Annotated in this window: 59 protein-coding genes and 1 tRNA gene (1 of these 60 cut by a window edge); 22 read left to right on the top strand and 38 right to left on the bottom strand. The window is 61.8% G+C overall.

The genetic code is table 11. The features are described 5' to 3' along the window. The first annotated feature begins 373 nt into the window (after positions 1-373). The 5 genes from F2P46_RS11195 (at position 374) to F2P46_RS11220 (ending at position 8,116) form a co-directional block, all read left to right on the top strand. Positions 374-955, top strand: a complete 582-nt coding sequence (locus F2P46_RS11195) for a hypoxanthine-guanine phosphoribosyltransferase (protein ID WP_166888952.1) — start codon at positions 374-376, stop codon at positions 953-955. Positions 956-1,327: 372 nt separating this feature from the next. Next, positions 1,328-2,995 (top strand): glycosyl hydrolase family 18 protein, encoded by a 1,668-nt coding sequence (locus tag F2P46_RS11200; RefSeq protein WP_166888955.1) that lies wholly within the window; start codon positions 1,328-1,330, stop codon positions 2,993-2,995. 119 nt (positions 2,996-3,114) lie between these two features. Next, the gene (locus tag F2P46_RS11205) at positions 3,115-4,110 is read left to right on the top strand and encodes a cupin-like domain-containing protein (RefSeq protein WP_187362538.1); all 996 of its coding nucleotides are present in this window, start codon (positions 3,115-3,117) and stop codon (positions 4,108-4,110) included. 34 nt (positions 4,111-4,144) lie between these two features. Further along, entirely contained in the window at positions 4,145-6,538 is a 2,394-nt protein-coding gene (locus F2P46_RS11215) for a glycosyl hydrolase family 18 protein (RefSeq protein ID WP_208296585.1), read from the top strand. Between the two features lie 93 nt (positions 6,539-6,631). Then, a complete protein-coding gene (locus F2P46_RS11220) occupies positions 6,632-8,116 on the top strand; it encodes a glycoside hydrolase family 19 protein (protein WP_229509229.1) in 1,485 nt (494 codons plus the stop codon). 157 nt (positions 8,117-8,273) lie between these two features. Here the strand turns inward: F2P46_RS11220 and F2P46_RS11225 are convergent, their stop codons facing one another. The 6 genes from F2P46_RS11225 to F2P46_RS11250 all read right to left on the bottom strand — a co-directional run bounded on the left by F2P46_RS11225 (position 8,274) and on the right by F2P46_RS11250 (position 11,753). After that, on the bottom strand, positions 8,274-9,227 hold the full coding sequence (locus F2P46_RS11225; protein ID WP_166888961.1) for a nitronate monooxygenase family protein: 954 nt from the start codon (positions 9,225-9,227) through the stop codon (positions 8,274-8,276). Positions 9,228-9,325: 98 nt separating this feature from the next. Then, on the bottom strand, positions 9,326-10,270 hold the full coding sequence (locus tag F2P46_RS11230; RefSeq protein WP_229509230.1) for an MBL fold metallo-hydrolase: 945 nt from the start codon (positions 10,268-10,270) through the stop codon (positions 9,326-9,328). A 7-nt stretch (positions 10,271-10,277) separates the two neighbouring features. Then, on the bottom strand, positions 10,278-10,721 hold the full coding sequence (locus F2P46_RS11235) for a hypothetical protein (RefSeq protein ID WP_166888963.1): 444 nt from the start codon (positions 10,719-10,721) through the stop codon (positions 10,278-10,280). Then, positions 10,722-10,928: a DUF1289 domain-containing protein gene (locus F2P46_RS11240; RefSeq protein WP_166888966.1), complete on the bottom strand. Its 207-nt coding sequence runs from the start codon at positions 10,926-10,928 to the stop codon at positions 10,722-10,724. Next, the gene (locus F2P46_RS11245; RefSeq protein ID WP_166888969.1) at positions 10,925-11,368 is read right to left on the bottom strand and encodes a thioesterase family protein; all 444 of its coding nucleotides are present in this window, start codon (positions 11,366-11,368) and stop codon (positions 10,925-10,927) included. The genes F2P46_RS11240 and F2P46_RS11245 overlap by 4 nt, the downstream gene beginning before the upstream one ends. A 19-nt stretch (positions 11,369-11,387) precedes the next feature. After that, complete coding sequence (locus tag F2P46_RS11250; protein ID WP_166888971.1) at positions 11,388-11,753, bottom strand: VOC family protein; 366 nt, start codon at positions 11,751-11,753, stop codon at positions 11,388-11,390. Between the two features lie 143 nt (positions 11,754-11,896). On the opposite strand from F2P46_RS11250, the gene F2P46_RS11255 reads away from it, so the two are divergent. Together F2P46_RS11255 and F2P46_RS11260 are read left to right on the top strand one after the other, a co-directional pair. Beyond that, positions 11,897-12,310: a CopG family transcriptional regulator gene (locus tag F2P46_RS11255; protein ID WP_166875850.1), complete on the top strand. Its 414-nt coding sequence runs from the start codon at positions 11,897-11,899 to the stop codon at positions 12,308-12,310. A 24-nt stretch (positions 12,311-12,334) separates the two neighbouring features. After that, a complete protein-coding gene (locus tag F2P46_RS11260; protein WP_229509231.1) occupies positions 12,335-13,663 on the top strand; it encodes a PHB depolymerase family esterase in 1,329 nt (442 codons plus the stop codon). 102 nt (positions 13,664-13,765) lie between these two features. Here the strand turns inward: F2P46_RS11260 and F2P46_RS11265 are convergent, their stop codons facing one another. Both F2P46_RS11265 and F2P46_RS11270 read right to left on the bottom strand, forming a co-directional pair. Further along, complete coding sequence (locus F2P46_RS11265) at positions 13,766-14,197, bottom strand: DUF29 domain-containing protein (RefSeq protein ID WP_166888974.1); 432 nt, start codon at positions 14,195-14,197, stop codon at positions 13,766-13,768. Positions 14,198-14,493: 296 nt separating this feature from the next. Beyond that, positions 14,494-14,928, bottom strand: coding sequence for a DUF29 domain-containing protein (locus F2P46_RS11270; RefSeq protein WP_306667685.1), 435 nt, complete (start codon positions 14,926-14,928; stop codon positions 14,494-14,496). A 215-nt stretch (positions 14,929-15,143) separates the two neighbouring features. Between F2P46_RS11270 and F2P46_RS11275 the strand changes: the two genes are divergently transcribed. Together F2P46_RS11275 and F2P46_RS11280 are read left to right on the top strand one after the other, a co-directional pair. Further along, the gene (locus F2P46_RS11275; RefSeq protein WP_166888976.1) at positions 15,144-15,332 is read left to right on the top strand and encodes a YdiU family protein; all 189 of its coding nucleotides are present in this window, start codon (positions 15,144-15,146) and stop codon (positions 15,330-15,332) included. 3 nt (positions 15,333-15,335) lie between these two features. Next, the gene (locus F2P46_RS11280) at positions 15,336-15,683 is read left to right on the top strand and encodes a hypothetical protein (protein WP_166888979.1); all 348 of its coding nucleotides are present in this window, start codon (positions 15,336-15,338) and stop codon (positions 15,681-15,683) included. A gap of 7 nt (positions 15,684-15,690) precedes the next feature. Here F2P46_RS11280 and F2P46_RS11285 read toward each other — a convergent pair whose 3' ends face one another. Further along, positions 15,691-16,179 (bottom strand): hypothetical protein, encoded by a 489-nt coding sequence (locus tag F2P46_RS11285; RefSeq protein WP_166888981.1) that lies wholly within the window; start codon positions 16,177-16,179, stop codon positions 15,691-15,693. Between the two features lie 66 nt (positions 16,180-16,245). Beyond that, positions 16,246-16,446, bottom strand: coding sequence for a cysteine-rich CWC family protein (locus F2P46_RS11290; RefSeq protein ID WP_166888984.1), 201 nt, complete (start codon positions 16,444-16,446; stop codon positions 16,246-16,248). A gap of 237 nt (positions 16,447-16,683) precedes the next feature. On the opposite strand from F2P46_RS11290, the gene argB reads away from it, so the two are divergent. Together argB and F2P46_RS11300 are read left to right on the top strand one after the other, a co-directional pair. Then, positions 16,684-17,610: an acetylglutamate kinase gene (argB, locus tag F2P46_RS11295; protein ID WP_166888986.1), complete on the top strand. Its 927-nt coding sequence runs from the start codon at positions 16,684-16,686 to the stop codon at positions 17,608-17,610. Between the two features lie 76 nt (positions 17,611-17,686). Beyond that, positions 17,687-17,761: transfer RNA gene (locus tag F2P46_RS11300), tRNA-Thr, on the top strand. A 24-nt stretch (positions 17,762-17,785) separates the two neighbouring features. Here F2P46_RS11300 and F2P46_RS11305 read toward each other — a convergent pair. Beyond that, positions 17,786-18,676 carry a TraB/GumN family protein gene (locus F2P46_RS11305; protein WP_166888995.1) on the bottom strand — a complete coding sequence of 297 codons (891 nt, stop codon included), beginning with the start codon at positions 18,674-18,676 and terminating at the stop codon, positions 17,786-17,788. A gap of 42 nt (positions 18,677-18,718) precedes the next feature. On the opposite strand from F2P46_RS11305, the gene F2P46_RS11310 reads away from it, so the two are divergent. From F2P46_RS11310 to pabB, 3 genes are read left to right on the top strand one after another with little or no spacing between them, the layout of a single operon-like run. After that, positions 18,719-19,447, top strand: coding sequence for an HAD-IA family hydrolase (locus tag F2P46_RS11310; protein WP_368737908.1), 729 nt, complete (start codon positions 18,719-18,721; stop codon positions 19,445-19,447). A 28-nt stretch (positions 19,448-19,475) separates the two neighbouring features. After that, positions 19,476-20,054, top strand: a complete 579-nt coding sequence (slmA, locus tag F2P46_RS11315; RefSeq protein WP_166888998.1) for a nucleoid occlusion factor SlmA — start codon at positions 19,476-19,478, stop codon at positions 20,052-20,054. Positions 20,055-20,068: 14 nt separating this feature from the next. Beyond that, positions 20,069-21,892 (top strand): aminodeoxychorismate synthase component I, encoded by a 1,824-nt coding sequence (gene pabB, locus F2P46_RS11320; protein WP_166889001.1) that lies wholly within the window; start codon positions 20,069-20,071, stop codon positions 21,890-21,892. On the opposite strand, the gene F2P46_RS11325 is transcribed toward pabB, so the two are convergent. Then, a complete protein-coding gene (locus F2P46_RS11325) occupies positions 21,889-22,566 on the bottom strand; it encodes a helix-turn-helix domain-containing protein (RefSeq protein ID WP_166889004.1) in 678 nt (225 codons plus the stop codon). The two genes, pabB and F2P46_RS11325, sit on opposite strands and share 4 nt — an antisense overlap. A 75-nt stretch (positions 22,567-22,641) precedes the next feature. Here F2P46_RS11325 and F2P46_RS11330 point away from each other — a divergent pair, with 75 nt between their 5' ends. Together F2P46_RS11330 and F2P46_RS11335 are read left to right on the top strand one after the other, a co-directional pair. Further along, positions 22,642-23,280 carry a DUF6058 family natural product biosynthesis protein gene (locus tag F2P46_RS11330; protein ID WP_166889006.1) on the top strand — a complete coding sequence of 213 codons (639 nt, stop codon included), beginning with the start codon at positions 22,642-22,644 and terminating at the stop codon, positions 23,278-23,280. A gap of 274 nt (positions 23,281-23,554) precedes the next feature. Further along, a complete protein-coding gene (locus F2P46_RS11335) occupies positions 23,555-25,012 on the top strand; it encodes an ATP-binding protein (protein WP_166889009.1) in 1,458 nt (485 codons plus the stop codon). A gap of 232 nt (positions 25,013-25,244) precedes the next feature. On the opposite strand, the gene F2P46_RS11340 is transcribed toward F2P46_RS11335, so the two are convergent. The 12 genes from F2P46_RS11340 to F2P46_RS11395 all read right to left on the bottom strand — a co-directional run bounded on the left by F2P46_RS11340 (position 25,245) and on the right by F2P46_RS11395 (position 36,029). Beyond that, positions 25,245-25,529, bottom strand: a complete 285-nt coding sequence (locus F2P46_RS11340) for a hypothetical protein (RefSeq protein ID WP_166889012.1) — start codon at positions 25,527-25,529, stop codon at positions 25,245-25,247. A gap of 131 nt (positions 25,530-25,660) precedes the next feature. Then, on the bottom strand, positions 25,661-27,208 hold the full coding sequence (locus tag F2P46_RS11345; RefSeq protein ID WP_166889015.1) for a GMC oxidoreductase: 1,548 nt from the start codon (positions 27,206-27,208) through the stop codon (positions 25,661-25,663). 12 nt (positions 27,209-27,220) lie between these two features. Then, the gene (locus tag F2P46_RS11350; protein ID WP_166889017.1) at positions 27,221-27,646 is read right to left on the bottom strand and encodes an organic hydroperoxide resistance protein; all 426 of its coding nucleotides are present in this window, start codon (positions 27,644-27,646) and stop codon (positions 27,221-27,223) included. A 73-nt stretch (positions 27,647-27,719) separates the two neighbouring features. After that, on the bottom strand, positions 27,720-28,484 hold the full coding sequence (locus F2P46_RS11355) for an alpha/beta hydrolase (RefSeq protein WP_166889020.1): 765 nt from the start codon (positions 28,482-28,484) through the stop codon (positions 27,720-27,722). Then, positions 28,484-28,972 (bottom strand): nuclear transport factor 2 family protein, encoded by a 489-nt coding sequence (locus tag F2P46_RS11360; RefSeq protein ID WP_166889022.1) that lies wholly within the window; start codon positions 28,970-28,972, stop codon positions 28,484-28,486. Before F2P46_RS11360 ends, F2P46_RS11355 begins: the two co-directional genes overlap by 1 nt. A gap of 47 nt (positions 28,973-29,019) precedes the next feature. Beyond that, the gene (locus F2P46_RS11365) at positions 29,020-29,577 is read right to left on the bottom strand and encodes a hypothetical protein (RefSeq protein ID WP_166889025.1); all 558 of its coding nucleotides are present in this window, start codon (positions 29,575-29,577) and stop codon (positions 29,020-29,022) included. Continuing rightward, on the bottom strand, positions 29,574-30,518 hold the full coding sequence (locus tag F2P46_RS11370; RefSeq protein ID WP_166889028.1) for a catalase: 945 nt from the start codon (positions 30,516-30,518) through the stop codon (positions 29,574-29,576). The genes F2P46_RS11365 and F2P46_RS11370 overlap by 4 nt, the downstream gene beginning before the upstream one ends. Beyond that, positions 30,515-31,966, bottom strand: a complete 1,452-nt coding sequence (locus tag F2P46_RS11375) for an aldehyde dehydrogenase family protein (RefSeq protein WP_166889031.1) — start codon at positions 31,964-31,966, stop codon at positions 30,515-30,517. The genes F2P46_RS11370 and F2P46_RS11375 overlap by 4 nt, the downstream gene beginning before the upstream one ends. 27 nt (positions 31,967-31,993) lie before the next feature. Next, entirely contained in the window at positions 31,994-33,574 is a 1,581-nt protein-coding gene (locus F2P46_RS11380; RefSeq protein ID WP_166889034.1) for a GMC oxidoreductase, read from the bottom strand. 81 nt (positions 33,575-33,655) lie between these two features. Continuing rightward, positions 33,656-34,612: a LysR family transcriptional regulator gene (locus F2P46_RS11385; protein WP_166889037.1), complete on the bottom strand. Its 957-nt coding sequence runs from the start codon at positions 34,610-34,612 to the stop codon at positions 33,656-33,658. Between the two features lie 49 nt (positions 34,613-34,661). Then, positions 34,662-35,171: a GNAT family N-acetyltransferase gene (locus F2P46_RS11390; protein ID WP_166889040.1), complete on the bottom strand. Its 510-nt coding sequence runs from the start codon at positions 35,169-35,171 to the stop codon at positions 34,662-34,664. A gap of 267 nt (positions 35,172-35,438) precedes the next feature. Then, positions 35,439-36,029, bottom strand: coding sequence for a glutathione peroxidase (locus F2P46_RS11395; RefSeq protein ID WP_166889043.1), 591 nt, complete (start codon positions 36,027-36,029; stop codon positions 35,439-35,441). Positions 36,030-36,205: 176 nt separating this feature from the next. On the opposite strand from F2P46_RS11395, the gene F2P46_RS11400 reads away from it, so the two are divergent. Next, complete coding sequence (locus tag F2P46_RS11400) at positions 36,206-37,561, top strand: HD domain-containing phosphohydrolase (RefSeq protein ID WP_166889046.1); 1,356 nt, start codon at positions 36,206-36,208, stop codon at positions 37,559-37,561. A 4-nt stretch (positions 37,562-37,565) separates the two neighbouring features. On the opposite strand, the gene F2P46_RS11405 is transcribed toward F2P46_RS11400, so the two are convergent. The 4 genes from F2P46_RS11405 to F2P46_RS11420 form a co-directional block, all read right to left on the bottom strand. Then, positions 37,566-38,402, bottom strand: a complete 837-nt coding sequence (locus tag F2P46_RS11405; RefSeq protein ID WP_166889049.1) for a PPK2 family polyphosphate kinase — start codon at positions 38,400-38,402, stop codon at positions 37,566-37,568. Further along, positions 38,399-38,839, bottom strand: a complete 441-nt coding sequence (locus F2P46_RS11410) for a CoA-binding protein (RefSeq protein WP_166889052.1) — start codon at positions 38,837-38,839, stop codon at positions 38,399-38,401. The genes F2P46_RS11405 and F2P46_RS11410 overlap by 4 nt, the downstream gene beginning before the upstream one ends. Positions 38,840-38,912: 73 nt before the next feature. Beyond that, complete coding sequence (locus F2P46_RS11415) at positions 38,913-40,322, bottom strand: serine hydrolase (RefSeq protein WP_166889055.1); 1,410 nt, start codon at positions 40,320-40,322, stop codon at positions 38,913-38,915. Between the two features lie 167 nt (positions 40,323-40,489). Next, on the bottom strand, positions 40,490-41,158 hold the full coding sequence (locus F2P46_RS11420; protein ID WP_229509232.1) for a hypothetical protein: 669 nt from the start codon (positions 41,156-41,158) through the stop codon (positions 40,490-40,492). A 409-nt stretch (positions 41,159-41,567) separates the two neighbouring features. Here F2P46_RS11420 and F2P46_RS11425 point away from each other — a divergent pair, with 409 nt between their 5' ends. From F2P46_RS11425 to F2P46_RS11445, 5 genes are all read left to right on the top strand, one after another. Then, entirely contained in the window at positions 41,568-43,475 is a 1,908-nt protein-coding gene (locus F2P46_RS11425; RefSeq protein ID WP_208296586.1) for a M6 family metalloprotease domain-containing protein, read from the top strand. Positions 43,476-43,775: 300 nt separating this feature from the next. After that, on the top strand, positions 43,776-46,019 hold the full coding sequence (locus F2P46_RS11430) for a M9 family metallopeptidase (protein WP_166889061.1): 2,244 nt from the start codon (positions 43,776-43,778) through the stop codon (positions 46,017-46,019). 287 nt (positions 46,020-46,306) lie between these two features. Continuing rightward, on the top strand, positions 46,307-46,720 hold the full coding sequence (locus F2P46_RS11435; RefSeq protein ID WP_166889064.1) for a glucosaminidase domain-containing protein: 414 nt from the start codon (positions 46,307-46,309) through the stop codon (positions 46,718-46,720). Further along, entirely contained in the window at positions 46,714-47,178 is a 465-nt protein-coding gene (locus F2P46_RS11440; RefSeq protein WP_208296587.1) for a hypothetical protein, read from the top strand. The genes F2P46_RS11435 and F2P46_RS11440 overlap by 7 nt, the downstream gene beginning before the upstream one ends. Before the next feature lie 228 nt (positions 47,179-47,406). After that, a complete protein-coding gene (locus F2P46_RS11445; RefSeq protein WP_166889066.1) occupies positions 47,407-47,601 on the top strand; it encodes a hypothetical protein in 195 nt (64 codons plus the stop codon). Between the two features lie 87 nt (positions 47,602-47,688). On the opposite strand, the gene F2P46_RS11450 is transcribed toward F2P46_RS11445, so the two are convergent. The 10 genes from F2P46_RS11450 to F2P46_RS11495 form a co-directional block, all read right to left on the bottom strand. Next, entirely contained in the window at positions 47,689-48,111 is a 423-nt protein-coding gene (locus F2P46_RS11450; protein WP_099873373.1) for a F0F1 ATP synthase subunit epsilon, read from the bottom strand. 56 nt (positions 48,112-48,167) lie between these two features. Next, a complete protein-coding gene (atpD, locus tag F2P46_RS11455; protein ID WP_054265482.1) occupies positions 48,168-49,568 on the bottom strand; it encodes a F0F1 ATP synthase subunit beta in 1,401 nt (466 codons plus the stop codon). Between the two features lie 32 nt (positions 49,569-49,600). Then, on the bottom strand, positions 49,601-50,476 hold the full coding sequence (gene atpG / locus F2P46_RS11460; RefSeq protein ID WP_166889069.1) for a F0F1 ATP synthase subunit gamma: 876 nt from the start codon (positions 50,474-50,476) through the stop codon (positions 49,601-49,603). Positions 50,477-50,607: 131 nt separating this feature from the next. Further along, on the bottom strand, positions 50,608-52,149 hold the full coding sequence (gene atpA, locus F2P46_RS11465; protein ID WP_166889072.1) for a F0F1 ATP synthase subunit alpha: 1,542 nt from the start codon (positions 52,147-52,149) through the stop codon (positions 50,608-50,610). A 66-nt stretch (positions 52,150-52,215) separates the two neighbouring features. Continuing rightward, on the bottom strand, positions 52,216-52,749 hold the full coding sequence (locus tag F2P46_RS11470; protein WP_166889074.1) for a F0F1 ATP synthase subunit delta: 534 nt from the start codon (positions 52,747-52,749) through the stop codon (positions 52,216-52,218). A gap of 2 nt (positions 52,750-52,751) precedes the next feature. Then, positions 52,752-53,222 (bottom strand): F0F1 ATP synthase subunit B, encoded by a 471-nt coding sequence (locus tag F2P46_RS11475; RefSeq protein ID WP_166882471.1) that lies wholly within the window; start codon positions 53,220-53,222, stop codon positions 52,752-52,754. Positions 53,223-53,301: 79 nt separating this feature from the next. Next, a complete protein-coding gene (gene atpE, locus F2P46_RS11480) occupies positions 53,302-53,547 on the bottom strand; it encodes a F0F1 ATP synthase subunit C (RefSeq protein WP_038494309.1) in 246 nt (81 codons plus the stop codon). 94 nt (positions 53,548-53,641) lie between these two features. Continuing rightward, the gene (gene atpB, locus F2P46_RS11485) at positions 53,642-54,481 is read right to left on the bottom strand and encodes a F0F1 ATP synthase subunit A (RefSeq protein ID WP_166889078.1); all 840 of its coding nucleotides are present in this window, start codon (positions 54,479-54,481) and stop codon (positions 53,642-53,644) included. 1 nt (position 54,482) lies between these two features. Beyond that, on the bottom strand, positions 54,483-54,821 hold the full coding sequence (locus F2P46_RS11490) for an ATP synthase subunit I (protein WP_099873359.1): 339 nt from the start codon (positions 54,819-54,821) through the stop codon (positions 54,483-54,485). A 393-nt stretch (positions 54,822-55,214) separates the two neighbouring features. Further along, a protein-coding gene (locus F2P46_RS11495) for a ParB/RepB/Spo0J family partition protein (RefSeq protein WP_166889080.1) crosses the window boundary here: on the bottom strand, positions 55,215-55,840 show its 3' portion. Its footprint extends 253 nt past the window's final position; 626 of the gene's 879 nt are visible here — the last part of the coding sequence; its start codon lies beyond the right edge, outside the window; its stop codon occupies positions 55,215-55,217.

A 55,840-nucleotide genomic window follows, 5' to 3' on the forward strand; every position in this document is an offset into this window, starting at 1 on the left:
CGCAACGTCATGTCCCTGACTCCATTACAACGCTACGCGCGCTCATCGCCAGTGCAATCGCAACTCAACTACAGCGTTGCCCTTGCTGCTTTCAGATTAAACTTACTTTGTGACACAGTAAGACTAGGCGGTAGACTCTTATCCGTCATTCCCGCCAAGGGGGGCCGCCGAGGCCGGGAATGACGGTGCTGGAGGTGGTAGTCGTTGAACGCGTCCCTTTTGAGACAGCCTCCTTCGCGGGGACGACGGCTAATGGCGTTGGCAGCGGGAATTGCGCTGCCTCCAGCAAGCCTTGTCGCACAATTCCAACGCTTCCCATTGTGCACTGCACTTTGCAGCATAATTGCCTGGTGTCCTTTATGAGCTAACCACCATGCAAGAATTCCACGCTGAACGCGCACGCACCCTTCTGAACAATGCGGAAGAAATCTTCGATGCCGCAGCCGTCCAGGCCGCCGTGCGCCAGGTCGCCGACAAGCTTAACGAGCGCTTCGACCGCCCCGACAACGACGCCTTCCCCCTCGTCCTCGGCGTCATGGGCGGCGCCGTGGTGTTCACCGGCAACCTGCTCCCGCAACTGCGCTTTCCCCTCGAATTCGACTACATCCACGTCAGCCGCTACGGCGACGACGATCAGGGCGGCAATGTGGTGTGGAAAGTCATCCCGCGCCCCAGCGTGGCCGGGCGCATCATCATCGTGCTCGACGATATCCTGGACGAGGGCGAAACGCTGGCCCAGGTCAAGCAGCGCCTGCTCGACATGGGCGCGGCCGAAGTCGTCATCACCGTGTTCGCGGACAAAGCCATCAAGCGCAGCAAACCGGTCAAGGCGGACATCGTCGGCCTGTCGATTCCCGACAAGTTCGTGGTCGGTTTCGGCATGGATGTGTATGGCTACTGGCGCAACTTGCCTGGCCTGTGGGCAATCCGCACGGAAGACCTCAAACCACGGTGATTTTCCACAAAATCGTGACAAGCAGGAAAAACACGCCGCAAGCTCTCGCGGCGTCGTTAATACCAATCTAAACGGGTACTAAAGCGGTACTACTGACGTTGTGTACAATTTGATATCTCTCTGATATCCCGCCTTTCTCAGCTTCCACATTTAACAATTCGTTTCCCGAATATGCATGGGCGATAAATGCATACCTTGCCCGGACGCGACATTCTTTCACAAATCTAACTGGTATTTCATTTTACTCAACTCGTTAAAACCACTTGACTACCAATTCTTCGAGGCTCACTCTGGCTCACCGTTTTCCGGATTGATCGGCGCAGTTCCGATTGCAGAAGATCGTAAAACGGACCCATCGACCAAGGAGAGAACATGGAATACAACACAAAGAGCAGCCTGCTGATCGCGCTCATCGGCGGCATGCTCGCCGCTTGCGGCGGCAGCGGTGGCGAGAAATCCGACATGCAGGGCAGCATGACCAAAACGGCTGCTGCCGTGGTCGCCTGCGCGGACTGGAATGCGACTGCGATCTACACTGTCGGTAATTGCGCGGTCTACCAGGGCAAAGTCTACAAAGCCAAATGGTGGACGCAGAACAATGTCCCCGGCACAGAACAATGGGGACCGTGGGAACTGACCACCGATACCCCGACACCGACGCCAACCCCGCCGACACCAACGCCGACTCCGCCAACACCGACGCCGCCGACCCCAACGCCACCGACACCCACCCCCACCCCGGTCGGCGGACGTGAAATCGGTTCCTATTTTGCGCAGTGGGGCGTGTACGGCCGTAGTTACGAAGTGGCCGACATCCATACCACCAAAACACCAGTGAACGGCGTGCCGACCAGCGTGGCCGATCAGCTCACCTTCATCAACTACGCCTTCGGCAACGTCTACGCCAAAAACGGCGGCTACGAGTGCGACATGGTGACCAAGGCCGAAACCGGCAACACCACGCCGCCGCCAGCCGACGCCGGCACCGGTGGCGATGCCTACGCCGATTACCAGCGCTCGCCTGCGCGCACCGTCGATGGCAAGGTCATCCCATGGGATGCCAAGCTGACCGGCAACTTCGCCCAGCTGAAACTGCTGAAAGCGGCCCACCCGAACCTGAAAGTGTTCATTTCGCTGGGCGGCTGGAGCTGGTCGCGCTACTTCTCGGCGGCCGCCAAGACCGACGCCCTGCGCAAGCAACTGGCCAGGTCGTGCATCAAGCAATTCATCGCCGGTGACTTGCCGGTGCAGGACGGACGCGGCGGTCCGGGCGCGGCCAAGGGCGTGTTCGACGGCATCGATATCGACTGGGAATACCCGGGCGGTGGCGGCCAGTCGTACAACACGGTCGACACGGTCAACGACAAGCGCAACTTCACCTTGTTGATGGCTGAGTTCCGCGCCCAGCTCGACGCACAGGGCAAGCTCGACGGCAAACGCTATCCGCTGACGGCCGCCATCGGCGCCGGCGGCGAGAAGATTGCCCAGACCGAACCTGCGCTGTATAGTCAATACATGGACTGGGTCAACGTGATGACGTACGACTTCCACGGCGGATGGGAAAACACGACGAATTTCCACGCGCCGCTGTACCGTGATCCCGCCGACCCGGCGACCGGTAACCTGGTCAAGTACAACACCGACGACGCGATCAAAACGCTGGTCGCAGCCGGCATGCCGAAAAACAAAATCCTGCTGGGCGTGCCGTTCTACGGCCGTGGCTGGAAAGGCGTGAGCCCCGGCCCGCGCGGCGATGGTTTGTACCAGGCAGCAACCGGTCCGGCAGCCGGCCAGTACGAAGCCGGCATCGACGACTACAAGGTTCTCATCAATAAGGCCGGCACCCGCTGGACTCATCCGGTGACCAAGCAGTTGTACCTGCTGACGACCAACAGCGAATGGTGGAGCTATGACGATCCGGCCACCATCGGTGTGAAAATGCAATATATGCGTGATCAAGGCCTGCGTGGCGCGTTCTCCTGGGAACTCGACGGCGACGCCAACGGTGCCCTGACCAGCGCAGTATGGAAGGGCCGCTAAGCGGCTAAGCGGAGGTGCCGGCTGCTTCTTACAAGGCGGCCGGCATCTCCATGCCCGCAACCTCCTGGAGAAACCTCTTGAAAATTCAATCGAACGTAAAGCCGCAGGTGTCGCCAACAATGCAGGTCAACGACGACTGGCGCCGCTGGATCGGCGAAAACCTGATGCTCGGCACCTCGCCCGAGGCGATTGCCGCCATCCTGGTCAAGTCGAACGTGTCCCAGGCCAATGCCCGGACCGAAATCGACGCGGCGCTGCGCAGCCCGTACTTGCAGGCTGCGCGCAGGCTGGCCAATCGGGTCAACAAGCGCGACTGGGTATTGAACATCCAGGCGCAATTGAACCGGCTGTACGACGAGGGGATTGAACGACGGGAGAAGCTCTCCGGCGAGGACTTCCTGCAACAGTATTACCGCACCAACCGGCCGGTGATCATCACCGGCATGCTGGAGCATTTCCCGGCACGCCAGAAATGGAACCTGGACTATTTTGCGCAGCGCTTCGGCGAACGCGTGGTCGAGGTGCAGTTCGGACGCGAAGCCGATCCCCAATACGAGCTCAACAGTATCGCCCACAAGCGCAAGATGCCTTTCGGCGAGTACGTAGAGATGGTCCGCACCAGCGGACGCACCAATGACTTCTACATGACCGCCAACAACGACTCGCTCAACAGTGTAGCGTTGAAGGAATTGTTCGAGGACGTAGGCACCCTGCCCGAGTACCTCGATGACGATCCGGGGCGGCGCGGCTTTTTCTGGTTCGGCCCGGCCGGCACGGTGACCCCGTTCCACCACGACCTGACCAATAACTTCATGGCCCAGATCATCGGGCGCAAGAAGATCAAGCTGATGGCGCCGTCGGACACGCCAAGGGTCTACAACCACCGGCACTGCTTTACCGAGGTGGACGCCCGCAACATCGACCTGGCGCGCTTTCCCGCCATGGCCGAGGTGCAGGTGCTCGAATGCGTGCTGGAACCGGGCGAGATCCTGTTCCTGCCGGTCGGCTGGTGGCATTACGTGGAAGGGCTCGATATTTCGGTGACGCTGTCGACGACCAATTTCCGATGGCCGAATGACTTCTACACTAACTATCCCCCCAATCATGATTTCTGAGGGGGGAACACAATGAATCACGGAGATAACAATAATGACGATCAATCGTTTGATGGGCGCCCTTCTCGGCAGCGCCCTGGTAGCGTGCGGAGGCGCTAGCGGTCCTGACGCCGTTCAAGGCCAGGGGGGCGAGTCGAAGCGCCAACTGGCCCAAGTGGTGGTGTGCAGCGCATGGTCCGCCACCCAGGTTTACACGGTTGGCGCCTGCGTCAGCCACCTGGGCAAAACCTACACGGCGAAGTGGTGGACACAGAACAACGTGCCCGGCGCCGAGGAATGGGGACCGTGGGCGCTGTCGACGACACCGACGCCAACGCCGACTCCGACTCCGACTCCGACGCCAACGCCGACTCCGACACCGACGCCGACTCCAACTCCGACACCGACGCCGACGCCTACTCCAACACCCACGCCGACGCCAACGCCGACACCAACGCCAACACCAACGCCCACGGTCGCCTGCCGCCCCGACGGCCTCACTTCCAAAGTCCCCAACGTGCCGTACTGCGGCGTGTACGACGCCAACGGCCGCGAAGTGCTCGCGCACGGGCTCAATCGCCGCATCGTCGGCTATTTCACCAGCTGGCGCACGGGCAAGGATGGCACGCCTTCCTACCTCGTCAACAACATCCCGTGGGACAAGATCACCCACGTCAACTACGCCTTCGCCGCGGTCGACCCCGCCACGTCCAAGCTCTTGCTGGGCAGCGGCGCGAGCAACCCGGACACCGGCCTCACCTGGCCCGAGAACCCGGCCGCCACGATGGACCCGAGCCTGCCCTACAAAGGCCACTTCAACCTGCTGGCGCAATACAAGCGTAAGCATCCGGACGTGAAAATCATGCTGTCGGTGGGCGGCTGGGCGGGCAGCGGCGGCTTCTACACGGCCACCACCAACGCCGACGGCTCGCTCAACAGCGCCGGGATCGACACCCTGGCCGACTCGATGGTGGCGTTCCTGCGCCAGTACCGCTTCTTCGACGGCATCGACATCGACTACGAGCACCCGACCACCAACAACGAGGCCGGCAATCCGCTCGACTTCGGCCTGTCGAAACCACGCCTGGCCGGTCTGATGAAGAGCTACAACGTACTGCTCGAAAGGGTGCGCACCAAGCTCGACACGGCAGCGGTGGCCGACAAGAAATACTACATGCTGACCATCGCCGGTTCGGCCTCGGCCTGGATCTTGCGCGGCGAAGAAAACCTGTCGGGCCTGAAGTACCTCGACTACGCCAGCCTGATGAGCTACGACCTGCACGGCGGCTGGAACCAGTACGTCGGTCCCAACGCAGCCCTGTTCGATGACGGCAACGACGCCGAACTGCGCGCCGGCAACGCCTACCAGTTCGCCAACATCGGCTACCTGAACGTAGACTGGTCGTACCGCTACTACCGTGGCGCGCTGCAAGCCGGGCGCATCAACCTGGGCGTGCCGTACTACACGCGCGGCTGGAGGAACGTGAACGGCGGCACCAACGGCCTGTGGGGCACCACCGCGCAGGTCACTTCGACCGTGACCTGCGCCGGCGTCAAAACCTGCGGCGAAGGCGCGGTCGGCATCGACAATCTGTGGCACGACCTCGACGTCAACGGCCAGGCCATTCCCGGCGGCGGCAATCCGCTGTGGCATGCGCTGAACCTGGAAAAAGCCATCCTGCCGGACTACCTGGACGCCTACAAGGTGACCGACAAGACCCTGCGCGGCACTTACCAGCCGAACTACAGCGCCACCATGGCCGCGCCGTGGCTGTGGAACCCGACCACCAAAGTGTTCCTCTCGACCGAGACGGCGCAATCGATGGATGCCAAGGCGCGCTACATCGTCGACAACAACGTCGGCGGCATCATGATCTGGGAGATGGCGGGCGACTACGCGTGGGATGCCAGCAAGAACGGCGGCAAGGGCCAGTATGTGATGGGCAACACCCTGACCACCAACACCTTCAACACCTTCAAGGCGGCCGGGCCGTACGGCAACAAGCGCGCTGAAACGGCAATGCCGGCCAGCAGCGCCAAAGTAAGCATCGAGCTGGGTGGCTGGAAAATGGGCGACAGCAACTTCCCGATCAATCCGGTGATGACGGTGACCAACAAGTCGGCCACCACGATTCCGGGCGGCAGCGTGGTGGAGTTTTCGTATCCGGTGGCGGCGCCGGCCAACATGAGCGACCAGTCGGGGTATGGGCTGAAAGTGATAGCGGCGGGGTACAACGGGCCGAACAATATTGGCGGCTTCAAGGCCAACTTCAACCGCGCGCAGTTCACGATTCCGGCATGGCAAGCGCTGGCGCCGGGCGCGTCGGTGTCGCTCACGCTCAACTACCAGTTGCCGATTTCGGGGCCATCGGCCTACGTGATCACGGTCGGCGGCAAGCGCTATGCGCTGGCGGACGAGTATCCGGAACTGCCGGTCGCGCTGCCGTAAGCATCGCTTGACCTTGCAGGGCATGGAACCCGGGAACGCCAAGGCGCGTTTCCGGGTTTTTTTGCCCGATATCCAACTTGCTGGAGTACAAATATGAAACAACAATTATCGACGCTGGCGATGGGACTGCTGGCGGGCATGCTGGCCGCTTGCGGCGGCAGCGATGGCAAGGGCGGCGAATCAGTCGGGACGCAGAGCGCAAGCCGGTCGATGACCACGCTCGACGTGAGTCCGATGTGCCCGCCGTGGAACGCAGGCATGGTCTATACCGCAGGGCAATGCGCGAGCTACCAGAACAAGTTCTACAAGGCGAAGTGGTGGACGCAGGGGAACGTGCCGGGAACGGAACAATGGGGGCCGTGGGAGGCGATAACGGGAACGCCGACGCCAACTCCAACTCCAACTCCGACGCCAACACCGACACCGACACCAACACCGACACCGACACCGACACCAACACCGACTCCTACGCCGACGCCGGGTGGCGTGCCGACCAAGGCGCAAGCCGAAGCCCGTGAAGCGCAGCTCACCGACAACGCCTTCTTCCGCACCGTCAAGGCATCGATCCGCACGCTGGACAACGCGGGCGTCGAGCAAGTCGTGCCGGGACGCAGCGCCAATCCAATCAACGTCAAGCGTGTCGAGCGGCTGCTGCCGGCGACCAAATGGGACCATTTCTTCGCGGTGCGCGAGCCGAGCTATACGTATCAGCGTTTCCTGCAGGCGGTGGCCAAGTTTCCGGCCCTGTGCGACGACTACAGCGACGGGCGCGATGCCGACGGCATCTGCCGACACACGCTGGCGACCATGTTCGCGCACTTCGCGCAAGAAACCGGCGAGCACAACGCGAGCAGCACGATTCCCGAGTGGCGCCAGGGCTTGAAGTACCTGCGCGAACTGGGCTGCGACGAAACCGGCACCGGCTGCGGCTACAACGCCGAGTGCGCCGATCCGGTGTTCAATGCGGTCTGGACCTGCGGGAAAAATGCGGACGGCAGCTTCAAGAAATATTTCGGACGCGGGGCCAAGCAGCTATCGTACAACTACAACTACGGGCCGTTCTCGCAGATCATGTTCGGCGGCGATCAATCGGTTCTGCTGCGCGATCCGGACCGGGTGGCGTCGACCTGGCTGAACCTGGCGTCGGCGACGTTCTTCTTTGTGTATCCGCAGCCGCCCAAGCCATCGATGCTGCATGTGATCGACGGGACATGGGTGCCGAACGCGGCCGATCGCGCGGCCGGGGCGGGGAACAACTTCGCCACGACGATCATGATCATCAATGCCGAGTGCGGACAAGGGACCGAGAAAGCGGCGGCGCAGAACCGCATCAACTATTACAAGCAGTTTGCGGGCGAGTTGGGGTGGAATGTGGGGGCCGAGCAGTTATCGTGCGCAACGATGCAGCGGTTTGGACCGTCGAGTTCGGCGTCGTACAACATCTACTGGGAAAAGAACTGGAATGAGGGTGGGCAGAATCAATGCCAGCTGGTGAGTTACCAGACCCCGTACAGCGCGTTGATTGCCGATAACTACGTCAAGTGCGTGCAGGATAACTGGAAGGTGAAGCTGCAGTAATAGCCCCCGGCGACTGCTAACTTCTAGACCGTCGTCCCCGCGAAGGCGGGGATCCAAGTTCGTAGAGCCGCCAACGTCTACGGAACGAAATTGGGTTCCCGCCTGCGCGGGAACGACGGTCTTTAGCTTGGTTGTCCTGCGCGGGACGACGGGGCGCTTACAGCGCCAGCCGCGCCCGCGCCGCATCGTATTCCTGCTTCAGGCGCGCCACCATCTCGGCCACCGTCGGCACATCATTCATCATCCCCACGCCCTGCCCTGCGCCCCAGATGTCGCGCCAGGCCTTGGCGCTGCCCGAACCGAAGCTCATCTTCGACTTGTCCGATTCCGGCAGGGCATCCGGATCAAGCCCGGCGTTGATGATCGATTTTTTCAAATAGTTCCCGTGCACGCCGGTGAACAGATTCGTGTACACAATATCGGCCGCCGCCGATTCCACAATCGCATCCCGATACGCATCGGTCACGTTCGATTCCTTGGTCGCCAGCCAGCGCGAACCGATATACGCAAAATCGGCGCCCATCGCCTGCGCCGCCAGAATCGCGTCGCCCGTGGCGATCGAACCCGACAAAGCCACCGGACCGTTGAAGAACTTGCGCACTTCACCCACCAGCGCGAACGGCGACAACGGCCCCGCGTGTCCGCCAGCGCCAGCGGCGACCAGGATCAAGCCATCCACACCCGCTTCCAGCGCCTTTTCGGCATGCCGGATCGACACAACATCGTGCAGCACAATCCCGCCGTAGCTGTGGATGGCGTCGAGCATCTCTTTCGGCGGCGCGCGCAGCGAGGAGATGATGATCGGCACCTCATGCTTAACGCACATCGCCACGTCGTGTTCCAGGCGGTCGTTGGACTGGTGCACGATCTGGTTGACCGCGATCGGCCCCACCCTGGCGCCCGGATTGGCGGCCTGGTAATCGGCCAGCTCTTGCTTGAGATCGGTCAGCCAGGTGTCGAGCAGCTCGGCTGGACGGGCGTTGAGCGCGGGGAAGGAACCGACGATCCCCGCCTTGCACTGCGCCGCCACCAGCGCGGGTCCGCTGGCGATGAACATCGGCGATCCAATGACGGGAAGGGTGAGGTTTTGCAGCGCGGCGGGCAATGCCATGTCGGTCTCGCAATCGAAAAAAGTGGATGGAAGCAAATTCTCACCCATTATAGTTCGAAAAAAGTACGACCGTGCTTGAAAACTCGGCAGGAATGTGTTTACAGGTCGCTGTTGACCAGTTCTTCGCCATCGCGCTTGGCTGCGCCGGCCCGCACCAGCGATTGCACGGCCCAGTCGGCCATCTGGATGGATGTCTCGAAACGTTGCAGATGACGCCGGCGCGCGCCTTCCAGCACGGGAATGGTGGCGAACATGGCCGCCACGTCCGCCAGGCTGATGCGCTGGCGCTCGAGCAGCAGGAATTTGAGGATGACCTTGACCGCGTTCTCGGAATTCCTCAGCGGATCGGCTTCGAGGAAAGTCAGGCGCGTGAACGCCCGTTTGAGCGCCGGCTGGACGTCGGTGAACATGGCGCCGTGGCCGGGAATGACGAGACGGGCGTCGAGGCTGTCGATCAGTTCCAGCGTGGCGCGTGCCTCCTGGAAGCCCGATTCACCGTCGAGCTCGGGAAAAATCACGCCGAAACCGTTGCGCCACAAGGCGTCGGCCGAGATGACGATGCCTTCGCTAGGGCAAAAGAAAATCAGCGAATGCGGATGGTGCCCGGGCGCGCCCAGCGCTTGCCACACTTTGCCGCCCAGTTCCAGTTCGTCGCCGGGCGAGACGGTAAAGTCGGCCTTGAAGCGATCGCACTGCTGGCCGGTGGCCTTGAAACTGAGCGCGTGCTCGTCCCAGGCCGCGACATTGGCGGCCTCGGCCACGGGAATGCCGATGCGGCAGCCGTAGCGCGCCGTCAGGGCCGCGTTGCCGCCGCAATGATCCGAATGCAGGTGGGTATTGATGACGCGCACCAAAGGCCGCTCACCGAGCGCATGGCCGACCAGCGCCAGCGTCTGCGGCACGTGGGTCTTGTAGCCGCTGTCGATCAGGGTGGCCTCGCCGGCCCCGGTAAACAGCACATTGTTCGATGACAGCCAGCCGCGTTCGAACACCTGCATCGACGCCGGCAAGCGCGCCGGGTCAGGATTTAACATTGCACTCATGGGTAACTCATTTTTTCATTTGAAACGCGAGCGAGATCTTGGCGAACTCGATCAGGACGGCTTGCGAGCCGCCATTGAAGGTGGTGAAGGAATTGCCGGTGCGCACAACCATGCGCGGCGGGAACAGCCAGGAAAAGTAAGGAATGCCGATCATCTTGGCGCCGCGCACGTCGCGCCATTCGACGTGCTTGTCGTACAGCCAGGTCTGGCGGATGCCGGTGGCGTCCACCGTGGTGGTGGCGCGCAGGAACCAGTAATAACTGACGCCCAGCATGATGATGGCGCCCAGCAGCAGCGCCTTGACGCCCATGCCGAACGAGGGCAGCGGAAAACGCCAGGCGACGCTGGCGGCGTACACCAGCAGCACCACGGTGACGATGGTGGCGAAGACCTTGAAGCCGGTCCCGTAGGCCGGGCCGGTAACCGCTTGCTGCGGGGTGTAAAAATTCATTTAGTCGAAGTCCAGTTCGGATTCGCGGCGGCGGATTTCGGCCCAGACCGCGCGTTTGTACTCATCCGGGGCAGTACCCCAGGCGACGATTTCATCGAGGGTGCGCAGGCAGCCGCGGCACAGGCCCTTGCCGGACGCGGTGTCGGGCGCCATCTCGCACAGGCTGATGCAGGGGGACGGCACCGGCGTCTGCAGTTCGGGATTCATGCGGCCCCCACGAGGTTGAGCGCGGCGGCCGCCTTGGCGGCAACCTTGGCGTTGAAACGCACCGGGTCGATCACATGGCGTTCGTGGGTGCCTTCGCAGATGCGCTCGACGCCGTCCCATGCTTGCACGCTAAACAGCAGGCGGCGGCCGTCGACTTCCAGCACCTCGCCCTTGATCAGCAATGTCATACCGGGCGGAGTCGGGGCAAAATGCGAAAAATGCACCATCGTGCCCAGGCTTTGCTCGCGCGGCCAGTCCATGAACGGCATGACGCCGTGCACGCAGGCCAGTTCCATCATACCGACCAGGTAACCGGTGGCCAGCACGTCGGGCATGTCGAGACAGAAACCGGTGTCGTGGTACAGCTGCGGCACGCTGGCGCGCGCAGGCACGGTGTAGCTCCACTCGAAGCGGAAGCCGGCTTGCAGGTCGGGACTCATGTGCGGATTATGCCTTCTTTTAACGTTGCTCGATGAGCTCGACTTTGTTTCCGAAAGGATCGTTTACGGTGGCGCGTTGCAGTCCGGCGACCATCTCTTCTACCTGGACATCGACGCCAGCACCCCTCAACGCACCGACGAACTCATCGAAACCGGCGACGATCAGGGCCGGGTGCACTTTTTTGGCGGGCTGGAAGGCGCTGTCGGCCCCCAAGTGCAACTGGGCGCTGCCGCACTGGAACCAGGCGCCGCCGCGCACGGCCAGGTGGGCCGGCTTGGGCACTTCGGGCAAGCCGAGCACCCCGTTGTAGAAGGCGCGCGCGGCGTCTTCGGCGCCGACCGGCATGGCGACCTGCACGTGGTCGATTCCTGTAATGTTTGCCATCGCTTCTCCGCTGTGACGGGATTGATACATAAAAACGTCATTATCGCATTCAGACGAATCGCGCTTGACGGAGAAGCTCACAGGGGTAGACTACCATCCATACAGATGGCGTACGGATGCCACGCAGATGATATTGGAGACATATGAACGCCCGCGACCTGAAACTGAAACCTGCTGAATCGGAAAAAATCACCATCAACCTGGGCTTGATCGATCTGGGCCAGATCGACCTCCTGGTCAGTGAAGGCTTTTATTCGAACCGGACCGACCTGATACGCACGGCGATCCGCAATCAGCTCAATACCCATGCCGAAGTGGTCCGGCAAACGGTGGCGCGCAAGAGCCTGGTGCTGGGAATGCATCACTATTCCAGGGCCGACCTCGAAGCGGCGCTGGCGGCGGGCGAACGGTTGCAGATCCAGGTACTGGGCATGGCAAGCATCGCCAGCGACGTCTCGGTAGAGCTGGCGCTGGCAACCATCGAATCTATTTTTGTACTTGGAGCCCTGCATGCAAGCAGCGTGATCAAGACAGCACTGGCGGGCCGCATCCTCTGATGCGCTTATATAAGGAAAAAGCCAATGAAACTCAATGACAAACTGTTCGCCAACATGCGGGCGGCAACCAAGACCCTGATGGGCCAGGGGCCAAAATCCGCCACCCAGGTCATTCAGGAGGCGCTCAAGGTGCTGACGCCCCACAAAGGCGGCGCCGCCCATCCGCCGCAGGCGCCATCGGGAGCACGCGAGATCACGCCGCCGATGCCTTCGCTCCATGGCGCGCAGGGTTTCAGCCAGGCGCGTGCGGGCAGCGCGCCGCCCGGCCCGCAACCACAGCCGGCGTCGCAGCCGCACGCGCCGGGCGCCTCAAGCCACGAGCAATACGTCAAAAGCGTGGTGCAAGATGCGACCGAAGCCTTCAACAACCTGATGCCCGACCTGCTCGCCAAGCTCGATCGTGCCGGCGCGAACGGCCATGCCGCCTTCAAGATGCCCAATTTCGACATCTCCGGCATGAATGGGATGAACGGCATGAATGGCATGCAGGGCGGCGGCGCGTCCAGCCCGGCCGAGGCGCTGCCCGGCAAATTTACCGACGGCAGCTTCACGAATGCGGCCGGCACCCGGACCTATAAATTGTACGTGCCGAGCAGCTACACTGGCCAGCCGATGCCGCTGGTGGTCATGTTGCACGGCTGTACGCAGGACCCGGACGACTTCGCCACCGGCACGCAGATGAATGTGCTGGCCGAGGAAATGCAGTGCCTGGTCGTGTACCCGGCGCAATCGATGCAGGCCAATTCCTCGCGCTGCTGGAACTGGTTCAATGCGGTCGATCAACAGCACGGCCAGGGCGAGCCATCGATTATTGCCGGCATTACCGAAACCATCATGCACAACCATGCGGTCGACGCCAGCCAGGTGTATGTGGCCGGGCTGTCCGCCGGCGGGGCGATGGCGACCATCATGGGCACCTTGTATCCGGAACTGTATGCGGCGGTGGGCGTGCACTCCGGCCTGCCGTTCGCCTCGGCGCACGACTTGCCATCGGCGCTGGCCGCCATGAAGGGCAATTTCGGGCCGCAGCGCGCCAGCGGCAAGTCGATTCCCATCATCGTCTTCCATGGCGACAAGGATACGACCGTGCATCCGGTCAATGGCGACGAGCTGATCAAGCGCGGCGCGCACAACGTGATGCAGGAGATTATCGAGCCGGGCCGGGTACCGGACGGCCACGCCTACACGCGCACCGTGCACCAGGCAGTCGATGGCACGCCGCAGGCGGAGCAGTGGCTGATCCATGGCGCCGGTCACGCCTGGTCCGGCGGCAGCGCACGCGGCAGCTATACCGATGGCAAGGGGCCGGATGCCAGCCGTGAAATGATGCGGTTTTTCCAGACCAAGCGCTAAGGCTGCGTTGTTCACGGGTATTGTGCCTGCGCCGATCCGGCGACTGCCGGGTCGACGCTGCCGCGCCACCTGATTGATGAGGCAAAAACCGGTCCGGCCAGCTTAATCGGGCAGAAAATTCTCGTTGAGCACCTGGACCAAGGTCCAGGTGCTCCTGCGCGGGAGTCCCTCGAGTGCCATCTGTCCGGCGGCGATGCCCAGGGCATCCTTCCATGCATCGTCGAGCCATTCGACATCGACCAGGGCCGACTGCAGACTGGGCATTTTGCGCAAGACGCGCGCAATGCTCATGCGCTGGTCGCCGATGCTGCGCAACAAGGCCGTATTGCGCCGGTCGGGCTGCGTATGCCATTCGAGTAATTGCGCAAACAAGGCCGACATGCGGCGTCCCAGCTCGCGTTTTTCGGCCTTGGCAACGCCTTCGATTTCTTCGGCGATGTTCTCCAGGTCGAGCGCCGACCACTGCCGCGCCCGCAATAAGGCAGCCTGTTGGTAAGCCCAGGCCACCACGTCGGTGTCGTACAAATCTGCCATTGACCACTCCTGTTCAAAGCCGAACCAGTCTCCGTATGGTAAGCCAAGCGAGCCCGGCGCGGCTGAAAATGGCTGCTGCCCGACAAGATAGTGGCGCTTAAGGCGACGCTATGCAGAAAAAACGGGGGCGCATGCGCCATTTGGACATACCTGCCACATGTGACGCTGCAGCCTTTGGCGTGCGCTTTATGAAGCAGCTCGGCTGAGCATCGAGCACAAGACGGCGATTGTGGTTTGCTAGCCGTGCGGACACGCGTTGGAAGCTATCGGGCGATGAGGGCGGGGTAATTATTTGCTTACGCTGGCAGAAACGCCGGGTCCAATACCTGCGCACTGGACCATATGGGCATGTCCGGAAAATCCTCTAGCCCGGTATCCTTAATGGCAATGACAAGCGCGTCTTCCCATACCTCCTGCATCCAGTCATCATCGGAAAGCGCGCTTTTGAGACTTGGGACCTTACCGAGCTTGCGGGTGATGGTGGTCCGCTGCACGTCGATCGTTGCGCGCCAGCTTCTGCTGCGTAATTGCGGCTGAAACTGCCACTTGAGCAGGTGGGCGATCAACACCGCCATTCGACTGCCCAGTTCGCGCCGCACGCTATGACCCACGTCCTCGATCTCCTCGGCAAGGTTCTCAATATCGAGCGCCGACCAGCGGCGCTCGCGCAGCAACGCCGCCTGTGCGATCGACCAGGCAAGCACATCCTCGTCATACAAACCAGCCATCATCAGCTCCTTGTTGCTGCCACAATGTTAAGCAGATAAACCGGGGCCACGTTCGACCCACGTCAATTGTGCGCTGGGGTGAACCGGGAACTTGAACATGCTCGCCGTGGTCTACTACTTGTACAGTTTTTCAGCCTATCCCTGTCTCGTCATGTGAGTAAAAACTACCTGAGTAACGTGGGTACGGAAGACCGAATCAATCGCTTCGGAGGTTTGCCATGTTCATAGTCACAATGTCATTTTCCGACGAGGAAATACAACGCATTCAAGAGCGCTTGTCGTGCAAAGTCCCGCTCATCCCCCCACTCTCGCCTCGAATCGAGCAAATTATTGAGGAAATGGAATTTTCGGACGATGACCTGAGAAAAGCATCAGCGGCAGCAAGTGCAGCATTGGCCAGCGAGTAGAAAATGGAATCTGTCTACTCAAAATTTCTTTCCGGCCCGGATGACGTTTCCGGTGCATTGGCATACGCCGCCTATCAGCGCAGCAAGATGGAATGGCGTACGCAATTCCATGCCGCCCACTCGCGCCAGCCCGGTCAGTCGGAAGCGGAAGCATTCATAGAAGTGCAAATGCTACCTGAAAACATTCTCTGTTTAAAACAACGCGGCGGCCGTCTTGCAGCGCAATTTATCAGGGAAGCAGTGCGAGAAAGAACTGCGAGCACGGAAAAAGCGGTCGGTATTCAAACCATACCCAACCCGGCGTTCAGAGAACCGGTTTCCACGCCAATCATTCCGCCGCAAGGAGACTAACGCCCGCTCAGTCTTGATCGTACATGTGCAGGTTCTCAGCAACAAAAGCCTGTGCGAAAAACGCCTTCAAGCTTGGCGGAAGCGCGAAAAAACGGAAACGCACCGCCTCCGTGCCGCACTCGTCTTCCAAGCGCATCCACTGCGCCGGGGGCAGCACAAGAAAGGCTTGTTCGCTATTGCCAGTGGTATCGGTGCACATGCGCAATTCCGCATCTTCCCTGACCAGCTGGCTCAAGGTGTAGACCGAAATCAGATTGTCGTTCCGGCTCTCCTCGAGCGGCACGACGACGCTCTTGCCTTTATAGGTGTACCTGGTTTTGCCGCCACTGACGCGCGCGCTCACCGGTTCCAGGCCGGGGGTATTGCTCGCAATGGTGGCCCACTGCGCTAATTCTTCCCCGTATTCGGCCCAAACAAACTCATGCTGGGTTAACAGGTCGATCGCGGACTTGTTTTGCGGCAGACGGACGATGCTGGCAGCCAGGTCGTAGTACATGGGACATCCTGTTCGATCGGATAGAAAGTTTATCAATACAACCGTGCATGCGCTATGCGCGGCCGCTCAGTCGCCCACAGCCTCGGACGGGGAATTTTTTTGCGCCTCGATGTGCTTCTTCAGGCAAGCCGGGCACCAGCAAGCCGCCGCGCCGTCCGCCTCCGGCACCGCCACCACCGGCGGTAACTCCGTACACCAGCACGGCCCCGCCGTGCCGTCGGCCATGGCGCAGCCGAACTGCGCCCCACAGCGGCTGCAGGTACTCATGGCGAGCTGATCCAAAATGGGAAAAGGCAAATGCGGGCGATGCCATTCATGGGCGTGTTTCCTGATTAATTGATGCGCTGCCACCCTGTCACAAAAGAGAAGCACGGCGCCGTGGAGATGCATTTAAGCCCAGCCTAACGGATCAAAAATGAAAATACAACAAGATAGCCCTATAATGCCCACAAGCTTCTCCCTGTTGACTGTAAAATCTCGCAAAATTTCATTTCCGGACCCGCCATGACCGCTCCTTTGCCCACACTGAAGACCGACCATCAAGACGACCTGACCGCGGTTTCTCCGCAGATCAAGGCGCAGATCCTGGCCGAGGCACTGCCGTATATCCGCAATTTCCATGGCAAGACCATTGTCATCAAATACGGCGGCAATGCGATGACCGACGAACGCCTCAAGCACGGCTTCGCGCGCGACGTCATCCTGCTCAAGCTGGTCGGCATGAACCCGGTCGTGGTGCACGGCGGCGGTCCCCAGATCGACAACGCCCTGAAAAAAATCGGCAAGCAAGGCACCTTCGTGCAAGGCATGCGCATCACCGACGAAGAAACCATGGAAGTGGTCGAATGGGTGCTCGGCGGCGAAGTCCAGCAAGACATCGTGATGCTGATTAACCATTACGGGGGCCAGGCTGTCGGCCTGACCGGCAAAGATGGCGGCCTGATCCGCGCGCGCAAGATGGCCATGCCCGACAAGGAAAACCCGGGCCAGTTCCTCGACATCGGCTTTGTCGGCGAAATCGACGCCATCAACCCCGCCGTGGTCAAGGCGCTGCAGGACGATGCCTTCATCCCGATCATCTCGCCGATCGGTTTCGGTCAGGATGGCCAGGCCTACAACATCAATGCCGACGTCGTCGCCGGCAAGATCGCGGAAATCCTGAAAGCCGAAAAGTTGATCATGATGACCAACATCGCCGGCGTGCAAGATAAAAAAGGCAAGCTCGTGACCGATTTGTCGGCCCGCGAGATCGACGAAATGTTCGCCGATGGCACCATTTCCGGCGGCATGCTGCCTAAAATTTCATCGGCGCTGGACGCGGCCAAGTCGGGCGTGAACACGGTTCACATCATCGACGGGCGAATCGAGCACTCTTTGCTGCTCGAGGTCTTGACCGAACAGGCTTTTGGCACTATGATCCGGTCGCACTAAATAATTTGTGGCGGCATCAGCCGCCACGGGGACCTCGCAAAACCGCAACAGGTTTGGCGAGGTCCCCACCAGTACCGCCCTTTTAGCTCAGTGGTAGAGCACTCCCTTGGTAAGGGAGAGGCCACGTGTTCAATCCACGTAAAGGGCACCATTCCTCCCGCAGCACCCTCCCCCTTCAGTACACCCGCTCGACCGTCAGCCCTTTTGCGCCCAGCAATGCCGGCACGCTGTGCTTGCCGACCAAATGCAACACGCCGATCGCCGCCACGCTCTTGTCCTGCTTGGCCAGCAAGGCGGCCAGCTTCTCGGCCAATGGTCCGTTGCGTTCTTCCAACAGCACTTTTTGCATGAACTTGCCCGACACGCTGTTGTCGCCTTCGACCTTGGCAGCCACCGCATCGAGCGCAGCCTTGTCGGCCGAGCCCCAGGCATCGACAATCTGGCGCATTTCCGCGCGCTGCTTGCCGGACTCCATCATATCGACGCTCTCTTCCAGGAATGTCCACTGCTCTTGCTCGCCCAGGCGGTCGAACATGGCGAACTGGGCGCTGATCGATTCGAGCTCGATCACCGGCACCTTGCTGGCGCGCGCCATCTGCGCCAGCTTGATATCGACCGCCAGTTCGGCCTGGTAACCTTCCGACGCGTACTCGGCCAGGGTGAGGGTGGTGGCCACCAGCCATGGCTTGAAGCGCGCCACCGCGGCCGGATCGATCTTCGCCTTTTTCAAGGCTTGCTCGACGCGCTTGCGAAACGCCGGCGAGCGGTCCTGGAAACCCGGTTTGCCGGGCGCGAGCATGGCATGCGCCTGCATCGCCGCGCCCAGCTTGGCCGGGTCCTGCAACAGGTCGACCTCCAGCGCCAGCGCCGAGGCGTTCTGGATGGCCGTGGCGATGCGCGGCTCCAGGGGATAGAACTCGGGCAAGCCCACGTGCATGGTGCCGAACAGGTACATCGTGTGGCCGCTGCCGCTCACCTTGAACAGCGCGCCGCGCTCGGCGCCCCAGGCCGATGGCAGGGCCAGCATCAGAAGGCTGAGGAACACCACTATAATTGGACGTCTCATGCGTTTTTTCCTTGTTGTTTCGCGTTTTTAGTCAGGTCTCTTGTGCCCAATCTTACCCGCTCCGCCCCGCTCTGGTTGTTCGATCTCGACAATACGCTGCACAACGCCTCGCACGCGATTTTCCCCACCATCACCGCCAACATGAACGTGTACATCGCGCGCGTGCTGGGCGACGGCGTCACGCCCGCCAGCGCGGATGTGGTCAACGCGGCCCGCCTCGCCTACTGGACACGCTACGGCGCCACCCTGCTCGGGATGATCAAGCACCACCAGGTCAGCGCCGCCGACTTCCTGCACGAGACCCACAACATCGAACGGCTGGAAGGCATGATCCGCTACGAACGCGGCCTGGCGCGCCTGCTCAGGCGCCTGCCGGGGCGGAAAATCTTGCTGACCAACGCGCCAACGCGCTACTCGACCGACGTCATGCGCCATCTGGGATTGCGGCGCCACTTCAGCCACCACATCGCCATCGAAAACATGCACGTGCACGGCCAGCTGCGCCCCAAGCCGTCCAAGCTGATGCTGCGCCGCCTGCTGCGCAAGCACGGCGTGGCCGCGCAACGCTGCATCCTGGTCGAAGACACCCTGGCCAACCTGCGCACCGCCAAACAGGTCGGCATGCGCACCGCATGGGTCACCCAATATCTGCGCATGGCCGACCCGATCGGTGTTGCGCCGTTGCCAAAAAAGTTAAAACGCCCCGCTTATGTCGATGTCAAAGTAAAATCCGTGCTTCAGTTGCCGAGATGCATGAATCGGCTGCGCTGACAACGACAACCCACCTCATCGAGAACACATGGCAAGCACCAAGCCGGGCCAGCGCAAGCTGCAAATCCTCCAGGCCCTGGCCTCCATGCTGGAGCAGCCCAAAGGCGAGAAAATCACCACGGCGGCACTGGCAGCACGGCTGGACGTATCCGAAGCGGCGCTGTACCGCCACTTCGCCAGCAAGGCGCAGATGTTCGAAGGCCTGATCGACTTCATCGAATCGAGCGTCTTCGGCCTGATTAACCAGATCGCCGAAAACGAACAGGGCGGGGTCGACCAGGCCCACGCCGTGCTGCAGATGCTGCTCGGCTTCGCGGCCAACAATCCCGGCATGACGCGGGTGCTGATCGGCGACGCCCTGGTCAACGAAGACGAGCGCCTGCAACTGCGCATGAACCAGTTCTACGACAAGGTCGAACTGGCCTGCAAGCAGTCGCTGCGCCTGGCCGTGACCCAGGGTCACGGCCAGGAAGCCGATGTCGCCGCGCGCGCCAGCCTGCTGGTGGCCTACGTGGTCGGACGCTGGCACCGCTACGCCAAGAGCGGCTTCCGCCACAATCCGACCGAGGGCACGGCCCTGCAGATCTCCCTGCTGCTGGCGGCCTGACCGCCCTTGCACCGATGAACAGCGCGCACTGCTTTGCCCTGCTCGACGACGCCACCGGCGGCGCCGGGCATGCAGTTGGTTCGCGTCTGTACACGGGCCACGCGGGCACCCTGCGCTGCGACGCGGCAGACGATTGGCCGCCCCTTCTGGCGCAGCTCCAGGAAGCGCTCGCGCGCGGCCTGCACGCGGTGGCGGTGCTCGCTTATGAACTGGGCGGACACCTGCTCGGCATCGATGCGCACCCTGCCAGCGGCCCGCTGGCGCAAGTGCTGCTGTTCGATACCTGCACCCGCATGACGTCAAGCGAGGTGGCGGCCTGGCTGGCCGCGCAAGCGCGCGACGGCGATAGCCCGGCCGGCATCGCCAAGGTGCGCGCCAACGTCGACCAGAAGGCCTTCAGCGAGGCGCTGGCGCGCATCCACGACTACATCGCCGCCGGCGACACCTACCAGGTCAACTACACTTACCGCCTGCGCTTCGACGCCTTCGGTTCGCCCCACGCGCTGTACGCACGCCTGCGCGCGCGCCAGCCGGTGCCCTACGGCGCCCTGATCGCCCTGCCCGACGGCGGCGCCGTGCTCTCGCTCTCGCCCGAACTGTTCGTGCGCCATCAAGGTGGTGAACTCATCGCCCGCCCGATGAAAGGCACCGCCCCGGCCAGCGACGACGACAGCGACAACGCGCGCCGCGCCGGCGCGCTCGCGGCCGACCCCAAGAACCGCGCCGAAAACCTGATGATCGTCGACCTGCTGCGCAACGACCTTGGAAGAGTCGCCGTCACCGGCAGCGTCGAGGTGCCGGCGCTGTTCGACGTGCAGCGCTTTGCCAGCGTGCTGCAGATGACGTCCACCGTGCGCGCGCGCCTGCGGGCCGGCGCCACCTTGGCCGACATCTTCGCGGCGCTGTACCCGTGCGGCTCGATCACCGGCGCGCCCAAACGGCGTGCGATGGAAATCATCCACGAGCTCGAACCTGCCGCGCGCGGCGTCTACACCGGCGCCATCGGCTGGTTCGAGCCGCCCGCCACAGCGGGTGCGATCGGCGACTTTTGCCTGTCGGTGCCGATCCGCACCCTGGCGCTGCAATCCGAACACGGCGGCACGCGGCACGGCGAAATGGGCGTCGGCGCCGGCATCGTGTACGACAGCGATTGCGCCGACGAATACGCCGAGTGCCAGCTCAAGGCGCGTTTTCTCACCGGCCTGGAAAACCGCTTCCAGGTCTTCGAAACGCTGCACGCCACGCGCGCCGACGGCTGCCGCCACCGCGCGCGGCACCTGGCGCGCATGGCGCAATCGGCGCGCTACTTCGGCTTCCCGTTCGATGACGCCGCCGCCCATGCGGCCCTGGACGCCGCCTGCGCCGCGCTGGCGCCCGGCGCGCCCTCGCGCATGCGGCTCGCCATCAGCCCGTCCGGTACCTTCAGCGTGCAAAGCGGCGCGCTGGCGGCGCTGACGCAACCGGTGCGCGTGCTGCTGGCGCCCGACGCGATGCGCGCCGACGAACTCTTCCTGCGCCACAAAACCAGCATCCGCACCCGCTACGACGCCGCCTGGCGCGCGGCCGAGGCGCAGGGCGCATTCGATATGCTGTTCTTCAACGAGCGCGGCGAGCTGACCGAAGGAGGCCGCAGCAATGTGTTCGTACGGGTCGACGGCCGCTGGCGCACGCCCGCCCTGGCCTGCGGCCTGCTGCCCGGGATCATGCGCGCGCTGGTGCTGGCGGACGCGCAGTGGGATGCCGAAGAAACCATCGTCACGCGCGCGATGTTCGAACGCGCCACCGGCCTGATGGTCTGCAACGCCCTGCGTGGGCCGATGATGGCGGTATTAATCTAATCCACCCAGGCGCGCAAGGCCTGTTCGCCGGCCTCGCTGAACGCCACCACGCGCGAATCGAGCGAGCGCCTGGCCCAGCCCAGTTCTTCGAAGCGCGCCAGCAGCGCGTCGCCCAGGGTGCCGGCCAGGTGATGCCGGCGCTCGCTCCAGTCAAGGCAGGTGCGGCAAAAGGCGCGCCGCGTGCCGGCCGCCGCCGCCAGGTCGACGCCGATGGCTTGCATCATGGCGCCGCCGGCTTCGGTGAGGCGCAGGCCGGCCGCATCGGGCGTGAAAGCACCGCGTGCCAGCAAGCCCTCGTACACCAGCACCCCGAGTTCGCCGGCCAGGTGGTCGTAGCACACGCGCGCCTTGCGCAAGGCCGGCTCGCGCGGGCTCGAACGCAGGCGGATGGCGCCGGTGCGAAAAGCCACGTTCATGAGCGACTCGAGCAGTTGCGCCACATCGTCGTCGGCCAGGCGAAAGTAGCGGTGGCGGCCCTGCGCTTCCACCGCCAGCAGGCCGGCGTCGACCAGTTTGGCCAGGTGCGCGCTGATGGTCTGCTTGGTGACGCCGGCGATGTCGGCCAGCTCGGTGGCGGTCAGCGCCATGCGCGACATGAGCGCGGTCAGCACTTCCGCGCGCGCGTGATCGCCGATCAGGGCGGCGATGCCGATGATATTGGGTCCGTCTTTCATGGTTCGATGGTAGCCGAACCATGCAGCACGCACAAGCTTGTATAGTAGGCCCTGTCGACCAACGAGAGAGCGGCCATGGAACTGATCCACTACCTGAGCGATGGATTGTTTACCGAGGAACAGCTGCTGGCGGTATCCGGCATCGACGCCGGCGAGCTGGCGGCACTTCAGCAGCGCGCGATGATGCCGCAGGCGTCGTACCGGCTGCGCATTGACGTCAACTGCGACTCCTTCTTCGGCGCGCACCAGGAACACAAGCAGCTCGTCTATTACGCCAAGGGCTACGCCTCGTGGATCGGACTTCTTCAGTCGCTGGGCGGCGAGGCCGATGCCTTGCGCGTGTTCGCGGAGCGCTACCGCGCCCGCCTGGGGCAGCTGAAAGCGGCCGGCCTGTGCAGCGACAACCCCAAGCTCGGCGCGGGGCTGGACCAGCACCTGGTCGAGGAGTGGCGCCACTTCCTCGAAGGCACCTACGGCGTGTGCACCAAGACCGGGCTGCCGGAAGATATCGCCTCAAAAGAGCTGGCCACGACGATCATCCGCGAGATCATCGGCAAACCCGTCGAACAGGCCCTGTCGATGCGCGACCGGGTGTGCCTGACCCTGGCGGTCGACCTGCTCGACACCGCCAGCGGCCAGTTCGCGCCGCATGAGCGGGAGCGCAGTTCGCGCCATTTGCTCATCGACGAGGTGCGCAAGACTTACCAGTTATGACCAACGCATTTGCCGCGATTGCCAGCTTGTAGCAAGCATCCCATCTGTAGCAGCGGATCCAGACACGGTTCAGATTGAGCAACTCTAAAAGCACCGATATTGATATAAGTCAGGAAGAGGAATGATAGGTCCGACGTAAGATGTCTGGCGAGTCCTCTCACGCCTTCATCATTCTGATGGTCATCGGTTTATACGCGGTACATGTGGCGCCACTTATCACACCAGAAAAACGACGAAGTCATTTACCCCTTTAAAATCAGTCACTTACAATCACATGAGTAAACACTGGATAGCTCAAGGGATTGCCTCACTAAACTCCAGTCTCGAACCCGTACCTCACGAGGTGAACGAACTGGACTGGAAAGTCGCCGTTTCCGACAACAAGGAACGCCTGACCGAACATCTTATTGCTTTCGCCAACTATCCCAACGGTGGTTATCTGGCTTACGGTATCGTCGATGCCAGCGCGCGATTGGTCGGCGTCGACCAGGCGGAAGTGGAAGAGATCATTTTGCGGCTCGCCAATTTGGGCCGCGATGCGGTTGAACCTCCCCTCATACTGGACCATGCTGTTGTCGAATTTCATAACGTCCCTATACTTTTGATATATGTTCGAGAGCACCTTCACAAACCAGCACACCGGAGAGGAAAAAGCATAGAAGAAACATGGATACGTTCGGGAGGAACAACCAGAAAAGCGTCGCGAGCAGAAATTGGTTCGCTCATGCTCAATAGCCACGCGCCACGCTGGGAAGAGCTACGCGCCTCATCCATGCTACCGGCCAGCGAAGTTCTTGTACGGATCGACCTGGCAACAATCAGCAAGCTACTACAACGCCCGCTACCAGATGAGGAAAGCGAACTGATGCGCTGGTTAACCGATGAAAATATGGTTGTTCCCGAAGGAGTCGGATATTACATGACGAACCTCGCCGGCATCACTGCCGCGCGCGAGCTGGCACAGTTCGACACACTCAGCCGCAAACGTATCAGGGTGATTCGCTACCGTGGCAAAAACAAGGTTGATACGACCGATGAAATGATCGGAAACAAAGGCTACGCAATCGGGTTCGAGGGCCTGATTGGCTACTTGAAGCGCATATTGCCCCATTCCGAAGTGATCAAGCAATCGCTTCGCGAAGAGGTGAGTGTCTATCCCGAAATAGCTCTACGAGAACTTATTGCGAATGCCTTAATTCACCAAGACTTCAACGTAACCGGCGCTGGACCAACAATTGAAATTTACGATGACAGAATTACCTTCACCAACCCAGGAACACTGCTTCCGGGAAAACGCCTCGATCGTTTGATCGGCACCACGCCAGAGTCGCGCAACGAGTTGTTAGCGTCAAAATTTCGCATGTACCGCATCTGCGAAGAACGAGGAACTGGCTTTCAGAAAGTAGTGACCTCCATCGAGTTATTCGGCATGCCACCAGTCTTGTTCACACCATTGGAGAATGCGTTCCAGGTAACGCTCTACGCACCCCGTCAGTTTGCGGATATGACACAGGCTGAACGCATCGAAGCATGCTACCAACATGCTGTTTTGCAGTTCTTGTCGAGTCAAACGCTCACCAACACCACCCTTCGAACCCGCTTCAAGGTAAGTGAGCGCCAACGCAACCAGATCACCAATCTGATTGCAGACGCGGTACAGGCTAACAGGATAAAACGTAAGGACACAACGAGCGGCAACAAATTCGCAGAATACGTTCCCTACTGGGCGTGAAGCATCTACGGCAGTGAATATTTCTGATAACCAAAATGCACGAACCAAGTTGGCGCGGTCATACCCAGTGCGTTAGCGAGCGGCGTTGATTACTGCATGGGCATCGTCGACGAGATCGTCGGCCTGGTTTACCCGCCCGTCGGGCAAACAGCGAACGTGCCCAGCGCGGCATCCTGTTGACAGCGCCAAAAGGACCGTCTTTATGTGCCCGGTCGCCGATGACGACTATCCGTCACCTCCGGCAAGGCGTGGGAATGTCGCTCACGCTTGCGCTGTCGCCGGTGGCCATCGCCACCGTCACAAGCAGGGCGATGATGAGAAGCGGCAAAATATGCTTCACAAGGAACTGGAGCGTGGTTTCTTCGTTGCCGAACTGGTCAGCGTAGCTCAATCCCTTGCCTTGCGGCGCACTCAGCTCAGCCGCCTCATTGCCGGCTGCCGCTTTCCATGGTGCATATGCCTCGCGCGCATGCGCATCTTGCTCTTCATCGACAACAAAAAAGTCCCTGGCACTCATCACATATTCTCCCGTTCGACGGCCATCGATGCGCGGCCATGGTGGTGAATGAATCCTGCGAAAGCATCGTTCTCAAGCTGTTCGATCCGCGCCGGCGATATTGCTTCCACGCCGGCGCGCGAGCTGGCCGCTCAGGCGCGGATGGCGGTTTGCTTGATGATATCCGATAACTTCTCCGCCATCATGATGAACGTCGGATTCAAGTTGATGAGCGGAATTTCGGGAAGAATGGAGGCATCGATAATCCGCAGCCCGCCCACCCCATGCACGCGCCCCTGTTCATCGACGACGGCGCGCGGGTCGTCCGGCAAGCCCATCGGCGCACTGGCGCAAGGATGCTGCAAGGTTCCCACCCCGGCCGCCAGCGCGCTGCGGACCTGCTGCTCGCTGTCGTCGATGGACGGCCCAGGATACAGTTCCTCCACGATCATGCTCTTGAGCGGCTCGGTGGCCGCCAGCGTCCTGGCCAGGCGGAAACACTCCACCATGCGCCGCATGTCGTCCTCCGTGCTCAGATGATTGAGTTCGATCAGCGGCGCCTCGTGCGGATCGCGGCTCTTGAGGCGGATCCGCCCGTGCGAGGTGCAATGCATCAGTTCCAGGCCGAGCGAAAACGCCACGCCGGTCGGGCTGCTGGCCGGGTCGAGCAGGTGCGACGGTGAAATGCCGATGTCGAGTTCCTGGTCCGAACTCGCATACGAGGAATTGGTCCACCACTGGGAACCAACCACCGGGTGCTCCTGCCCTTTCAGTTCCGCTTTCGCGCTGAAATTCATCCAGAAAAAGGCGTGATCGAGCAGATGGGTACCGACCGGCGCATCCTTGACCACTGGAATATCCAGCGCGTCGAGGTCGGCCTTCGGACCGATTCCCGAACGCAGCAAGATCGCGGCGGAACCATACGCGCCGGCGCTGAGAATGACTTCCTTGCCGCGTATTTCGCGGCCATCGGCCAGCAAGACCGAAGCCACCCGTCCATTCTCGACGACCAGCTTGTCGACGATGCTGCGATCGAGGATGGCCAGGTTCGGGCGGGCACGCACGCTCCGGGTCAGGTAAGCCATGCCGGTATTGACGCGCACGCCGTTGAGGATGTTCATCGGGTTCGGCCCGGCGCCGTTGTTCGCTTCGGGATCGTTGAAGTCGTCCACCCGGCGCGCCCCCAAGGCCCAGGCCGCTTGCACCATGGCGCGCTGCACCGGCGTGATGCCCTCCATCGACATTTGATGAATCGGCAGCGGCCCGCTGCGGCCGTGCCAGCGTTCCTCGCCATGCGGGGCGCTTTCCATTTTTTTGTAGTAAGGCAGCACGTCTTCGTACCCCCAGCCGCGCAAGCCTTTTGCCGTCCAGCGCGCAAAGTCGAAGGGCAAGGCGCGGCAGGCGACGGCGCCGTTGATGGCGGAGCTGCCACCGAGCACTTTGCCGCGCGGCGCATACACCGGCTGCGCCTGGGCCAGCGGGATGGCATGGTAAGCCCATTCGTAGCGCGCATCGCCGTTGGCGGCGATGATGTTGCTGCTGTAAATTTGCTCAGGATATTCGTCCGGATCGAAGGCGCTGCCGGCCTCGACCAGCAATACGCTGAACCGGGGCAGCTCCGACAGGCGGGCCGCCAGCACGGCGCCGGCCGAGCCGCCGCCGAGAATGACAACATCAACAAGGTGGGAATCGACAGTCATGGTCTTGTCCGCTCAGGCCAGCGTCAGGGTCACGTCGATATTGCCGCGCGTCGCGTGCGAATACGGACAGACCAGGTGGGCGGCGGCGATCAGCGTCTCCGCCTTGGCGCGCGCCATGCCCGGCAAGGAAATGATCAGTTCGATCTCGAGGCCGTAGCCGTTGTCGGCCTGGCCGATGCCGGCCGTCCCTTCGATCGAAGAGTCGGCCGGCATCGTGATTTTGTCGCGCCGGCCGACGAGTTTCAAGGCCGCCAGAAAACAGGCCGAATAGCCTGCGGCGAACAGTTGCTCGGGGTTGGAGCCGGGGGCGCCAGTGCCGCCCAGTTCGCTGGGCGTGGTCAAGGTGAGGTTGAGCGTATTGTCGGCCGAGACGGCGCGGCCTTCGCGCCCGCCGGTGACGGTGACGCTGGCGCGGTAGAGGATGTTGGCGATGGACATGGGTGTTTCCTGTTGCGTGAATGGGTGGAATGCGCTGGCGGGCCGGCGGCGCCAGGCCGCCGGCGGGGTGGGCTCAGCGTTTGACGGCGGCCAGGATGACGTCGGCCACTTTTTGCGGCTGCGACAGCATCGGCACATGGCTGCTGGCCAGCACGGTGGTGACCGCCTTGAGCTTCTTGGCAAAGGCGCGTTCCAGGTCGGGCGACAGCATGCGGTCGTTGCTGGCGACGATGTAGTAGTTCGGCTTGGTCTTCCAGGCCGCGTAGGTGATCTTTTCGTCGAAGGCCTTGGCCGGAAACAAGCCTTGCGTGGCGGCGTACGCCCTGGCGGTGGCGGCCGGGATGTCCTGGGCGAAGTTGGCGGCGTACGAGGCATCGGACAGGGTCAGGTAGCCGGCGGCGTCGGGCTTGAGCGAGGGCACGCCCGGCGGCACCGGATAATCCTTGCCCACCGTGCCGAGGGTCTCGCCTTCGGACGGGGCGAACGCAGCCACATACACCAGCGCCTTGATCTTGTCGCTGTCGCCGGCCTGGGTAATCACGGCCCCGCCCCAGGAGTGGCCGACCAGCACCACCTTGCCCGGCTGCGCGTCGATCACCTTTTTGGCGGCGCTGACATCGTCGGCCAGCGAGAACAAGGGGTTTTGCACGGCCACCACTTTCACGCCCTTCGCTTGCAGCAGCGGGATTACCTTGCCCCAGCTGGAACCATCGGCAAAGGCGCCATGCACCAGCACCACCGTGGTATCGTCGGCCGCCTGGGCCGGCACGATGGTGGCGGACAAGGTGGCCGTCACGGCGGCGCACGCCAGCAAGGTATGTTCGAGTACGTTTTTCATCATGAGGCCTTGAAAGCGGTTTCCTGCTGGTCGACCCAGGGTTGGAACAGGTCGGCCGGCCAGTTCGGATCGACATTCGAGGCGCGCGAGAGGCACTTCCAGACGCCGTCGCGCTGTTCGAAGCGGTCGGTGTAGGTGCCGGTCGAGACTACGCCTTGCTGGTCCGCCTTCCAAGTGACGATCCAGTTCCATTCCACCTTGGCGACCTTATCGCCGCCTTCGATGACGAAGGTGCCCACGGCATGGCGCATCAGGTGCAGCGGAAACACGCTGTGCGCGTAGTCGTACAGCTGCTTGAGTCCTTCCACGCCGCGAAACATATTTTCGCGGATGTCCTTCACCGAAAATTCGGCTTCGGGCCAGTACAGGCCGATGTACGTCCGGGCCGATGCCAGGCTCGCATCGTTGTCGATGTAGCGCTGGTGCAGATTGAGTTGTTCGAAGATCTCGAAACGGTCGCTGGTGCTCAGGGGAGTTTGATACGTCATTGCAATGTCTTCCTTTAGAAAATCAACTAACAAAAAAATTGGCACATTCAGCGCGACAGCCAGCCGGCCGCCACGCGTGAGAACAGGGGCATCAGCCAGTACACCATCACGCCCGACACCAGCGTGGCGCTCAGCGCACCAAGCGCCAGCGCGGGCACGGCCGGGGCCAGCCGCTCCGCCGCCGCGCGCACCACGGCGGGAATGAGCGTGGTCAGCGGAAACACCGCCAGGGTCGAGAGCAGCCATTGCTTCCAGCGCCTGGGCAGCGCGCCGGCACCCGCCGGGGTGAACCAGAACGCGGACCCGGCGTGCACCTGGTAGCGTTCTTCGCGCAGCAGCCAGGGGCGGGCTTGCTCGATCAACTGGCGGCGCTGCGGCGAGACCAGCCATGCGCTGGCGTCGCCCACGCTGGCAAAGCGCAGCAGCACCACATAGCAGGCGCCGGCGCCGGCCGGCTTGATCAGATCCATCGCCAGGTAGCCGCGGCACTGGCGGTGCGCTTGCGTGGCCGCCACCATCGAGCGCTCGTAGTCGGCGCGGTGGCGCGGATCGACCTCGTGCACGATGGCGCTCATGCCTTGCTCGCCGGGCGCCGCCAGGCTCATGCCTGCACCGGGCGCCGCCGCAACGCTGCGCGCCGGTACAGTTCGGCGCGCGCGGCAAGCATCGGGTCGCCAGAGGCTTCGATACCGTCGATCAACTGCCCGGGATTGAAGGCGAGCGCTTGCTGCCGCGCCGCCTGTACTTGCCCGTCCACCTCGACCGTTTCGACGCTGAGGATGCCCAGTTCGATTTCCGGGCGCGCATCCGGACCGCTGCGCGGCCAGGCCAGCGAACCGTCGTCGAGCTCGTCGCCCGGCGCGGCGCATTGCAGCACCAGGCGCAGCCTGGCCGGCGCGCGGCGCAGGCGTTCGCCCAGCTCGGCGCCGAGGAAATCGGTGCCCGGCAGCGCAGCTGGCGACGGCGCAATCGGCGCCTCCAGCGGCTCGATCCGGTAGCGTCCGTGCACGGCGGCGCCGGCGGCGTCGAGCAAGCGCACGGTGTTCACGCCAAAATATGCCTGGGCCAGGTAACTGGCGGGCGCCGGCTTGGGCGCTTCCAGATAACGTTGCGCGCGCGGATGGCGCGCCAAAAAGGCGTCCAGCGGCAGCGGGTCGGGCCGCTCGCCGCCCGCGCCGGCCAGCCCCTGCAAAAAGCCGAGGAACTGCTCCGGCGTGGCCACCGGAAAACCGTCGTAGGAATGCGCGACGATGTCGGTGTGGCGGCCATCGTCCAGCAGGAAGCGCAACGCCAGTCCCTGCGGGCCGGCGCCGGGGTCGCCGTCGGCGGTGGACGGCACGCCGCTGAAGTTCGAAAAGCGCAAGGTAAGCGGCACGCGCGCGCCCTGCAGGTGGGCCGCGCGGCTCAGGCGCGCCGCCGCCGGCGAGGCGGTAAAGCTGCCGTGCGCCACGATGCCTTTGGCATGCGTCACGCGCAAGCCCGCATGCCTGCCGAAGATGGCATACAGGGCGTCCAGCAATCCCTCATACAGGTCCGGCTGCTTCACGCCGCGCCCGGGCTCATGGTGATGTGCTTGTACTGGAGAAAATCGTCCATGGCCGCCATGCCGTTCAAGCGCCCCAGGCCGGACTGCTTGTAGCCGCCTTCCTCGCACTCGTCGTACACCACGGCCCAGTCGTTGATCCAGACCGTGCCCGCTTCCAGCCGGCGCGCCACCCGTAGCGGACGGTCGACGTCGCGCGACCAGATGCTGGCGGCCAGGCCGAACTCGCTGTTGTTGGCCAGGACGATGGCCTCGGCTTCGGTATCGAACACCTGCAAGGTCAGGACCGGGCCGAAGGTTTCCTTCTGCACGATGTCGAGTTCCGGGTCGCTCACTTCGAGCAGTGTGGGGCGATAGAAGGCGCCCCGGGCCAGCACGCCATCGGTCACGGCGCCGCCGCGCACCAGGACGTTGGCGCCGGCCGCAATCGCGGCCTCGACCAGGCCCTCGACGCGCGCCACGTTCGGCTTGTCGATCAGCGGCCCCATGTCGCTGGCCGGGTCGCTGGCCGGTCCCATCCGCACGGCCCCCAGGCGCGCCGCCAGCCGCGTGCGCACCGTATCGGCAACGCCGCGCTGTACCAGCAGGCGCGAGCCGGTCATGCAGAACTGGCCGGAAAAGACGGTCAGGGCTTTTTCGAGCTTGGGCAGGGCGGCGCCGAGGTCGGCGTCGTCGAAGACGATCATCGGCGTCTTGCCGCCCAGTTCCAGGCCGAAGCGCTTCAGGCGCCGCGCCCCGACTTCGGCAATCGCGCGGCCGGTGCCGGTGCTGCCGGTGAAACTGATGACCGGAATGTCGGGCGATTCGATCATCCACTTGGCGCCTTCCGCGCCCGACTCCGAGAACAGATTGACGACGCCGGACGGCAGGTCGGCCACCCCGGCCATGATGGCCGACACCAGCGCATTGGTCTGCGCGGTCTGGCCCGGCATCTTGATGACCGCGGTGCAGCCGGCGGCCAAGGCCGGCGCCAGCGAGCGGATCATCAGCACCACCGGCGAATTCCAGGGCGCGATGATGCCCGCCACCCCGATCGCTTCGCGCAGCACCAGCGAGATGCTGCCCGCCTTCGGTTCGAGGGCGCGTCCGTATTCGGTGCGCACGAGCGAGGCGTAGTAGCGCAGCTTGGAAGGGACCATCGACACTTCGAAGGCCGCCTCCGCCTTGATCTTGCCGTTTTCGGCCGAGAGCAGGTCGACCAGTGCGCCGGCGTGGCGCTCGAAGGCGTCGGCCAGCGCGTGCAAGACCCGGGCGCGCAGGGCGCGGTCTTCCTTCCACGGGGAGTCGGCAAAGGCGCGCCTGGCGGCCGCGGTGGCGTGCGCCGCTTCGCGCGCGCCGCCGTCGGCGTAGCGCCCGATCACCTCGTAGGTGGCCGGATCGATCGAGTCGCGGTGTTGTTCGGAATCGTGCCATTGGCCATCGATCCAGTGCAGTGCGGTGCTGTTTTTCATGATTGTTTCTTTCAGGTAAAGCGGTGTTCAGGCGTACAGGCTGGCAATGCGCTCTGCCGTGGCGATGACGGTGATATTCGTGGCCACCGAGGGCACGTCCGGGAAGATCGAGGCGTCCACCACGCGCAGCCCTTGCAGGCCATGGACACGTGCGTCGGTGTCGACCACGGTCGAGGGATCGCTGCGCGGGCCCATCGGGGCGGTCGAGGTCGGGTGGTGATAGGTATCGACGGTGGCCATGATCGAGGCCAGGATGGCGTCGTCCGACTGCGCCTGCGGCCCCGGGCTCAGTTCGGCATGCACCATGGCGGCCAGCGGCGCGCCGGCGCCGATCTTGCGCGCCAGCTTGACGCCCTCCAGCATGCGCGCCCGGTCTTCGGGCGCCGACAGGAAACCGAGGTCGATGCGCGGCGCGGCCAGCGGATCGCGGCTGGCCAGGGTCAGCCGTCCGCGCGAGAGCGGGCGGGTCAGCGCCACCGCCAGCACAAAGCCCACCCCGGTCGGGCTTTGTTCGTGCGGGAACAGGTGGGTGGCCGTGATGTGGAGATCGAGCTCGCCGGGCCGGGCGCCGCTGCTGGCGGTCCACAGCTTGGCGCCGATCACCGGGCTCTGCGCGCCAAGCGCGTCCGGCCTGGCCGCATACGCGTTGTAATAGAAGGGGTGGTCGACCAGGTTTTGCCCGACCGCCAGGTCGGCCACCAGCGCGATGCCCAGGGCATGCAGGTCGGCGGCCGGGCCAATGCCCGAACGCAGCAGGATGGCGGCGCTGCCATAGCTGCCGGCCGAGAGGATCACTTCGCCGCCGAACAGTTGTTCCCCGTCCGCCAGTTGCACGCCGATGGCGCGCCGGCCGTCGAACAGGATCTTGTCGACCAGGCAGTCGGGGCGAATCCGCAAGTTGGCGGCGGCGCGCACGGCGTCCGGCAGGAAGGCCATGCCGGTGTTGACCCGCACGCCATCGACGATATTCATGGGGTACGGTCCGACCCCGTTGGCGTCGGCTCCGTCGAAGTCGGCGACGGCCTGGAAGCCGCATGCCAGGGTGGCGTCCATGAAGGCGCGCTGCATGGGCGTGAGGTCGGCCCGCGTCAGCTGGCGCACCGGCAAGGGTCCGCTGCGCCCGTGCAGGGCGTCGCTGCCGCCGCTGCGGGTCTCCAAGCGCTTGAAGTACGGCAGCATGTCCGCATAGCCCCAGCCTGGCAGGTTCCAGCGGGCAAAGTCAGAGGGACGGGCGCGGATCGCCACGGCGCCGTTCACCCCCGAGCTGCCGCCGAGTACCTTGCCGCGAATGGCGCCGACGGCGTGCCCGATATAGCCCGGTTCGCTGCGATAACCCCACTCGAACGCGGGGTCGCCGTTGGCGCCGAGGATGTCGCTCGAGGCGATGGCGGCGGGATAGCCGGCCGCGTCGTAGCTGTGCCCCGCTTCGAGCAGCAGCACCGCGCGCTGGCGGTTCTCGCTCAGGCGCCGTGCCAGCACGGCGCCGGCCGAACCGCCGCCGACGACGATCACGTCGGCCGCCTTGGCCGCGCCGCCGGTGGCGCTGGCCGGGGTGGCCGCGCTGTACTGCTGGCGGCCGTCTTGGATACTGTGCGATTGCTTGTTCATCTTCTCTCCGATCGGTGGCAGGTCCACCGGGGGCGAAGATTAGAGCGTTTGCCGAATTAGCATAAGGCAACTAAAAACGAATCACTGGTTCGGGTTTTCCGAACGTTCTGTCCCAATGGCGTCGAGCTCGGCCCGGATCTGCTGTTCCCACACGGGCGGGTCGCCGATCTGCTCGGCCAGGAAGTTGACCAGCGTGCGGATCTTGGGCGAGGCCCGGTGCGATTGCCGGTAGATGGCCGAGACCACCCCGCCCGATGGCGAAAATGCCGGCATGACGATGCGCAGCTCGTTGGCGGCAATAGCGTCGGCCGCCAGAAAGGTCGGCAGGATGGCCAGGCCGAGCCCGGCCTTGGCCGCTTCCAGCAACTGGTGTCCGCTATCGGTGCACAGGCGGTTACGGATGCGGAAGGATTCAACCTTCCCATTGACCTGCAGTTGCCACGTGCCCTGGGGTTCGCGATTTCCGTACAACAGCCCGTCGTGCTCGCCCAGCTGGTCCGGATGGAGCGGCATCCCGCGCGCGGCCAGATAGGCCGGGCTGGCGCAGACCAGGTGGCGGTTGATGGTGATCGGCCGGGCGACCAGCGTCGAGTCTTGCAGATTACCCATGCGGATGGCCACGTCGTAGTTCTCGTCGTGCATGTTGACGTAGCGGTCGCTCAGGTCGAGCTCCATGCGCAAGTCCGGATACCTGGCGGCGAACGCGGCCAGCATAGGGCCAAGATAGCGCACGCTGGCCGCCATCGGCGCCGCCACGCGCAACTGGCCACGCATGCTGGCCTGCGCGTCGAGGACCGCGTCTTCCGCTTCGCACACCTGCGCCAGGATGCGTACGCAATGGGCATAGAAAATCTGGCCGGGATCGGTGATCCCCATTTTGCGGCCGCGTACCAGCAAGGCGATGCCGAGGCGCCGCTCCAGCTGCTGCAAGCGTTCGCTCACGACGGACTTGGGGGTGCCCAGGCGGCGCGCCGCTTCGGTCATGCTGCCGGCGTCGACGACGGTGACAAACAACTGCATTTCAACAAATTTATTCATGAAGTAAGCCGGTAGGGGGGCGCACTGCGGGCACGGATTGTAAAACCTATCATGCCTTGCAAACCGACTGGCCGTGAATACTCCCGGGCGGCGCGTCGGTGCGCCATTCCATGAGGCGGTGAAAGCCCGCGCTGCTGATTTCGCGAAAACCGAAGCGCTGGTACAGCGAGATGGACCGGTTGTTCAATTCGACGTGCGTGGTGACAGCGGCGCCACGCGCGCCCGCTTCGCGCTGCAGCGCTGCGAGCAGCGCGCTGCCGGCGCCGCGGTTGCGGTACGCCGGCAGCATGGCGAGGTCGATCACGTGGATGCGCTGCGCTTCGCGCGCCACGTACAGGCGTCCGACCGCGATGTCGCCGTCGAGCACAAGGTCGAAATGGCCGGCCGGATAACGCTTGCGATAAAAACCGTTCTGGGCGTCGAACTGCATGCGCACGTACGCGTCGGCGGTGGCCACATCCCACCCGGACAGGGCGATTTGCTGGGCGCGCGCGGCGGCGTACACGCTACGCAGGAACGCGTGGTCGGCGGCCCGGATCGGGCGCAGTGTCGGCCTCATCGTCACGGGCGCGCGCCCTGGCCGACCTCGGCCAAGGTGAGCGTGACGCCGTCGTGGCCGGCAACGGCAAAAAAACCGCGCAGGCGTTCGGCGAAGAACGCGTAGTCGGGAGTGGGGAGCATCAGACATACCGGGAATAGAACGAGAGTTCTATTTTAGCATTTTTAGTGTCTTTTGAGAAACTGACTACCGGGAACGCGTTGTGGTAAGTCACACTACTCCAGGACGCGCCCGGTGCGGGGCCGCCCTGGTGCGCAGCGCTGGTACTCAGCTGCCGAGGGCTTGCTCGATCTTGCTGACAAGTTGCTTGTCTTCCGGCGTGACCTTGCTCGGATAGTGTTCGATGACCTTGCCGTTGCGGTCGATCAGGTATTTGGTGAAGTTCCATTTCGGCTCCTTGCCGGTGGCCTTGATCAGGCTCGCGTGCAAGGGATTCGGGTTGGCGCCGCTGACGACCGACTTGGCGAACATGGGGAACTTGACGCCATAGGTGTTGTAGCAGAGGTCGGCAATTTCCTTGGCGCTGCCCGGTTCCTGCTTGCCGAAGTCGTTCGACGGAAAGCCGAGCACGACCAGGCCCTTGCTGCCGTATTTGGCGTACAGCTTTTCCAGCCCTTCGTACTGGGTGGTGTAGCCGCAGTAGCTGGCCGTATTGACCACCAGCACAACTTTGCCGGCGTACTGGCACAGGTCCTGCGGCGCTTCATCCTGCAGCCGCTTGAAGCTGTGCTTGAGCAAGGCGGGGCAGCTTGCCGGGGCCGCTGCCGGCGCGGCGGCCGGGGCCTGGGCGCGCGCCGGGGCGCCGGTCAATGCAATAGCGGACAGGCCCGCCAGGAGAAGTGCCGAAATCTTGAACATTGTCGTTTCCATGCGGTGGGGAATGGGGACTTCATTCTATGTCAATTCGCCGTTGACGGCGGCGCGGCGGTGGCCGGAACGGCTACCTTGCTAAAAAAAGCAGCATATATTTGATACCCAGATTGATTCTTTTGGGAAATAGTTGCTATCATGTGTGCATCTTTACGGAGCCCCCCATGCAGCGTCCCAGCCTGAGCACCAGCGTCAACCAGCACTACCTGAACAAATTGATGAACCTGACCGAGGTGATGGATGTCGCCGCCAGCGAAGAAATTGTCGACGTGCGCGGAATGAAGCTGGTGGCCAAGGGCGCCAGATTGACGCGCGCCCAGCAGGATACCTTCGGCGGGCACAAGCTCAAGAAGACGCTGGAATCGTCGCTGAGCGCCGTGGGAGGCGCCGACAACGGCCTGATCCTCGCTACCGCCAGGCGCATTCTCGACACCAGCGTGCCGATCAATCGTATCCTGGGGCACAACGCCGGGCGGGGTATTTCGCCGCAGACGCTGCTGGCGAACATGCATTTCGGCCACGCCATGCGCATGATGCTCACCCTCACCGACCGCGACGATCCGCAGGCGCTCGAACACAGTGTCACGGTCAGCCTGCTGGCGATCGGCATGGCCAAAAAATTGCAACTGTCGAACGACGACCAGATGGCGGCCGGCCTGGCCGGCATGCTGCACGATATCGGCGAGCTGTACATCGACCCGGCCTACCTGGCGCCGGGCAAGCGCCTGTTGCCGCACGAGTGGGCGCATCTGGTGGTGCATCCGCGCATCGGCCAGATGCTCATTTCGGAACTCGAAGCGTATCCGGCATCGGTGGCGCGGGCGGTGTCGGAACACCATGAACGGCTCGATGGGACCGGCTATCCGCGCCAGTCGGCCGGGGGCATGATCAGCGGGCCGGGACTGGCGGTGTCGGTGGCGGAAATGCTGGCCGGCGTGCTGCACAAGGACTATCCGCTCGAGCGCGCCGAACTGGCGCTGAAGATCATCCCGGGCGAGCATCCGCACCATTTTTTGTCGGCCATTTCGGGCGCCTTGCGCACCCAGCCGGCCAACCGCCCGGTCGCCCTGCCCCGGCCCGACGAGAACGATGACGTCGCCATTACGCGGCTGTGGTGGCGCATTGCCGATTCGCTGGAGAGCGGCCAGCAGATGCTGCGCGACGATATCGGGCGCTCGCCGCGCGTGTGGGCCCTGATCCAGCGGACGCTGGCGCGCATCAGGAACATCGAGCGCGCCTTCATCAGCACCGGGCTTGATGCATATCTGAAAAACAATCATGGCTTGCACGAGCACGACGACGGCACCCTGCAGTTCGAAAAGGCGGTGGCCACGCGCGAAATCACCTGGCGCCTGCGCGACATCGCGCGCGACCTGGCGCTGAACACGGCCGACGTGCCGACCGACCGCGCGATGCTCGCCGAGTTGATCGGCTTGCTCGACGGCGGCGCGTCCGACACCGCCGCGCTGCAGGTGCGGGCGCAGCCGAGCCTGCCCCAGGTGCAAGCGCGGGCGGCCTGAAGGCTTACTCGACCTTCAGCTTCGACAGGCGCGGGTCGGTCTCGGGGAAGCGCAGTTCGAGGTCTTGCATGACTTCCAGCAGCAAGCTGGCGATGAGCAGGTTGCGGTGCGTCTTGGAATCGGCGGGAATCACGTACCACGGCGCGTGGTCGGCGTCGGTGGCGGCGATCGCCCGTTCGTAGGCATCCTGATAGTCATCCCAGCGTTTGCGCTGGAGCAGGTCGTTTTCGTCGAACTTCCATTGCTTTTCGGGGTCATCCAGGCGCGCCTGCAGGCGCGCGCGCTGCTCATCCTTCGAGATATGCAGGAACACCTTGACGATCACCGTGCCGGTCTCGGCCAGCATGCGTTCGAAGTCGGCAATATGCGCGTAGCGGCGCATGCATTCCTTCGCGTCGATCAACCTCTGCACTCGCGGGACGAGCACGTCTTCATAGTGGCTGCGATTGAAAATGGCGATTTCGCCGGCGCCCGGCACGTGCGGGTGGATGCGCCATAAAAAATCGTGCGCCGCTTCGTCCAGGCTGGGCGCCTTGAACTGGGCGGCGCGCAGGCCCATCGGGTTGATGCGGCTGAACAGCGCGCGCACCGTGCCATCCTTGCCCGACGTATCCATCCCTTGCAGCACCAGCAGGACTTTTTGCTGGCGTTGCGAGAACAGCATCTGCTGATGCAGCGCAATCTTCGCGGTCAGCTCATCGGTCAGCCCGCGCTCGTGCGCCTTGATCTGCTCTTTCGACTTGGGATGCTTGCCGCCATCGTCGCGCAGCGGGGTGGCGCCGGCGTCTTCCTCGCGCAGCTTGAGGCCGGGCCGGGCCCGGAAGCGGGTGCGCGCCTTCACGCTGCGCCGCCGCTGTGCGCGTGCTCGATTTTCATGCAGCGATCCATCACCACGTCGAGGCCGGCGGCGACGGCCAGGTCGGCCGCTTCCTGGTTGACCACGCCGAGTTGCATCCACAGGCAGCGCGCGCCGATGTCGACCGCTTCGCGCGCCAGCGCGAGCATGGCGTCTGGCGTGCGGAAGCAGTCGACGACGTCGATGCGCGCACCGTCCTCCAACGCGGCGTCTTCCAAGGCGGCGGCGGCCTGCGCCAGGCTGGCGTAGACCGGCACGCCCAGGATCTCCTGGCCGGCATACGCCGGATTAACGCCGAGAATGCGGTAGCCGTGTTGTTGCAGGTAAGCGGCCACGGCGTGGCTGGCGCGCTCGGGCCGGTTCGACAGGCCGACCACGGCGATCGTCTTGCTGTCTTTCAGGATAGTGGGAATGGATCTCATGGGGCTCGCCAGGTTGTGTGTCTGGCGAGCGTAGCAGATTTACCAGCTCCCGCCGCGTACGTTAGGGCGTCCCTTAGGGCGTCCCGGAGGGCGCGTCGACCCGCTGGTTGATCATGTCCGAACCCTGGCTGTGGACAAGCACGTGGCTGACCTCGCCCTTGGCGTTGCGCGCGAACACGAAGGTGGTCAGCGAAGCGGGCATGAAAAAGCTGTCGTTCGCGTACGGCGTCAGGGTGACCGGATCGCGGTTGGTGCGCTGCATGATCAGCTTGCCGTCGTCACGCTTGAAGCTGCGGGTGGCGGTAGCGTCGATGCGGTAGGTGCCGGCGTAGGCGTCGAGCAGCGCGTTGTCGACTTTCACGGCCTTGAAGTCGGGGAAGGGATTGCCGATGGCAATCGCCGCCGCCTTGCTGGCCACCATGTCGGGCTGGATCTTGGGTGCGTCGGTGTTGCTCAACACCGCGACATACACTTTTTGCTGCGGCAGCCGCAAGGCCGAGGTGGAATAGCCGTCGATGCCGCCGTCATGCGCCACCAGCGGCACGCCGCGCAGCTTGCCGACCTGCCAGCCGTAGCCATAGTTGGTCGGCTTGCCGTCAGCCAGCACGGCGCTGGTGTGGGCCTTTTGCCAGGTAGCCGGCTTGAGCAGCTTGCCGGCGCTAATGGCCGCATCCCAGCGCGCCAGGTCGTCCACGGTCGAGACCAGCGCGCCGGCCGCGTACGGCTGCGTCATGCTGATCGGCTTGGCCGTGGTGACACGCCCGAACCAGCCTTTGCTGTGGCCTGCGGCGCGCGGGCCGCTGCTGCGTTCGTGGCCTTCGTAGGCGGTGTGGCGCATCTCGAGCGGCGTGAAGATGCGCTCTTCCATAAACCTGGCATAAGTCTGGCCGGACAGTTTTTCGATCACCGCGCCGAGCAGGAAGTAGCCGGAATTGTTGTAGGCCCAGCGCGTGCCCGGCTCGAACTCGAGCGCGTCGTTCTTGAAGGTGTCGATCATCTCGGCCACCGTTCTGTCGCGCCCGTCGGTCGCGGAAAAGGCAGGCTTGCTGGTAAAGCTGACGATACCCGAAGTGTGGGCCAGCAAATGCTCGATGGTGATGCGCTTGCCGCGCGTGGGGTACTCCGGCAGGACTTTGCTAACGTCATCGTCCAGCGCCAACTTGCCTTCATCGACCAACATCAGGATGCCAACGGCGGTGAACTGCTTGGTGATGGAGCCGAGCCGCATGGCCATGTCGGGGGTCATGCGCGTGCCCTTGGACACGTCGGCCATGCCGTAGGCCTTGCGCAGCACGGTCTTGCCGTCTTGCGTGACGATGACGGTCGCGCCCGGCGCATCGGCTTTGTAGTAGGGGGCGATGGCGGCGTCGATGCGCTCGGCCAGGGCTTGCTCGACGGCGGGACGGGCGGCATCCTGGGCAAAAGCGACCGGTGCGTGCAGCGCAACCAGGGTGGCGACGCAGAGGGCGGACAGTTTGAACATGCTGGTTCCTGAAGTGTGGTTGATGGGCGACTGCAGACCAGACTATAGGTGCGGCGCGCATGGCCGTGGCCGCCGCTGCGACGAACGGCGGATTGAGGATATCAAGCGGTCAATAGGCACGACAAGCCGCGCCGCTGCGGGCCGCGCGGCGGGCTGCGGCGCAGGCCTCAGCGGTCGGTGAAGACGTCGTTCCAGCTGGCCCGTTCCGGCGCCGTCTGGGTTTGCAGGTAACCGACGTTGGCGACCTGGATGCGGGCGATTTCGTTGAGCGCTTCTTCCGAAAAACCGGCGCGCTTGACGCCACGGTCCTGCATCGACAGCGAATGCAGGTACTGGTGCAGGTGGCGCGGTTCAGTGCAGAACAGGCAGATGCGTTCCCACACGTGCGGATAGGATGTTTTCAAGGCACCCTGCGGCGCCATGCCGGCCAGCGCTTCGAGCGTCAGCGTGCTGGCCCCGCGCGGCTGGATGATGCTGTCGACCACGGGCATCGCATCGGTGTGCTCGGGCTCGCCCAGTTGCGAGGAGGGCCCGAGAACGCCGCCACCGTCTTCCTTGGCCATGTTCTCGGCCGAATAATCGGCCAGCGCGCGCAGGGTCTGTTCGGTCGACGGCAGGTTGTCCTTGGGCCAGCTGAAGCGGCGAATGCCGGCGCTGGCCATCAGGGCCGCGATAGGAATGGTGTCGGGATGGGCGCCCGGCGCCGGCGGCAGGGTCAGCTCGATCACGAACAGCAGGTGCAAACGGGCATCGAAGACGGCGTAATCGACTTTTCGCCCGGACAAGTGGTCCTGGTGACTGCGTTTGATCTTCGGATCCGGATTACTCGGGATCATCAGTTTGCTCAACGCGACGTCGGGAAAAATATAGCACCTGGGCAGTGCGCGGCGCAGGCGGCCGTAAAACGCTTTTTGCTCAGTGCCGAAAAAGCGCCGCTTCGTGAACGAAGGGACAACGGCAGGCGGTGGTGGTGCTTTCTTTAGCAGGCGGTTCAACATGGCGACAACGGCCCTGGTCGTGGTTCAAGTCGATAGTGTGTATTTAATAATCCTAATGCACAAGAAGAAAGCCGGTCAAAGTAAAAATATATGCTGTCCCGACGGAAATATCATTGATTCCGGAAATGGTTCGTAGGGCTTGTATCGACGATTTTTATGCTGATTTCGATGAAGATGCGCCGAAATGTGCCAAGACGAGCACTTTTTGCCCATGCATACTTGCATTTTTTATAACTTTGGAGAAGTAATGAGTTTGATGCGTGCAAGTCTCACGGCAGCTGCCGGCATGGTGCTGTCGCTGGCGGCGTTAACATCCCATGCGGCCATTCCGTACAAGGGTCATGGCTACGAATTCCGCCAGCCGGGCGGCGAAGTATTGAAAATTCGCCTCGACGGCAACGATTACTACGCCGAACAGCGTACCGAAGACGGTTCGCTGATCATTTATGATCATGCCAAACGCGGTTTTTGCTATGCGCACGTGAACGCCACGGGCGACCAGCTGGTCTCGAGCGGCGTGCTGGCCACGAATGCCAGGCTGCGCACCTTCAGCACCGCCCAGGACAAGCGCGAGCCGGGCCTCTCCACGGCCGCCAAGGCGCGCCTGGCCAGGCAGCGCTATCAGAAAATGCACGGACGCAGCCTGGAACTGGCGCAGAAAGCCAGCGCCGCGATGATGGTCCCGAGCGCGGCCGCCACCGCCGCCGTCACCGGCCAGATGCGCGGCCTGACCGTGATCATCGATTTTTCCGACGCACCGGGCACGATCACCAAGCCGCAGGTCGAATCGTTCCTGAACGACGCCAACTACACCGGCTTCGGCAACGCGCAATCGGTGCGCGGCTACTTCCTGGCCGTCTCCGGCAACAAGCTCGACTACAGCAACAGCGTCACCCGCTACTACCGCGCCAAGCGCCCCAAGAGCTACTACGCTGACGCCAGCCTGGACAGCGGCACGCGCGCGCAGGAACTGATCATGGAAGCGCTGAACTGGGTCAAGAGCAGCGAAGGCTTCGATTTTTCCACGCTCAGCCGCGACAGTAGCGGCCATATCCTGGGCCTGAATTTCTTCTACGCGGGCGAAGCGGACAGCCCGTGGTCGAAAGGCCTGTGGCCGCACATGGGCTGGCTGGGCGAGCAGTTCTGCAGCAACGGCGCCTGCACCGGCAGTTACCAGATCAGCGACATGGGCAAGCAACTGGCGATCGGCACCTTCGTGCATGAATCGGGCCACCTGATCATGGGCTGGCCCGACCTGTACGACTACGACGGCAGCTCGCAAGGCTCGGTGGCCAATTTCTGCGTGATGGGTTTTGGCGGCGTGGGCTACGAAAGCCAGTTCCGGCCGACCCGGCCGGCCGGTTTCCTGCGCTACCTGGCGGGATGGGACACGGCCATCGAACTCAATCCGGCCATCAACCGCAGCGCGCCGACCGGGCGCCTGTCGATGGCGGCCGCCGGCCACTCGCTGTACCGCTGGAGCAATCCGGCCAACGCGGCCGAAGCGTTTTACGTGGAAGCGATCCACAAGAGCGAGCAGAACCTGTACCAGCCCGACCAGGGCCTGGCCGTGTTCCACATCGATCCGGCCGGCACCAACGACGACGAGTGGCATCCGTATATCCAGATGGAACACGCGGACGGCAAGCGCGATCCGGAAAACAATTTGAACCAGGGCGACGGCGGCGACCTGTACGACGGCGTGGCAACGCGCGCCTTCAACGCCGGCGTGCCGAACGCGCTGAGCGCCAAGGGCACCAATTCGCTGTGGTGGAACGGCTATGCGTCGGGCCTGGCGATCGCCAATATCAGCGCGCCGGGCAAGACAGTGAGCTTCGACGTGGGCGCGACCACGCCGACCTCGACCGGGAACGTCTACAACGGCAGCTTGGCCGAGAAGGGCGAGGCGATCCATCCATCGCCATGGTTCGAGTACAAGGGCGGCACCCTGGCCGCCGTCCTGGGCGGCCAGGCCGGCACCGACTTCGACCTGCGCATCGAGAAGTGGGAAAACAATGTGTGGGCCATGGCGGCCGAGTCGACCGGCGACGCCTCGCAGGAAAAGATCAGCTACGCGGCCGCGGCCGGCTACTACCGCATCATCGTCTCGTCCTATAGCGGCGCCGGCAAGTACAAGCTGACCGTCACCAAGTAACACCTCAGCAAGCCAGAGCCTTGCTCAAGCCACACCTCCGCTGCCCGGATGTGTGGCTTTTTCGTCATTGCTTTCCACCATACTGTGCCGTATTTACCAGGCCTGCCGGAGAAATTGAACAAATTGCATCTTTGCCCGCCCGATCAGGTATTTCCCCGTATGCATTAGGGATAGTATCGGCACGCCTGATGGCTTGCTGCAGGGCGGAATTGACCCTTTTCCGTCCCATGAGCAAAGCGCCGGACCACATCCTGGCCGGCGCGCACCAGATCGATCATGACAATTAAAAGGAGCGAGACAATGTTTACACAACACAAAATTATTCTTTTGACCGGGCTGGTCAGCGCCTGTTTCAGCAGCGTCAGCTATGCAAAGCAAGCCGATACGGGTCATACGCACGAACGCCTGAAACAAGCGCCGATGCCGCACGCGCGCCAAAGCCTGCCGCCGACGGTCGAGCAACAGCGCTTCAATGTGGCGCCCACCACCAAGCCGCGCGTGGACCTGATGCCGAAACAGCCCGAAACCGGCCGCATGAGCCTGATGGCGGCCACGCCCGAGTGCAAGAACATGGATACGCTGACCAGCTACAACGGCGCCGCGCTGGCCGATTACCTGGTGGCCATGCCCGATTTCGAGTGCACCTATCCGCTGTTTTCGCTGACCGCCGCGCAGGCCGTCAAAGCCTACTCGAGCGCCAACATGAATGCGGTCGCGGCCCGTTTCGCACAAGAAGCGAGCGCTTACAACGCCAGCAACCGCGCGCTGGTCAACCTGGCGCTGTATTTGCGCGCCGGTTACTACCTGGGCGGCAGCGGCACGATTGCCACGCCATCGGCCGCGTATACGGCATCGCTGCGCGCGCCGATCAGGAACCTGGTTGAAGGCACGGTGCTGTACAAGACCAATCCGCTGGCCGGCAGCACGGCGGCCGAGGTCATCAAGCTGATCACGAATACCCATGACGAGGCATATTTCCTGCCATCGATGAAAAAGCTGGTAGTGCGCTTCACCAACTCGCCAAGCACGCCGAACGCGGTCGATGCGATCAAGCAAAGCGACGCCGCCGGCGGCCTGACCTCGGCGCTGACGGTGCTGTTCTACGCCCATTCGCGGCCTGACGCCTTGCCGCTGCTGCAAAGCGACACCAGCTATCCGGTGGCATTGAACAACTTCGTTGTGAAAAACAAGTCCGCGCTGCTGGGCACGTCGACCGCCTACATGCTCAACGATGCGGCCAATGAAGCGTTCCGCTTCATGCAGCACGCGGCGCAAAAAGCCACGGTCAAGCCGATGGTGCAAGCCACCCTGGCCAGCAGCAGCATGACCGGCGCCGACAGCGCCCTCTGGCTGGCGGCGGCCTCGGCCGTAAAATATTATGACAATGCCAATTGCGCGGTGTATGGCACCTGCGGTTACGAGCAAAAGCTGGCCGATACCGTGCTCAAGGTCAGCCATACCTGCAGCCCGACCCTGCGCATCCGTGCCCAGGAAATGACCTTGGCCCAACTGCAGTCATCCTGCGCCATCCTGCAAAAAGAGGAAGGCTACTTCCACGACATGCTGCTGACCAAGCGCGTGCCGGTCGCTAACGACAAGAACGCCACGCTGGAACTGGTGGTCTTCGACGATTACGCCAATTACGGCAAGTACGCGTCGGTTATCTACGATATCGATACCAATAACGGCGGCATGTACCTGGAAGGCAATCCCGAGTCGGCTACCAACCAGGCGCGTTTTATCGCGCATGAAGCATCGTGGCTGCGTCCGGCGTTTTCGGTCTGGAACCTGGAGCATGAATATGTGCACTACCTGGACGGGCGCTTCAATATGTTCGGCGACTTTGGCGCGGCGGTGTCGAAGCCGAGCGTGTGGTGGATCGAAGGTATCGGCGAGTATCTGTCGCTGCGCAACAATAACCAGCCATCGATCGACAAGGCGCGCACCAGCACCTACAAGCTGAGCGAGATCTTCGGCAATACCTATTCGATGGGCGACTATACCGACCGCGCTTATCGCTGGGGTTATATGGCGACCCGTTTCATGGTGGAGAAGCACCGCAGCGATGTGGATGCGGTGCTGGGCAAGTTCCGGGTGGGCGATTACGATGGCTACCAGAACTACATGGGCTATATCGGCACCCGTTACGACGCCGAGTTTGCCGCGTGGGTGAAGACCGCCACCACCGCCGGCGAACCGCCGCTGCCGCAGGTGAACCTGCCGGCGTGCAATCAGGGCAGCTACCTGGGCAAGAACTGCTCGATTACCGGCTTTACCTCGTCGAGCGAAAGCTACGCCCACATCCTGTTGCCTGCCGGCGCCAAGAACCTGCGCTTGTTTACCAGCGGCGGCAGCGGCAATGCGGATATGTACGTGTCACGCGGACGCTATCCGTCGACCACCTGGTACGATTCCGCATCGGTCACCAGCGGCAACAGCGAGAGCGTCAACATCGCCGCGCCGGTCAGCGGCCAGTGGTATTACATCATGCTCAAGGCCAAGCCAAGTTTTAGCGGCGTGACCATCAGCGCGACGTACGACTAAACAGCAAGCGAAGTTTTGCAAGACAAACGCCGTCCTCGTGACGGCGTTTGTTATTATTTACCTAATGCCAATCTCCCCCGCCTGAGATCACTAAACGTGAACATGAAGAATTTTTCCGGGTCTCACAGAGATGAGAAGTAACGCCTCACCAAGTTTCAACTCATTGCTTCGCTATAGTCGACTAAATTGACAACGTTTTGATGTAGAATACATATTGTTATTTACACTATAAATACGGAGTTTTCTATGGCAAAAATTCACGTAACGACCTAGATTCTGTTGGTTTTGTGAAATTTTTTGGTCCATATTGTGTGCAGGTTGCGAAGGACCTTGATATTCCGCTAGAAAATCTCGTCGGCTTGGCTGCTGAAGAAAGTGGGTATAGACGTGGACGTATTTCGATAGATTGTAAAAACTACTTTTCCATGCGCTCGCCGGCACCTGGCCAGGTCGGCTTCGAGGTCGCACGCAACGATCCAAAAGTTAAGGTTGCCAAATATGGAAGGCCTATTGACAGCGTAGAATCATTTAAAACGAAATGGGGGCCTTTTGTGCAGGGGAAACGGGATCCTGTCGACTTCGCTAACGCCTTAGTCAGAGCGGGATTCAATACCGGCAAAAATGAAGATGGAGGGCGTGCAGGTTTTGCAAACTATCTCCTCGGCCTCATTATTGCAGTTAAGGGGCGCTTGGCGTGTTAGGGAAACCTACTTGGGCACTGTTGATAGCGTTTTTCTTGGCGATATCAAACGTATCGGCAGCACGCGTGCCGCCCGTAAATCTTGGCCAGATACAACCTCAAGGGCTGAATTCGACGCAAGCCAAACAATTACTCGTTTTTACTTTGAGTCGCGAGGGTTATAACACAACTAAAAAAGGCCTCTATTTTGAGGGCCCATTAACTAACAGGCATGGAAATATCCCACATCCGGGATACCTCGATTTCAGCTTAACTTATGCTAATCCAAAGGCCGGTGCCCTTGAGTTCATTGGATTATTCTCTGTCAGTGTTTCAAGCGGAGAGATTTGGGAAACCAACACTTGTGAAATGTTTTCTTTCCCAGACTTGCGCCGTATTCAACATCAAATCCGCGCCAAAACGAAAATAAGCGCTGCCGACGAAAGTGTTCTGCGCCGGGGATTGGGCTGTACAGACTAACGCTTTCCCATGCCGCTTGTTTGCTCATGCTGAAGCCTTATTTGACAACATCGTTCGTGTACTACCCACGAGAGAAGAGCGACTCATGCCGCTGCAAGGTCGAAGGTGTACCATCACCCTTGAGATTGCCTGGGGGCCCTGGAAAAATGTCGATTCACATGCGCATTGAACATCCGGGGCGCGACTGATACCTAGGACAAGGAAGGCGATTATCTTATCGGAGAAGCAATGCGTTTGATGATCTTGCTGTTCGTTGCCGCGGCGCTTGCGCTGGCGACGATGTTTTTATCGGGTTTCGCATCCGCGAACTTTTTACAGCAGTTGGCGACGCTCAACCCGGCGTCGAAAGGCTTGCTCACCGTCTCGCTGCTGGTCAGCACCGCCGTCTTGCTGTTGCTCAGTGCCTGGGCCAGAAACAGGTAGCCACAGTCTGCCACGGTAGCAAAGCAGACATAAAAAAGGCAGCCTCGGCTGCCTTTTTTACTATGGCGGGTCCAGCCCGCCACCTGCTTAACGCTTGTTGCGGAAGCGCTGGATTGCCTGCAATTGGGCAATCGCAGCCGCCATCTCGGCTTGCGCCTTGGCGTAATCGATCTTCGATACCTTGTTGACCATTGCTTCTTCGGCCGCTTTTTTGGCGGCCAGTGCTTTTGCTTCGTCCAGGTCGCCACCGCGAATCGCGGTGTCTGCCAGCACGGTCACGCCGTTCGGCTGCACTTCCAGGATGCCGCCAGCGACGAAGACGAACTCTTCTTCAGCCTGGCCAGCCACCTTGATCCGTACCGCACCCGGCTTGATGCGCGTGATCAGCGGGGTGTGCTTGGGATAAATCCCCAGCTCGCCTGCTTCACCCGGCAACGCGACGAACTCGGCTTCGCCCGAAAAAATACTGGCTTCGGCCGATACCACGTCAACGTGAAATGTGTTTGCCATGTGTGTCCTATCGGGTTCCGGCGCCCCGCTGAGTCAGCGCGGCGCCTTCGCCTGTCTTAGTTGAGCTTCTTGGCTTTTTCGATTGCTTCTTCGATCGTGCCAACCATGTAGAACGCTTGCTCAGGCAGGTGATCCAGTTCGCCCGATGCGATCATCTTGAAGCCTTTGATCGTGTCTTTCAGCGAAACGTATTTGCCAGGAGCACCGGTAAACACTTCAGCAACGTGGAATGGCTGCGACAGGAAACGCTGCATTTTGCGTGCGCGTGCGACCAGCAGTTTGTCTTCCGGTGCCAGCTCATCCATGCCCAGAATCGCGATAATGTCGCGCAATTCCTTGTAGCGCTGCAGGGTGCCCTGGACAGCGCGCGCGGTGTCGTAGTGTTCCTGGCCGACGACGAGCGGGTCCAGCTGGCGCGAGGTCGAGTCGAGTGGATCGACCGCAGGGTAGATACCCAGCGAGGCGATGTCACGCGACAGGGCAACGGTCGAATCCAAGTGAGCAAAGGTGGTTGCTGGCGATGGATCGGTGTAATCATCCGCAGGGACGTACACGGCCTGGATCGAGGTGATCGAACCGGTCTTGGTCGAGGTGATGCGCTCTTGCAGACGGCCCATCTCTTCGGCCAAGGTTGGCTGGTAACCCACTGCCGATGGCATACGGCCCAGCAGTGCGGACACTTCGGTACCGGCCAGGGTGAAGCGGTAGATGTTGTCCACGAAGAACAGAACGTCTTTGCCTTCGTCACGGAACGATTCAGCGATCGTCAGGCCGGTCAGCGCAACGCGCAGACGGTTACCCGGCGGTTCATTCATCTGACCGTAGACCATCGCCACTTTGGAGTTCTCTGGATTTTCCAGATCGACCACTTTGGCGTCAGCCATCTCGTGGTAGAAGTCGTTACCCTCGCGAGTACGCTCACCCACGCCGGCAAACACGGATACGCCCGAGTGTGCTTTTGCGATGTTGTTGATCAGTTCCATCATGTTCACGGTCTTGCCCACACCAGCACCGCCGAACAGACCGACTTTACCGCCTTTGGCGAACGGGCAAACAAGGTCGATCACCTTGATGCCGGTTTCCAGCAGGTCTTGCGATGGCGACAGTTCGTCGTACGCAGGCGCCACGCGGTGGATCGATGCGGTTTGCGCGTGCGATACCGGACCGCACTCGTCGATCGGGTTGCCCAGCACGTCCATAATACGGCCCAGGGTCGCTTTACCGACCGGTACCATGATTGGCTTGCCGGTGTTCTGGATTACCATGCCGCGACGCAGACCGTCGGAGGTACCCAGTGCAATGGTACGGACAATGCCGTCGCCGAGCTGCTGTTGTACTTCCAGGGTCAGTTCGGAGCCTGCCATTTTCAGTGCGTCGAAAACCTTCGGCATTGCATTGCGTGGGAACTCAACGTCCACCACAGCGCCGATACACTGAACGATTTTGCCATCAGCCATGTTCGTTCCTTCAATAGTATTTAAATTCGGGTTTAGACCGCGGCCGCACCGGCGACGATCTCGGAGAGTTCTTTGGTAATCGCAGCCTGGCGGGTCTTGTTATAGATCAGCTTCAGATCGCCGATGACGCTGCCGGCGTTGTCGCTTGCCGCTTTCATCGCCACCATCCGCGCCGATTGCTCGGACGCGAGGTTTTCGGCCACTGACTGATACACCAGCGCTTCCACATACCGCACCAGCAGTTCATCGATCACGGTCTGCGCTTCCGGCTCGTAGATGTAGTCCCATGCGTGACTACTCTTGTCGCCTTCCAGCTTGTCGGCGGTCAGCGGCAAGAGCTGCTCGACCATCGGGATTTGCTTCATCGTGTTTACGAACTTGGTGTAGCAGATATAGACTGCGTCCAGCTCACCTTCCTCGTAGCGGTCGAGCATGACCTTGATCGGCCCGATCAGCTTGTCGAGGTGGACCGTATCGCCGATCTGGATCGCATGCGACACGACCTTCACGCCAACGCGGTTCATGAAACCCAAACCTTTGTTGCCAATGGCAACCGCTTCAATTTTGTTGCCAGCCGTTTCCAGCTCGCGGGTCTTTTGCGTCAACAGACGCAAGATGTTGGTGTTCATGCCGCCGCACAGACCCTTGTCGGTCGTGATGACGATGAAACCAACGGTCTTCGCTTTCACGTCCTTGCCTTGCGCCATGAACGGATGCGTGTATTCCGGATTCGCCGTAGCCAGATGCGAGGTGATGTTACGAATCTTGTCACTGTAAGGGCGAGCGGCACGCATCCGGTCCTGCGCTTTGCGCATTTTGGACGCGGCGACCATTTCCATCGCCTTCGTGATCTTCTTCGTATTTTCTACGCTCTTGATCTTGTTACGTATCTCTTTGCCTACTGCCATGAGTCCTTACTCCTTTTGTATCCAGCCGTTTAGCATGTTGAGGACCGACTTTCGCTACGCTCAAGTCCGTCCCACAACTTATTAATTCTTGAGGACCGACCTACGCTGCGCGCAGGTCCGTCCCACAAGCGTTAATACGCGCCGGATTTCTTGAAGTCAGCAATGGCTGCGGCCATGGCGGCTTCGCCATCCTTGTCCAGTTGCTTGGTTTCTTCGATCTTGGCCAGGAGAGCAGCTTGCTTGGTCTTCATGTAGCCGTGCAGACCGGATTCGAACGCCAGTACGCGTTTGACTTCGACGTCATCGAAGTAACCTTTGTTCACTGCGAACAGGGTCACTGCCATGATCGAGATCGACATTGGCGAATACTGGGCCTGCTTGAGCAGTTCGGTCACGCGTGCGCCACGGTCGAGCTGCTTGCGGGTCGATTCGTCCAGGTCGGAAGCGAACTGCGCGAACGCAGCCAGTTCACGGTACTGCGCCAGGTCGGTACGGATACCGCCGGACAGGCCCTTGATGACCTTGGTCTGGGCGGCGCCACCGACGCGCGATACCGAAATACCGGCGTTAATCGCAGGACGGATACCCGAGTTGAACAGCGAGGTGTCCAGGAAGATCTGGCCGTCGGTAATCGAAATCACGTTGGTCGGAACGAAAGCGGACACGTCGCCAGCCTGGGTTTCGATGATCGGCAGTGCAGTCAACGAACCGGTCTTGCCTTTGACGGCGCCGTTGGTGAAGTCTTCGACGTATTTTGCGTTCACGCGTGCCGCGCGTTCGAGCAGGCGGCTGTGCAGGTAGAACACGTCGCCAGGATAGGCTTCGCGGCCTGGTGGACGGCGCAGCAGCAGCGAGATCTGACGGTAAGCAACTGCTTGCTTCGACAGGTCATCGTAGACGATCAGTGCGTCTTCGCCGCGGTCACGGAAGTATTCGCCCATGGCGCAACCAGAGTACGCGGAGATGTATTGCATTGCAGCCGACTCGGAAGCCGATGCTGCCACGACGATGGTGTATTCCATCGCGCCGTGCGTCTCGAGCGAGCGCACGATGTTCTTGATGGTCGATGCCTTCTGGCCGATCGCGACGTAGATACACGTCATGTTCTGGCCCTTCTGGTTGATGATCGCATCGATCGCGACAGCCGATTTACCGGTCTGGCGGTCACCAATGATCAGCTCGCGCTGGCCACGGCCGATCGGCACCATCGAGTCGATCGACTTCAAGCCGGTCTGCATTGGCTGCGAAACCGATTCGCGGGCGATCACGCCCGGTGCGATTTTTTCGATCGCGGCGGTCAGCTTGGCGTTGACAGGACCCTTGCCGTCGATCGGCTGGCCCAGGGCGTTGACAACACGACCCTTCAGTTCAGGACCGATTGGCACTTCCAGGATGCGGCCGGTGGTCTTCACGGTGTCGCCTTCGGAAATGTGCTCGTAAGCACCCAGAATCACGGCGCCGACGGAGTCGCGCTCGAGGTTCATCGCCAGGCCAAAGGTATTGCCCGGGAATTCCAGCATCTCGCCCTGCATCACGTCCGACAGGCCATGGATACGGCAGATACCGTCGGCTACGGAGATTACCGTGCCCTGATTGCGAATGTCAGCCGAACCTTCGAGGCCTTGGATCCGGCTTTTGATCAGTTCGCTGATTTCAGATGAATTAAGTTGCATGCTAACTCCTAATAGTTTCTTGATGCGTAAGGCAAGGGCGTCTGCGCCGGCGCGTTGTGCGATTCTTTACGCTGTCAGCGCAACATGCATCTGTTGCAGCTTGGCGCGTACCGAGGTATCGAGCACTTCATCACCGACGACCACGCGCACACCACCGATCAGCGAGGGATCCACTGTCACCGTTGGGTTGAGCTTGCGGCCAAATTTCTTTTCCAGCGTCGCGACCAGTTGCGCAACCTGCGGCTGGGCAATCTCGAAGGCGCTGGTGATGTTGGCGTCTGCGGCACCGGCATTCGTGTTCTTGAGCACCTGGAACTGGGCGTAGATTTCCGGCAGCAGCGACACGCGGTGGTTTTCTACCAGCATGGCAACGAAGTTGCTCACTTCCGCGGTCGTTGGCGACTTCAGCAGCGAGCCGATGGTCGATGCGACATCGGCAGCGTTCACGTTCGGGTTGGCCGCGTAGGCCAGCACATCGTGGTGAGCGCCGAGCTGGGCCAGCTCGGACAACACTTCGGACCAAGCTGCCACGTTGCCTTGCTGGGCAACGCGGTACAGGGCTTCGGCGTAAGGACGGGCGACGGTTGCGAGTTCGGCCATGATTACAGCTCGACCGACAATTGCGACAGCAGGTCGGCGTGGGCCGCTGCGTTCACTTCACGCTTGAGGATCTGCTCGGCGCCTTTGACGGCGAGGGCAGCGACCTGGCCACGCAGTTCTTCGCGCGCGCGGGTAACTTGTTGCTCGGCTTCAGCTTTGGCGGACGCGATGATGCGGGCCGCTTCGTCAGCAGCTGCTTTCTTTGCGTCGTCGAGAATCATGGCGGCGCGCTTTTCGGCGTCGATGATGCGCTTTTGACCTTCGTCACGGGCAGCGGCCAGGTCTTTCTGGACTTGCTCATGGGCTTTCTGCATTTCTTCCTTGCCGCGGTCAGCTGCGGCCAGGCCGTTCGAGATCCTCTGGATGCGCTCGTCGAGCGCTTTCATCAGTGGGGGCCACACGAATTTCATCGTGAAACCAGCCAGGATGAAGAAGACCACGAACTGGGCAAACAAGGTTGCGTTTAAGTTCACGGTATTTTCCTTCTTACAAAAACGGATGCCGAACCCGGAAGGTTCGGCAATTCATAACCAGCGAAGTGCCGAACTTAAATTACTTCGGTACGAATGGGTTGGCGAATGCGAACAGCATTGCGATACCAACACCGATCAGGAACGCCGCATCGATCAGACCAGCCAGCAGGAACATTTTGGTTTGCAGGGTGTTCATCAGTTCAGGCTGACGAGCCGAAGCTTCGAGGTATTTGCCGCCCATGATAGCGATACCGATACAAGCGCCGATAGCGCCCAGACCGATGATCAAACCGCAAGCCAGAGCAACAAAAGAAAGGTCAGTCATGAGAGTTCCTTCAAAAAGTAAATTAAAAACTAGATTAAAAATTACAAACTTTGCCAACTACTACTATGTTTCGATTCTGTTCGAGCTGTGCCGATCAGTGACCTTCATGCGCCTGGCCCAGGTATACCAGGGTCAGCATCATGAAAATGAACGCCTGCAGGAACACGATCAGGATGTGGAAAATAGCCCAAACCGAACCGGCGATGACGTGGCCGACAAAGCCAAACGTCGTAGCCATCGCACCCAACAAAGCGATCAACAGGAACAGCAGTTCGCCAGCAAACATGTTGCCGAACAGTCGCATGCCGAGCGACACGGTTTTTGCTGCGTACTCGATGATGTTCAACAGCAGGTTGAACGGCGCCATGGCAATGCCGAATGGTGCGGAAAACAGTTCGTGAATCCAGCCGCCGAAACCCTTGATCTTGATGCTGTAGTAGATCATCAGTGCGAACACGCCCAGGGCGATGCCCAGCGAGCCGTTCAGGTCGGCGGTCGGAACCACGCGGTGATACGGGAAGATATGTTCGATACCCAGCAGTTTGAACAAGGCGGAGAACAGATCGACTGGCAAGAAGTCCAGCGAATTCATCAGTGCAACCCAGACGAACACGGTCAGTGCCAGCGGCGCGATGAAGCTGCGGTCGCCGTGCACGATGCCCTTGGCCTGGTTGTCGACCATCTCGAAGACCATTTCGACAGCCGCCTGGAAGCGGGTCGGCACGCCGGAGGTGGCCTTGCGGGCCGCCATCCACATGATCAGGCAGCCAAGAATGCCCATGGCGATCGACCAAAACATGGTGTCCATGTTGATAATGGAGAAATCGACCACATTTTCCTGATGCTTGGTCGAAAAGTGACCCAGGTGGTGCTTGATGTATTCTGATGCAGTCTGCGCGTGTGGTGCGCCGGCTTCAAGTGTTGGACTCGTCATGTCAGTGCCTAAATATTAAGAATATGTAACTTTTCAGCGCCACGATGAAGCCGCCAATCATGGCGAACACATTCAAGTCGCGGTACAGCGAGAAGGTCGCGGCAATCAGCGCCACCGTCAAAGCAATCTTTATGAATTCCCAGATAAAAAACGATATCGGGTCGGCCCCACCTGGTTTCTTCGTATTGGCGAACAGGCGCAACGCGAACACGGCATTGGGCAAGACACAACACAATCCGCCGAACACCGCCGACAGCATCGCAGCCCATCCCCCCAGAAGCGCGGCGATGAGGCCAGCAGCGACTGTTACCATCAATTGCAGGGAGACTAAGCGCAACATGTTGTATTCCTTGCGCCAGCCATATATGTGCCGTGTTTCGGTGTCTGAATTATGTGAATCAGCGGGATTATAAGTGCTTATGCTGGCATGCGTCAAACGTTGCCGCACTGTGAATGAGCCTGATTGTGTTCAAAAACCACGCATTTTTCTGCAATCTGCACTAAACGGGGGCGAACTGGTCCTCCTTGCTAAACGTTAACTAGAAGAAACGTCTTGCGTGATAATGTTCGTGGGAGCGGTCGGTGCGGCTCACTTCTGGCTGCTGGCGCGGGGTACAGTTATATCGTAGGCGCGTGGTCGGGAGGGGGCAATTACCTGGGAGGTTATGAGCACGTCGTTCCCGCGCAGGCGGGAACGACGGGGTTGAGGTCTAGATGATGCTATTGGATCGATTTAGGCCCGCAAACGCGCCAGTACGCCGTCCAAAATATCCAGATCGGCAAAATCGATGATCATCTGTCCCCTGCCCTTCGCGCCCATCTTGAACAACACCGGCGTGGCCAGCTTGTCGGACAGCTCTTCTTCCAACCGGGCAATATCTCCCGATTTTTCCTTCTGCCGGGTCGTGCTCGGGTTGGCCTGCTCTTCCAGTTCCCTGGCCACCAGCTTTTCAGTCTCGCGTACCGACAGGCGTTTTGCCACCACCTGGTTGGCCAGCGCGATCTGGCTGGCCGGGTCCACCGCCAGCAAGGCGCGCGCGTGACCCATGTCCACATCGCCGGCCATCAGCATGGTTTGCACCGGCGCCGCCAGGTTCATCAAACGCAGCAAGTTCGACACCGCGCTGCGCGAACGCCCGACTGCAGTGGCCGCCTGCTCGTGCGTGAAATTGAAATCCGAGATCAGGCGATGGATGCCCTGCGCCTCTTCCAGCGGATTGAGATCCTCGCGCTGGATGTTCTCGATCAGCGCCATCGCGGCTGCGGCCTGGTCGTCCACGTCGCGCACCAGCACCGGGATCTCGTTCAGCCCGGCCAGTTGCGCCGCGCGGAAGCGCCGTTCGCCGGCGATGATCTCGT

This window comes from Massilia sp. CCM 8734 (genome assembly GCF_011682155.1).
Classification (GTDB): domain Bacteria; phylum Pseudomonadota; class Gammaproteobacteria; order Burkholderiales; family Burkholderiaceae_D; genus Telluria_A; species Telluria_A rubra.

Excerpts from the sequence above, each read along its gene's own strand:
- pabB (WP_166889001.1), top strand. The coding sequence starts at position 20,069 with ATGAACAGCGCGCACTGCTTTGCCCTGCTCGACGACGCCACCGGCGGC.
- F2P46_RS11195 (WP_166888952.1), top strand. The coding sequence starts at position 374 with ATGCAAGAATTCCACGCTGAACGCGCACGCACCCTTCTGAACAATGCG.
- F2P46_RS11345 (WP_166889015.1), bottom strand. The coding sequence starts at position 27,208 with ATGACTGTCGATTCCCACCTTGTTGATGTTGTCATTCTCGGCGGCGGC.
- F2P46_RS11400 (WP_166889046.1), top strand. The coding sequence starts at position 36,206 with ATGCAGCGTCCCAGCCTGAGCACCAGCGTCAACCAGCACTACCTGAAC.
- F2P46_RS11350 (WP_166889017.1), bottom strand. The coding sequence starts at position 27,646 with ATGTCCATCGCCAACATCCTCTACCGCGCCAGCGTCACCGTCACCGGC.
- F2P46_RS11305 (WP_166888995.1), bottom strand. The coding sequence starts at position 18,676 with ATGAGACGTCCAATTATAGTGGTGTTCCTCAGCCTTCTGATGCTGGCC.
- F2P46_RS11365 (WP_166889025.1), bottom strand. The coding sequence starts at position 29,577 with ATGAGCCTGGCGGCGCCCGGCGAGCAAGGCATGAGCGCCATCGTGCAC.
- F2P46_RS11275 (WP_166888976.1), top strand. The coding sequence starts at position 15,144 with ATGTTCATAGTCACAATGTCATTTTCCGACGAGGAAATACAACGCATT.
- F2P46_RS11205 (WP_187362538.1), top strand. The coding sequence starts at position 3,115 with ATGCAGGTCAACGACGACTGGCGCCGCTGGATCGGCGAAAACCTGATG.
- F2P46_RS11255 (WP_166875850.1), top strand. The coding sequence starts at position 11,897 with ATGAACGCCCGCGACCTGAAACTGAAACCTGCTGAATCGGAAAAAATC.
- F2P46_RS11390 (WP_166889040.1), bottom strand. The coding sequence starts at position 35,171 with ATGAGGCCGACACTGCGCCCGATCCGGGCCGCCGACCACGCGTTCCTG.
- F2P46_RS11490 (WP_099873359.1), bottom strand. The coding sequence starts at position 54,821 with ATGTTGCGCTTAGTCTCCCTGCAATTGATGGTAACAGTCGCTGCTGGC.
- F2P46_RS11415 (WP_166889055.1), bottom strand. The coding sequence starts at position 40,322 with ATGTTCAAACTGTCCGCCCTCTGCGTCGCCACCCTGGTTGCGCTGCAC.
- F2P46_RS11220 (WP_229509229.1), top strand. The coding sequence starts at position 6,632 with ATGAAACAACAATTATCGACGCTGGCGATGGGACTGCTGGCGGGCATG.
- F2P46_RS11410 (WP_166889052.1), bottom strand. The coding sequence starts at position 38,839 with ATGAGATCCATTCCCACTATCCTGAAAGACAGCAAGACGATCGCCGTG.
- F2P46_RS11380 (WP_166889034.1), bottom strand. The coding sequence starts at position 33,574 with ATGAACAAGCAATCGCACAGTATCCAAGACGGCCGCCAGCAGTACAGC.
- atpD (WP_054265482.1), bottom strand. The coding sequence starts at position 49,568 with ATGGCTGATGGCAAAATCGTTCAGTGTATCGGCGCTGTGGTGGACGTT.
- F2P46_RS11325 (WP_166889004.1), bottom strand. The coding sequence starts at position 22,566 with ATGAAAGACGGACCCAATATCATCGGCATCGCCGCCCTGATCGGCGAT.
- F2P46_RS11335 (WP_166889009.1), top strand. The coding sequence starts at position 23,555 with ATGAGTAAACACTGGATAGCTCAAGGGATTGCCTCACTAAACTCCAGT.
- F2P46_RS11225 (WP_166888961.1), bottom strand. The coding sequence starts at position 9,227 with ATGGCATTGCCCGCCGCGCTGCAAAACCTCACCCTTCCCGTCATTGGA.
- atpB (WP_166889078.1), bottom strand. The coding sequence starts at position 54,481 with ATGACGAGTCCAACACTTGAAGCCGGCGCACCACACGCGCAGACTGCA.
- F2P46_RS11375 (WP_166889031.1), bottom strand. The coding sequence starts at position 31,966 with ATGAAAAACAGCACCGCACTGCACTGGATCGATGGCCAATGGCACGAT.
- F2P46_RS11355 (WP_166889020.1), bottom strand. The coding sequence starts at position 28,484 with ATGAAAAACGTACTCGAACATACCTTGCTGGCGTGCGCCGCCGTGACG.
- F2P46_RS11200 (WP_166888955.1), top strand. The coding sequence starts at position 1,328 with ATGGAATACAACACAAAGAGCAGCCTGCTGATCGCGCTCATCGGCGGC.
- F2P46_RS11215 (WP_208296585.1), top strand. The coding sequence starts at position 4,145 with ATGACGATCAATCGTTTGATGGGCGCCCTTCTCGGCAGCGCCCTGGTA.
- atpE (WP_038494309.1), bottom strand. The coding sequence starts at position 53,547 with ATGACTGACCTTTCTTTTGTTGCTCTGGCTTGCGGTTTGATCATCGGT.
- F2P46_RS11330 (WP_166889006.1), top strand. The coding sequence starts at position 22,642 with ATGGAACTGATCCACTACCTGAGCGATGGATTGTTTACCGAGGAACAG.
- F2P46_RS11385 (WP_166889037.1), bottom strand. The coding sequence starts at position 34,612 with ATGAATAAATTTGTTGAAATGCAGTTGTTTGTCACCGTCGTCGACGCC.
- atpG (WP_166889069.1), bottom strand. The coding sequence starts at position 50,476 with ATGGCAGTAGGCAAAGAGATACGTAACAAGATCAAGAGCGTAGAAAAT.
- argB (WP_166888986.1), top strand. The coding sequence starts at position 16,684 with ATGACCGCTCCTTTGCCCACACTGAAGACCGACCATCAAGACGACCTG.
- F2P46_RS11270 (WP_306667685.1), bottom strand. The coding sequence starts at position 14,928 with ATGATGGCTGGTTTGTATGACGAGGATGTGCTTGCCTGGTCGATCGCA.
- F2P46_RS11250 (WP_166888971.1), bottom strand. The coding sequence starts at position 11,753 with ATGGCAAACATTACAGGAATCGACCACGTGCAGGTCGCCATGCCGGTC.
- F2P46_RS11340 (WP_166889012.1), bottom strand. The coding sequence starts at position 25,529 with ATGAGTGCCAGGGACTTTTTTGTTGTCGATGAAGAGCAAGATGCGCAT.
- F2P46_RS11450 (WP_099873373.1), bottom strand. The coding sequence starts at position 48,111 with ATGGCAAACACATTTCACGTTGACGTGGTATCGGCCGAAGCCAGTATT.
- F2P46_RS11230 (WP_229509230.1), bottom strand. The coding sequence starts at position 10,270 with ATGAGTGCAATGTTAAATCCTGACCCGGCGCGCTTGCCGGCGTCGATG.
- F2P46_RS11265 (WP_166888974.1), bottom strand. The coding sequence starts at position 14,197 with ATGGCAGATTTGTACGACACCGACGTGGTGGCCTGGGCTTACCAACAG.
- F2P46_RS11235 (WP_166888963.1), bottom strand. The coding sequence starts at position 10,721 with ATGAATTTTTACACCCCGCAGCAAGCGGTTACCGGCCCGGCCTACGGG.
- F2P46_RS11245 (WP_166888969.1), bottom strand. The coding sequence starts at position 11,368 with ATGAGTCCCGACCTGCAAGCCGGCTTCCGCTTCGAGTGGAGCTACACC.
- F2P46_RS11430 (WP_166889061.1), top strand. The coding sequence starts at position 43,776 with ATGTTTACACAACACAAAATTATTCTTTTGACCGGGCTGGTCAGCGCC.
- F2P46_RS11240 (WP_166888966.1), bottom strand. The coding sequence starts at position 10,928 with ATGAATCCCGAACTGCAGACGCCGGTGCCGTCCCCCTGCATCAGCCTG.
- F2P46_RS11260 (WP_229509231.1), top strand. The coding sequence starts at position 12,335 with ATGAAACTCAATGACAAACTGTTCGCCAACATGCGGGCGGCAACCAAG.
- F2P46_RS11395 (WP_166889043.1), bottom strand. The coding sequence starts at position 36,029 with ATGTTCAAGATTTCGGCACTTCTCCTGGCGGGCCTGTCCGCTATTGCA.
- atpA (WP_166889072.1), bottom strand. The coding sequence starts at position 52,149 with ATGCAACTTAATTCATCTGAAATCAGCGAACTGATCAAAAGCCGGATC.
- F2P46_RS11280 (WP_166888979.1), top strand. The coding sequence starts at position 15,336 with ATGGAATCTGTCTACTCAAAATTTCTTTCCGGCCCGGATGACGTTTCC.
- F2P46_RS11285 (WP_166888981.1), bottom strand. The coding sequence starts at position 16,179 with ATGTACTACGACCTGGCTGCCAGCATCGTCCGTCTGCCGCAAAACAAG.
- F2P46_RS11290 (WP_166888984.1), bottom strand. The coding sequence starts at position 16,446 with ATGAGTACCTGCAGCCGCTGTGGGGCGCAGTTCGGCTGCGCCATGGCC.
- slmA (WP_166888998.1), top strand. The coding sequence starts at position 19,476 with ATGGCAAGCACCAAGCCGGGCCAGCGCAAGCTGCAAATCCTCCAGGCC.
- F2P46_RS11360 (WP_166889022.1), bottom strand. The coding sequence starts at position 28,972 with ATGACGTATCAAACTCCCCTGAGCACCAGCGACCGTTTCGAGATCTTC.
- F2P46_RS11425 (WP_208296586.1), top strand. The coding sequence starts at position 41,568 with ATGAGTTTGATGCGTGCAAGTCTCACGGCAGCTGCCGGCATGGTGCTG.
- F2P46_RS11420 (WP_229509232.1), bottom strand. The coding sequence starts at position 41,158 with ATGATCCCGAGTAATCCGGATCCGAAGATCAAACGCAGTCACCAGGAC.
- F2P46_RS11445 (WP_166889066.1), top strand. The coding sequence starts at position 47,407 with ATGCGTTTGATGATCTTGCTGTTCGTTGCCGCGGCGCTTGCGCTGGCG.
- F2P46_RS11470 (WP_166889074.1), bottom strand. The coding sequence starts at position 52,749 with ATGGCCGAACTCGCAACCGTCGCCCGTCCTTACGCCGAAGCCCTGTAC.